Raw genomic sequence first — 56,795 nt, forward strand, 5'->3', positions numbered from 1 at the left:
CGCCCTCCAGTGCCGCGAGGGCGACACCGACGTCATCGACGCGGTCAGCGGGCTGGGCGATCCGGCCACCCATCGGGAGGCCACGGCGGAACGCATGTTCCTGCATGTGCTCCAGGGGCACTGCAACAGCCCGATCGCGGGCTTCGCGCGCGTGGACCGCAGCGGTGAACTGTCCCTGCGTGCCTGCGTGTTCACCCCGGACGGGAAGACCCGGCTGAACGCCCACGAGTGGGCGGGCCGGCTCGACCCGGCGACGCTCGGCACCTCGGTGGCGGTGTCGCTGCTGCGTCAGGGCGCGCGCGAGATCATCGACGGCATCCCGCACTGACGTCGGGCGCGCAGCCGTCTCGGGCGCGCACCGGCGTCAGGCGCTGCCCTCTTCGGCCTGGTCCCGCAGGAAGTTGCTGACCTGGTGGGCCAGGCTGTCGCGGCCCGCACCGGCCGGGGTCCCGCAGGAACCCTCGCCCAGGCCGATGCCGCCCGTCCACAGCCGGCGGTCGGCCCAGTCGTCGTCGACCCGCAGCTGGATCTGGACGTCCACCTGGGCGAGCGAGGCCTCGGGGCCCGCCGCGTAGAGCACGGCGGTGGCGCGGCGCAGCGGGTAGACGTCGAAGCCCTCGATGAACTGCGAGTTGCGCCAGTCGATGAACGCGCTCTCGCCGTCGGGCCCGAGACGTACGTCGATCTGCCCGTCCTCGAGGTGGATCGTGGAGTTGCTGTCGCCCCGGTTCTCGACGGTCACCCGCAGGCAGAAGTACGTGAGCCCCTCTGCGGCGTCGTCGCGTCCTCTGGGCGGCTCACTCTGCTCCAGGCGGTGGACGCGGACCCGCAGACCGGCATGCGCGTCGTACTCCTGCCAGTCCCCGACCACGTTCGGCTCGTACACAGTCCACCTCTCGACTTCTACCGGCTGCTTCCTATCCGTGCGCCGATCGCACTGTCAAATGAGCAGAATGCGCTGTGGCCAGGGAATTCATCCCTTTTGATCGCTGATCAAGCCGTGCCCAGGCAGAATCCGCCGACGGGCCCCGCGGGGGTTCACCCCGGGCGTGCCGTACATCACGTTCCCGCGCAAGATCACCGGGCCGGCCTTCGGCTTCGCGGGGCGACGCCCGCCGGGCCGGCTCAGCGGGCCAGTCGGCCCAGGAGCGAGGAGGCCGCGGCGATGCCGAGCGCGGCGGCCACGATCAGCACCCCGAAGTCGAGGGCGAGATGCGCGGGCGTGCCGAGGAGCAGCCCCCGCAGCGCGTCCACCTCGTAGCTGAGCGGGTTGACCTTGCTGACTGCCTGGAGCCAGCCCGGCATGATGTCGACCGGGTAGAGCGCGTTGGAGCCGAAGAACAGCGGCATGGTGATGGCCTGGCCGAAGCCCATGAGGCGGTCGCGGCTGAGGACGATGCCCGCGATGGTCATCGACAGACAGGAGAAGAAGGCCGAGCCGAGCACGACGATCGCGGCGACGCCGAGCAGTTTCAGCGGGTTCCAGGTCAGGGCGACGCCGAGCAGGGCGGCGATGACGACCACGACGACCGCCTGGATCACCGACTTCACCCCGGCCGCGAACGCCTTGCCGGTGATCAGCGCGGAGCGCGGGGTCGGCGTGACGAGCAGTTTGTTGAGCACGCCGGCGTCCCGCTCCCAGATGATCTGGATGCCGTAGAAGATGGCGATGAACATCGCGGACTGGGCGATGATGCCGGGCGCGAGGTAGTCGATGTAGGGGATGCCGCCGGTCGGGATCGCCTTGATGCGGGTGAAGGTCTGGCCGAAGATCAGCAGCCACAGGGCGGGCTGGACCGCCCGGGTGTAGAGCTCGGTGCGGTCGTGGCGCAGCTTCTGGAGTTCGACGGCGCACAGGGCGGCGACCCGGGCGGGCAGCAGCCGCCAGCCGACGCGGGCCCGGGGCGCCCGCAGCAGCAGGTCTATGTCCTGCGGACGGGCGCGGTCAGCCGACGCGCTGAGCGGTGCGGCGGGTGCTTCGGACATCGCGGAAATCTCCTGCCTGCTCGTCGAGGCCGCTGCCGGCGACCTCCCGGAAGACGTCCTCCAGGGTCGGCAGCGGGGCCGTGGCCGGCGCGCCCTCGGCGCGTCGGCGTTCCCCGAGTCCCTGCCGGAGCTCGGCGGGGGTGCCGAGGGCGCGGATCCGGCCGCGGTGCATGAGGCCGACCCGGTCGCAGTACTGGTCGGCCTCGTCCATGTAGTGCGTGGTCACCAGGACGGTCATGCCGGTGGCCTCGCGCACGGCGGTGATGTGCTCCCAGACACCCGTCCGGGCGATCGGGTCGAGGCCGATCGTCGGCTCGTCGAGGATCAGCAGCCGGGGCGCGCTGACCAGGGCCTGGGCGAGTTCGAGACGCCGGACCATGCCGCCGGAGTAGGTGCCGGCGAGCCGGTCGGCGGCGTCCGTGAGACCGACGGCGCCCAGCGCCTGGCCGACGCGTGCGGCGCGCTCGCGCCGGGGCACGTCGAAGACGCGGGCGAACAGCGAGACGTTCTCCCGGCCCGTGAGCCCCGAGTCGGCGGACAGCTGCTGCGGTACGTAGCCGAGCAGCCGCCGTACGGCCATCCGGTCGCCGGCGGCGTCGTGCCCGAAGACGCGCACCATGCCGGACGGGACGGGCAGCAGGGTCGTGACGCAGCGGATGGCGGTGGTCTTGCCCGCGCCGTTGGGCCCGAGCAGGCCGAAGACCTCGCCCTCCCGGACGGTCAGATCGAGCCCGTCGACCGCCTTCGTGTCCCCGAAGGCGTAGGCGAGCCCGGTGCAGGCGACGGCGTCCGCGGTGCTGTCGGTCGTCATGACTCCTCGGCCTCCTCGTGCCGGGTGACGGCGAGCGCGCGCAGGGCGGGGAGCGCCGCGCGCAGCGCCTCCCGGTCGGCGGCGTCGAGGCGGGCGAGCTGCCGGCCGACGAGCGCGGCACGCCGCTCCCGCCATGCCCGCAGCCGGGTCTCGGCCGCCTCGGTGAGCAGCAGCCGGGCGGCGCGGCGGTCGGCGGGATCGGTCTCGCGGACCAGGTAGCCGTCCTTGACCAGCTGGTTGACGAGGGTGGAGACGGAGTTGCCCGCCAGGTACAGCTCCTTGGCCGCGTCCGAGACGCCGATGCCGGGCCGCGCCTCGACCAGGCGCAGCAGCTCGACCTCGGCGCCGCGCAGTCGCGGGACGGTCAGACCGGCCCGCAGCCGCCGCCTGAGCAGCCGCTGGACGCCGACGAGCGCGTCGGCGAGCTCTTCCGGGAACGCCTCGGGGTCCCCTCGTTCCTTCTCCGGATCCACGCGGCGAGATTACCTCTGTGTCAGAGGTAATCCACCCAAGAACCGGTCAAGAGACCCCCACATGCGCCCCGGAGGCACCCGGAGACAGACGCTAGAGGCATCAAAACGGGAGATAAGCGGAGAAATTGTTTCAAGAGGTCTGATAACGGGAATCCGAACAACAGTGCTTCGGACAGGAGGCACGTCCGTGGGACCCCGCCGCGCGGCCGGTCCCGGGTGTCCTCCCGTCGTGTCCGGTGCGCGGCTCCCACGGTGTACGGCCACCGAGCACCCTTCCGAGGAAGGCGCGCGTGATGCGTAGCACCGTCAGAACCAAGCAGCACCCCCACGACGACGCGCCGGACACCGGCGAGGCCTTCGTGCGGCTCGCCGGTCTGTCCGACGGGCAAGAGCGGCAGGCGCTCAAGGACGAGCTGGTCCGCCTGTGGCTGCCCATGGCCGAACGGATAGCCGTCCGCTTCCGGGGACGCGGCGAGAACCTCGAGGACCTGTACCAGGTCGCCGCCCTCGGACTCGTCAAGGCCGTCGATCACTACGACCCGGACCGGGGCCGTGCCTTCGAGGCGTATGCGGTACCGACGATCACCGGTGAGATCAAGCGGCACTTCCGCGACCACATGTGGACGCTGCACGTACCGCGTCGGGTCCAGGACCTGCGCAACCGGGTGCGGAACGCCACGAAGGAGCTCTCGCAGACGACTCCGGGACGACCGCCCACCATCGCCGAGATCGCCGTGTACGCGCAGCTGACCGAGGACGAGGTGCGCACCGGCGCGGAGGCGCTGGAGTGCTTCTCCGCGCTGTCGCTGGAGGCCGAGCTGCCCGGCACCGACGGCTACGCGCTGGAGGACGCGCTGGGCGACCCCGATCCCGGTTATGACGCCGTCGTCGACCGGGTGGCCGTGGCGCCCTGTCTGCGGGCCCTGCCGGAGCGCGAGCGGACCATCCTCTACATGCGGTTCTTCGCGGGCATGACGCAGAGCCGGATCGCGGAACAGCTGGGCATCTCGCAGATGCATGTCTCGCGCCTGCTCAGCGGCTGCTTCGCGCGACTGCGCGAGGAGATCGCCGACGAGGCGGACTGACCGCACCGGGCTCGCGGACCGGACGCACGATCCGCAGGCGCGGACCGGCTCTCACTCCAACGGCGGTGCGCCGGGGATCTGGGTGGGGCCGTGCCGGTCCAGAAGGTCCTCGAGTTCCGCGCGGATCTCCTCGGGCATGTCCCCCAGCCGGCCCCAGACGAGGATCAGTTCGGCGACGTTGCGCAGCTTGATGTTGGTGTGCTGGGAGAGCTCCCTCAGCACGACCCAGCCCTCGTCCGGCGTCATCCGCCCCAGCGCGACCACCACGCCGATCGCCTGGTCCACCACGGCGTGGGAGGCGATGGCCTCCTTCAGCTGGTCGATCTCCTCCTGGAGCGCGAAGATCCGGGCCGTTTCGTCGGGTGTTCCGCGCGGTACTCGTGCCACCGCTCCATCGTGCCACCGGGTGGCTCGGCAGGCGCCCGGGGCCGTTCCGGCCGGACACTGGTGGCAGCCCCGCCCACCGGACGAGAGACCAGGAACCCGAGTGCCATGAACCGTCGCCCGCCATCCGCCCCCGGTGCACGGGGAACCGTTTCCCCGCACTCCGCATTCGGCGCGCCCTGCTGGGTGAGTCTCACCAGCCGTGATCTGGACGCCACGCAGGAGTTCTACGGGGCCGTCCTCGGCTGGGAGTGGCGCCGGGGCGTGCTCGGTGACCACTTCCGCACGGCACTGGTCGGCAATGTGCCGGTCGCCGGGGTGGCCGCCGTCGCCGCGATGTGGCAGATGGCGGTCGCCTGGACGCCGTACTTCGCCGTTCCGGCCGCGGACGACGCGGCGTCCCGGACCCGGGAGCGCGGCGGGACCGTGGCCGTGGGACCGATCTCGCTGCCGCCGGGCCGGGCGGCCCTGCTGGCCGACCGGGACGGCGCGACCTTCGGCGTCTGGGAGGGCGAGCTGATCGGCAACTGGAAGGCCTGGCGGCAGGACGCGCCCGCCTTCGTCCGGCTGCACACCCGGGACGCCTTCGACTCCGCCATCTTCTACGGGGAGATCCTCGACTGGGCCACGGACCGTCCCGGCTGCGTCGAGGTCCACTACGAGGGCGGCGAGGTCGTGCTGCGCAGCCAGGGCGATGTCGTCGCCCGGATCGAGTCGGGCGCGCTGGAGGCGGCGCCCGACCCGACGATCCGCCCGCACTGGCAGGTGCACTTCGCCGTCGCGGACGTGACGGCCTGTGCCCGGGCGGCCGAGAAGCACGGCGGCAGCGTGCTGATCGAGACCGGTCACGAGGCCGTGCTGCGCGACCCGGACGGCGCCCAGTTCACGGTGACCTCACGCCGGGAGCGCTGAGCTTCACGGTTACCGCACGTACCGCTCGCGGTGAGCGCTGACCGGCCGGTGGTCCCGACTCCGGGCTCCCGCCCCGGGCCGACACCACCGGCCCGGGGCGGGAGCCCGGACATCCCGGCCGGAGCGTTGCGGCCCCGCCCCGGGCCAGGACACCGCGGTCAGGACGACGTGGTCCGCTCGCCCGCGTCCGTGCGGCGCGGGGGCCGGGACAGCACGATCAGGCTGCGGGCCGCGAGCGTCACCTCCGCGCCCGCCTTGTACTCCGTCTCGTCCGGACCGCCGTCGGGCTCCGCCGTCTCGACGCGGACCGTCCAGCGCTCGCCGTACTCGACGCCGGGCAGCCGGAAGACGACAGGTTCCCAGTAGCTGTTGAACAGCAGCAGGAACGAGTCGTCCACGACGGGCCGGCCGCGGGGGTCGGGTTCGGCGATCGCGTCGCCGTTGAGGAAGACACCGACGCTGTGCGCGTCGTCGCGGTGCCAGTCGCGGTCCGTCATCTCGCGCGCGTCCGGCAGCAGCCAGACGAGATCGGGCAGCGGCTGCCGGGCGTTCCTGACGGTCTCGCCCCGGAAGAAGCGCCGCCGGCGCAGCACGGGGTGGGCGCGGCGCAGCGCGACGAGGCGCCGGCAGAAGTCGGCGAGATCACGCTGCTCGTCGGTCAACCGCCAGTCGACCCAGGAAACTTCGCTGTCCTGGCAGTAGGCGTTGTTGTTGCCGCCCTGGGTGCGGCCGAGTTCGTCGCCGTGGCCGATCATCGGGATGCCCTGCGACAGCAGCAGCGTGGCGAACAGGTTGCGCTGCTGCCGGGCCCGCAGCGCGAGGACCTCCGGACGGTCGGTGGGCCCCTCTGCCCCGCAGTTCCAGGAGCGGTTGGTGCTCTCGCCGTCCCGGTTGCCCTCGCCGTTGGCCTCGTTGTGCTTGTCGTTGTACGAGACGAGGTCACGCAGGGTGAAACCGTCGTGCGCGGTGACGAAGTTGACGCTCGCGCGCGGACGGCGCCTGCTGTGGCCGTACAGGTCGGCGGAGCCGGTCAGCCGGGAGGCGAACTCGGCGAGCGAACCGGGTTCCGCGCGCCAGAAGTCGCGTACCGCGTCGCGGTAGGGGCCGTTCCACTCCGACCACAGCGGCGGGAAGTTGCCCACCTGGTAGCCGCCCTCGCCGACGTCCCAGGGCTCGGCGATGAGCTTGACGCGGCTGATCACCGGGTCCTGCTGGATGAGGTCGAAGAACGCCGACAGCCGGTCCACCTCGTGGAACTGGCGGGCGAGGGTGGCCGCGAGGTCGAAGCGGAAGCCGTCGACGTGCATCTCCGTCACCCAGTACCGCAGCGAGTCCATGATCAGCTGGAGGACGTACGGGTGCCGCATGAGCAGACTGTTGCCGGTACCGGTGGTGTCGTAGTAGTGGGCCCAGTCGCCGTCCACGAGCCGGTAGTAGGAGGCGTTGTCGATACCGCGGAAGGAGAGGGTGGGGCCCTTCTCGTTGCCCTCGGCGGTGTGGTTGTAGACGACGTCGAGGATCACTTCCAGGCCGGCCGCGTGCAGCGCCTTCACCATGGACTTGAACTCTGTGACCTGCTCGCCGCGGGTGCCCTGGGCTGCGTAGGCGTTGTGCGGGGCGAAGAAGCCGATGGTGTTGTAGCCCCAGTAGTTGGACAGGCCCCGGTCGGTCAGTACACCGTCCTGCACGTACTGATGCACGGGCATCAGCTCGATCGCCGTCACGCCCAGCGAGGTGAGGTGCTCGGTCACCGCGGGGTGCGCGAGACCGGCGTAGGTGCCCCGCAGCTCGGGCGGCACCTCGGGATGCGTGCGGGTCAGACCACGGACGTGGGCCTCGTAGATCACCGTGTCGGCGTAAGGGCGCCGCGGCGGCTCGTCGTCACCCCAGTCGAAGGCGGCGTCGGTGACCACGCCGAGCAGGGTGTGCCCGGCGCTGTCCGCCGGGTCGGGGCGGTCGCCGGCCCGCTCGAACAGGGAGGCGTGGTTGTCGATCTGGCCGTCGACGGCACGTGCGTAGGGGTCGAGAAGCAGTTTCGCCGGGTTGCACCGGTGTCCGGAGCCGGGGTTCCACGGCCCGTGCACCCGGAAGCCGTAGCGCTGCCCGGGACCGATCCCGGGCAGGTAGGCGTGCCAGACGAAGCCGTCGACCTCGGTCAGCGGGACACCGCGGGTGGTGCCGTCGTCGTCGACGAGAACGAGGTCGACGCGTTCGGCGACCTCGCTGAACAGCGCGAAGTTGGTGCCCTGCCCGTCGAAGTCGGCGCCCAACGGGAAGGGGTGCCCGCTCCAGGCGGGCACCCCGGCACTCCGGTCCATCCGGTCCGTCCGGTTCCTGCGGTCCTTGCGGTCCTTCCGGTGCGGCCGTGAGGTCACAGGGCGGCCTCCAGGGCGCCGCGCGCCTCGTCCGCCGGGGCGGCCAGGGCCGCCGCGGGCAGCTCGCGGGGTACTTGGCGCATCTCGCGCAGGCTCGGCGTCGGCCCGGTCGGGACCAGCGGGACGCGTTCGCCGGAGCGGGCCCGCTGGGAGAACCAGATGACGTTGCTCCCGGTGCCGGTGGCGCAGCAGCCCCAGCCGTCGCTCATGACGGCGATGCGCTCCAGGCAGGCCCGCAGGTCCAGGTCGGGGCGCAGTCGGCGGTCGCCGCCCCCGATCGCGGTGATCAGGTGCTGGCCGTTCCACCACATCTCGATCGAGGTGTGCTTGTCCGTGGCGTGTTCGTCGATGGCGGTCAGCAGCATCTCGGCGCCGCGGCAGACGGTCTCGACATGCGAGTCGAGGTCCCAGTAGGACAGGTGAGCGGCCAGGATGCGCCTGACCTGTCCGACCCGTTCCGGACAGACGTCCACGTCGAGGTGGTAGTAGCAGGGAACTGCTGTCTTCATCGTCGTTCGCTCCTCACCGGCGAGGCTCTCACTTCTCCTCGGCCCGACGGGCCGGGTTTCCCACACGAAGCGTGAGCGGTTGTCGCTCCAGAGTCACAACCACAGTGGGGCTGCTACGCCATTCGTGCAACACGAGCACACCACATACAAGATCCAACAGGACGTTGGGTGATGCGCCGTGCACCATAAGTGAAGGCCACGGGAGGCTGGTCGTTTTCGCGCCTCCGCGCCTCGGGTCCATCGGCCGCCTCGAGCGACCTCCCTCGTGCTTGAACTCCCGGAAGGTGCACAGCGCGATGCTTCAACCAGCGAAGACAGAAGTCGCCAGGACCTTGCGCAGTTACCGGGCCTGGGAGCGCGACATGCTGACGCATCCCGACGACCGCACCGCGCGGGCCGCGTTCGAGGACTGCGGCTACACCCTCTGCGTGCTGATGGGCAAGCGCTGCGCGCGGGAGGCCGCGGACGCCGCCGAGCAGTATCTGCGGGCCGGCGGGGACGCCCTCCACCGGGAGCGCTGGAGCCTGAACCGGAGAAACGGCGGCACGCGGCTCTCCGCGACCCGGCCGCTCCCCTGCCTGCCCGCGGAGACGTAGCGCTCCGCGCGGGTGCCGTCGGTTTCGCCCAACACCGGGCGGACCAAGCCATTTTCGAGTCAGCGGAGGTGCAAGGGTGAAGTCCACCAGGGCGATCGGCCGTATCCCGGTACGGGACGTCGAACCGCGCGTGGAGTGCGGCAGGCGGCCGGCGAAAGCCGTGACCGGGGAGACGGTGCGGATCTCCGCGACGGTGTTCCGCGAGGGCCATGACGCCATCGGCGCCAACGTGGTCCTCAAGAACCCGGACGGCGGCCGCGGGCCCTGGACCCCCATGCGCGAGCTCACTCCCGGCAGCGACCGCTGGGGAGCCGATGTGACCCTGGAGGCCATGGGCCGCTGGACCTACACCGTGGAGGCCTGGAGCGATCCGATCGCCACCTGGCGCCACCACGCGGAGATCAAGATCCCGGCCGGGATCGACCCGGGTCTGGTCCTGGAGGAGGGCGGTCAGCTCTACGAGCGGGCGGCCGCCCGGGCCCCGCGCGGCCCGGAGCGCACCCTGCTGCGCGAGGCGGCGAAGAAACTGCTCGACGACTCGGCTCCGGTGGCCGAGCGCTACGCGGCGGCGCTGGCTCCGGAGGTCGACGCCGTGCTCGGCCGGTATCCGCTGCGCGAGCTGGTCACCGCGTCCGAGCCACTGCCCCTGCTCGTCGAACGCGAACGTGCCCTGTACGGCGCCTGGTACGAGTTCTTCCCCCGCTCCGAGGGGACCCCCGAGCGCCCGCACGGCACCTTCCGCACCGCCGCGCGCAGGCTGCCCGCCATCGCCGCGATGGGCTTCGACGTCGTCTACCTCCCGCCCATCCACCCCATCGGCACCACCTTCCGCAAAGGCCGCAACAACACGTTGAACGCCGGCCCGGACGACGTCGGTGTGCCCTGGGCCATCGGCTCGCCGGAGGGCGGCCACGACGCCGTCCACCCGGAGCTGGGCACGCTGGAGGACTTCGCCTGGTTCGTGGAGCGGGCGGGTGAGCTCGGCCTGGAGATCGCCCTCGACTTCGCCCTCCAGTGCTCCCCCGACCACCCCTGGGTGCACAAGCACAGCGAGTGGTTCCACCACCGGCCGGACGGGACCATCGCCTACGCCGAGAACCCGCCGAAGAAGTACCAGGACATCTACCCCCTGGCCTTCGACGCCGACATGAAGGGCCTGGTCGCCGAGACGGTACGGGTGCTGCGGCACTGGATGTCGTACGGGGTGCGGATCTTCCGGGTCGACAACCCGCACACCAAACCGGTCGTGTTCTGGGAGCGGGTCATCGCGGACGTCAACCGCACCGACCCCGACGTGATCTTCCTCGCCGAGGCCTTCACCCGCCCCGCGATGATGCACGCCCTCGCGCAGATCGGCTTCCAGCAGTCCTACACGTACTTCACCTGGCGCAACACCAAGGACGAGCTCACCGCATACCTGACCGAGCTCTCGGGGGACGCCGCCTCCTACATGCGGCCCAACCTGTTCGCCAACACCCCGGACATCCTGCACGCGTATCTCCAGCACGGCGGCCGCCCCGCCTTCGAGATCCGCGCCGTCCTGGCCGCCACGCTCTCACCGACCTGGGGCGTCTACAGCGGCTACGAACTCTGCGAGGGCACCCCGCTGCGCGAGGGCGGCGAGGAGTACCTCGACTCGGAGAAGTACCAGCTCAAACCCCGTGACTGGGAGGCGGCCGAACGCGAGGGCCGCAGCATCGCCCCGCTGATCACCCGGCTCAACGAGATCCGCCGGGCGAACCCGGCACTGCACTGGCTGCGGAACCTCCGTTTCCACGGTACGGACAACCCGTCCGTCATCGCGTACAGCAAGCGTGCGGGTTCGAACACGGTTCTGGTGGTCGTCAACCTCGACCCCCACCACACCCAGGAGACGACGGTGTCGTTGGACATGCCGCAACTCGGCCTGGACGACGGCGCGTCCCTGACCGTGCACGACGAACTGACCGGCGAGACGTACGCCTGGGGCAGGACGAACTACGTGCGCCTGGAGCCCGGCCGGACACCTGCCCACGTGTTCCACGTCCGGTGACCCGCACCGCCGATCGGAGGCCCCAGCCCGCCATGACCGTCAACTCCCCTGTCCCGGACACCTTCGAGGACACTCCCGCCAAGGACCGCGACCCCGAGTGGTTCAAACGCGCCGTGTTCTACGAGGTCCTCGTCCGCTCCTTCCAGGACAGCAACGGCGACGGCGTCGGCGACCTCAAAGGCATCACCGCCAAACTCGACTACCTCCAATGGCTGGGAGTCGACTGCCTCTGGCTGCCGCCGTTCTTCAAATCACCCCTGCGCGACGGCGGATACGACGTGTCCGACTACACCGCCGTCCTCCCCGAGTTCGGCGACCTCGCCGACTTCGTGGAATTCGTCGACGCCGCCCACCAACGCGGCATGCGCGTCATCATCGACTTCGTGATGAACCACACCAGCGACCAGCACCCGTGGTTCCAGGAATCGAGGAAAGACCCCGACGGACCCTACGGCGACTACTACATGTGGGCCGACGACGACAAACAGTACGCCGACGCCCGCATCATCTTCGTCGACACCGAAGTCTCCAACTGGACCTTCGACCCCGTCCGCAAGCAGTACTTCTTCCACCGCTTCTTCTCCCACCAGCCGGACCTCAACTACGAGAACCCCGCCGTCCAGGAGGAGATCCTGGCCGCCCTGCGCTTCTGGCTCGACCTCGGGATCGACGGCTTCCGGCTGGACGCGGTGCCCTATCTCTACGCGGCCGAAGGCACCAACTGCGAGAACCTGCCTGCGTCGCACGCGTTCCTCAAGCGGGTCCGCAAGGACATCGACACCCACTACCCGGACACCGTGCTGCTCGCCGAGGCCAACCAGTGGCCGGAGGACGTCGTCGACTACTTCGGCGACTACGCCTCCGGCGGCGACGAATGCCACATGGCGTTCCACTTCCCCGTCATGCCCCGCATCTTCATGGCCGTCCGCCGCGAATCCCGCTACCCGGTCTCCGAAATTCTCGCCAAGACCCCGGCGATCCCGTCCCGCTGCCAATGGGGCATCTTCCTGCGCAACCACGACGAGCTCACCCTCGAAATGGTCACCGACGAGGAACGCGACTACATGTACGCGGAATACGCGAAAGACCCGCGTATGCGCGCCAACATCGGCATCCGCCGCCGCCTCGCACCCCTCCTCGACAACGACCGCAACCAGATCGAGCTCTTCACCGCCCTGCTGCTCTCCCTGCCCGGCTCGCCGATCCTCTACTACGGCGACGAGATCGGCATGGGCGACAACATCTGGCTCGGCGACCGCGACGCCGTCCGCACCCCCATGCAGTGGACACCGGACCGCAACGCGGGCTTCTCCTCCTGCGACCCGGGCCGGCTGTCCCTTCCCGTGATCATGGATCCGGTCTACGGATACCAGGTCACCAACGTCGAGGCCTCGATGTCGTCGCCCTCCTCGCTGCTCCACTGGACCCGGCGCATGATCGAGATCCGCAAGCAGAACCCCGCCTTCGGCCTCGGCACCTACACCGAACTCCAGTCCTCCAACCCGGCCGTCCTCGCCTTCCTGCGCGAGGCACCCCTGACGGCCGACGGAGGCGACGACGTGGTGCTCTGCGTGCACAACTTCTCGCGGTCCGCGCAGCCCACCGAACTCGATCTGCGCCGGTTCGACGGCCGTCACCCCGTCGAGCTGTTCGGCGGGGTCCGCTTTCCGGCCATCGGCGAACTGCCCTACCTGCTCACCCTCGCGGGGCACGGCTTCTATTGGTTCCGGCTCACCAGAGCCGCGTCCCGGATCGGCCGCCGCCCGTGAGCGAGCGCCGGGGAAAGGATGGGTCACCGTGACGAAGACCGCACCCCTGCGACCCAGCAGCGCGAGCGGCGTCCGCTCCGTGGGGCCGCTCGCCGCGCTGCTGTGCGAATGGCTGCCGCGGCAGCGCTGGTTCGCCGGCAAGGACCGCCCCCTCACCGACCTGCGCATGCTGTCGATGACCGAGCTGTACCCGGGCTGTCTGCATCTGCTCGTGCACGCCGACCAGTCGGGCGTCCCCACTCCCGGGGGCACTCCCCCGGCCGGTGACTGCTACCAGCTGCTCCTCGGCCTCCAGGAACACCTGTCGCCGCGCCTGGGAAGGGCGCTCATCGGCAGGGTGGAGGACGGGCCGCTGGCCGGTCTGACCGTCCACGACGCGCTTCAGGACCCCCGTTCGGCGCATCTGCTCCTGGAGCGGATGCGGCACCCGGGGACGCTGGGCCCGCTGTGCTTCGAGTCCGACCCGTCCGTGTCGCTGCCCGCCGGGCTCGCCCCGCGGCTGCTGGAGGCCGAGCAGTCCAACACCTCGCTGGTGTACGGGGACGCCTTCATCCTGAAGATCTTCCGGCGCATCCAGCCCGGGGTGAATCCGGACCTGGAGGTACCGGTCGCGCTGGCCGGGCAGGGGTGCGGGCGGGTGCCCGCGCCCGTGGCCTGGTTCAGCACGACCCACCCGCAGGAGGCGACCCTCGGCGTGCTCCAGCCGTTCCTGCCCGACGCGTCGGACGGCTGGACCCTGGCGCTGCGGGCCCTCGCCCGCGGGGAGGACTTCACCGCGGAGGCCGAGGAACTGGGCCGTGCCACCGCGGACGTCCACCTCGCGCTGGCCGCCGCGCTGCCGGCCGGTCCGGACGCCGAGGACGGGCGGACGGCGGCGGCGATGACCGAGCGGCTGGAGGCGGCCGCGCACCATGTGCCGGCGCTGCGTCCGTTCGTGCCGGGTCTCACCACCGCCTTCGGCGCGCTCTCCGTGTGCGACGCGGGCCCGCCCGCCCAGCGCATCCACGGGGACCTGCACCTCGGGCAGGTCCTGCGCGCCGGGCGCGACTGGTTCGTCATCGACTTCGAGGGCGAGCCGTCCCGTCCGCTGGCCGAGCGGCGCAGCGCCCACTCCCCGGTCCGGGACATCGCCGGGATGCTGCGTTCGTTCGACTACGCCGCCCGCCAGCGCCGCCCGTGGCGGCCGGAGTGGGCGCGCCGCTGCCGGGAGGCCTACTGCGCCGGCTACGCGGCGCGCGCGGGCTGGGACCCCCGTAAGAAGCATGCCCTGCTGCGTGCCTACGAGACGGACCGAGCCGTGTACGAAGTGCTGTACGAGGCCCGTAACCGTCCCGACTGGCTGCCCGTACCCATGGCGGCGATCGAACGACTCGCCGTCCGAGGAGGCTGACCCCTGTGGCCCTGCGTGACACCTCTCCGCCCGAGTCGGCCGGCCCCCGCCCGCGCACGGCGCCCGCGCTCGACGCGGCCGACCGCGGGCGTCTGCTCTCGGGCTCCCACCACGATCCGCACGCCCTGCTGGGCGCGCACCCGGTGCCGGGCGGGATCGCCTTCCGGGCGTTGCGGCCCTTCGCGGACGCGGTGAGCGTCGTGATCGACGGCGACGCCACCGCGCTGGTCTCGGAGGGCGACGGCCTCTTCTCCGTCCTGCTGCCGCTCGACTCGGTGCCCGCGTACACGCTGCTCGTGTCGTACGAGGGCACCGAGCACAAGGTGGACGACCCCTACCGTTTTCTGCCGGCCCTCGGCGATCTGGACCTGCATCTCATCCGTGAGGGGCGGCACGAGGAGCTCTGGAAGGCGCTCGGTGCGGAGCCGATGGCCCACCAGGGCGTGACCGGCACCCGGTTCACGGTGTGGGCGCCGAACGCCCAGGGGGTGCGCGTCGCCGGGGACTTCTGTTTCTGGGACGGCACCGCCTTCCCGATGCGGTCCCTCGGCGCGTCCGGGGTGTGGGAGCTGTTCCTGCCCGGGATCGGCGAGGGCGCCCGGTACAAGTTCGAGATCACCTCGCGCCACGGCCACCGCTTCCTCAAGGCCGACCCGATGGCCCGGCGCGCGGAGGTGCCGCCGGACACCGCGTCGATCGTGCACGCCTCGCACTACGAGTGGGCGGACGAGGAGTGGATGGCGCACCGGGGCGACGTCCCCGTGCATGTGGCGCCGTTCTCCGTGTACGAGGTCCATCTGCCGTCCTGGCGGCCGGGGCTGACGTACCGCCGACTGGCCGAGGAGCTTCCCCGGTACGTCAGCGAACTCGGCTTCACCCATGTGGAGTTCATGCCAGTCGCCCAGCACCCGTTCTCGGGTTCCTGGGGCTACCAGGTCACCGGGTTCTACGCCCCGGCCTCGCGGCTGGGCAGCCCCGACGACCTCAAGTTCCTGGTGGACGCCCTGCATCGGGCCGGGATCGGCGTCATCGTCGACTGGGTGCCCGCGCACTTCCCCAAGGACGACTGGGCGCTGGGCCGGTTCGACGGGGAACCGCTGTACGAGCCCGGGGACTCGCGGCGGGCCGAGCATCCGGACTGGGGCACGTACGAGTTCGACTTCGGGCGCGTCGAGGTGCGCAACTTCCTCGTGGCGAACGCCACGTACTGGTGCGAGGAGTTCCACATCGACGGGCTGCGGGTGGACGCCGTCGCCTCGATGCTGTACCTCGACTACTCGCGGGACTCCGGCCAGTGGTCGCCCAACGTGTTCGGCGGCCGGGAGGACCTGGACGCGATGGCGTTCCTCCAGGAGATGAACGCCACGGTCTACCGCCGAAACCCGGGGGTCGTGACGATCGCGGAGGAGTCCACCGCCTGGGAAGGGGTGACCCGGCCCACCGACAGCGGCGGTCTGGGGTTCGGGCTGAAGTGGAACATGGGCTGGATGCACGACTCGCTGGAGTACATCGCCAAGGAGCCGGTGCACCGCAAGTACCACCACAACGAGATGACCTTCTCGATGGTGTACGCCTGGAGCGAGAACTACGTCCTGCCGATCTCCCACGACGAGGTCGTGCACGGCAAGCAGGCGCTGGTCTCCAAGATGCCCGGCGACTGGTGGCAGCGGCGCGCCAACCACCGCGCGTACCTGGGGTTCATGTGGGCCCACCCCGGCAAGCAGCTCCTGTTCATGGGGCAGGAGTTCGCCCAGGGCGCCGAGTGGTCCGAGGCGCACGGCCCCGAGTGGTGGCTGCTGGACCCGGGGTACGCGTCCGCCGGTGATCACCGGGGGATGCGGGACCTGGTGCGTGATCTCAACACGGTCTACCGGGCGACCCCGGCCCTGTGGGAGCGCGACACCGACCCCGCCGGTTTCCGGTGGGTGGTGGGTGACGCCGCGGAGGACAACGTCTTCGCCTTCCTGCGCCACGACGCGCACGGCGCTCCGCTGCTCGCCGTCAGCAACTTCTCCCCCGTCGTCCGGCACGACTACCGGCTCGGCGTGCCCGACGGGCCGCCGGTCTGGCGCGAGGTGCTCAACACCGACGCCGAGTGCTACGGCGGCAGCGGCGTCGTCCACCCCGCTCCCGTGGCGGCGCGGGACGGGGAGATCGCCCTCACCCTGCCGCCCCTGGCCACGGTGTGGCTGGTGCCGTCGTCCGTGTGAGCGGCCGCGCACGGGGCAGTCGGTGCGTACCACCCACCAGAGAGGGGCCGCATCCCGTGCGCACCGTCGGAGTGGAGGAAGAACTCCTCCTGGTCGACCCGGAGACCGGGGAGCCCCAGGCCCTGTCCGCAGCCGTCCTCGCCCGCGCCTCCCGGCGCGGGGCCGAGGAGGACGTCTTCGAGAAGGAACTGCACAACCAGATGCTCGAGTTCAACACCCATCCCCAGTCGGGGATGGACGAACTCGGCGCGGAGATCGTCCGGATCCGCGGGGAGGCGGCCCGGCACGCGCGGGAGGCCGGGTGCGCGGTCGCCGCACTCGCCACCTCCCCGTTGCCGGTGCTCCCGTCCGTCAGCATGAACCGGCGCTACCAGTGGATGGCGGAGCAGTACGGCATCGCGACGCGTGAGCAGATGGTGTGCGGCTGCCACGTCCATGTGTCGGTGGAGTCGGACGAGGAGGGCGTCGCGGTCCTCGACCGGATCCGGCCCTGGCTCTCGGTGCTGACGGCACTGAGTGCCAACTCGCCGTTCTGGCAGGGCCGGGAGACGGACTACAGCAGTTATCGCAGCCGGGTGTGGGACCGCTGGCCGTCGGCCGGTCCGACCGAGCTGTTCGGTTCGGCGGAGCGGTACCACCAGCGGGTGGCGGACATGGTGGCCACCCGCACGATCCTCGACGAGGGCATGGTCTACTTCGACGCCCGGCTGTCGGCGCGCTATCCGACGGTGGAGGTGCGGGTCGCGGACGTCTGTCTGCACGCGGACACCGCCGTGCTGATCGCGACGCTGGTGCGGGGGCTGGTGGAGACGGCCGCCCGGGACTGGGAGGCCGGGCGGGACCCGGTGGACCACAGCGTGAGCCTGCTCGGGCTGGCCGGCTGGCGGGCCGCCCGGTCGGGGCTCACCGAGGACCTGCTGCACCCGATGAGCATGCGGCACACTCCCGCCGCGACGGTCGTCCGGGCGCTGCTGGAGCATGTCGAGGACGCGCTGGCCGACAGCGGCGACCTGGAGCGGGTCCGCACGAGCTGCGCCGATCTGCTGCGGCGCGGCAACGGGTCCCGGATCCAGCGCGAGGTGTGGGAGCGCACGGGCAGCCTGCGCGAGGTGGTCACCGCCTGCGTGGAGCACACCCAGGCCTGAGATCGCCCTCCCGCGGCGCGGCGGCTCCCGGTCACGGCATCAGGACGATCGCGCAGGCCAGGAAGAAGGCCGCGAAGAGCACGACCAGGATGATGATCACGGTGCGCGGGCCTTGGCCCGGCCCTTGGTCGGGCTTGTGCGTCTGCCGAGCGCCGGCAGAGGACATGCCTCTCTCCGCGGGCGGGGCCCGCCCGCGGGACGCCGCCGCCCGGTTCCGGTCCGGTGGTGCGCTCGGGATCGGGATCGGGGCCGGGATCGGGGCCGGGATCGGGGCCGGGATCGGGGCCGGGATCGGGGCCGGGATCGGGGCCGGGATCGGCGTTGTCGATGTGGTCCGGGTCCCCCTCGGAGCCGACCGCACCGGCGGCGGGCCGCAGGATGTGCCGGGAGCCGGCCGGGCGAGATCATCAACGCGGATTACTTATTCGTTCCAGGCCACAACCGGTCTCACCTGGGCTAGATTCGACCACCGTCGATAACAGTTTCCGTCGGCGGAGTCACAGCCCGTACACCTCAGGAGCAGCGCATGCGCGACTTCGCCCTCGCTCCCCCGGCCACCACGCCTCTGACCGGAGGGCTCGCCGACACCGTCTTCGAGACAGCCGCCCGCACTCCCACACTCCCCGTGCTCTCCCGCCGCCCGGACGGCGGCTCCGGCGACTGGGAGGAGGTGACGGCCGTCGAGCTGCGCGACGAGGTGGTCGACCTGGCCAAGGGGTTCGTCGCGTCCGGGATCTCGCCCGGACACCGCGTCGCGATCATGGCGCGGACCCGGTACGAGTGGACGGTCCTGTGCCACGCGCTGTGGGCGGTGGGCGCCGAGGTCGTCCCCGTGTATCCGACGTCCTCGCGCGAGCAGGTCGAGTGGATCCTGCGGGACGCGAACTGTGTGGGCGTCGTCGTCGAGGACGAACAGAGCGTCATGACCGTCGGATCGGTGTGCGCGGGACTGCCCTCGCTGCGCAGCGTCTGGCAGTTGGACGCCGGGGCCTTCGAACAGCTCACGCAGCGCGGCGAGTTGGTGCCGCTCACCACCGTGGACTCACTGCGCCGGATCGTGCTGCCCGACTCCACCGCCGTGATCGCCTACACCTCGGGGACCTCGGGCAGGCCGCTGGGCTGCGCGCTGAGCCACCGCAGCCTGGCCAGCCCCTGCGACACGCTGCTGGCGGGCTGGGGGCACACGGCCGCGCCCGCCGGGCGGCAGCCCAGCGTCCTCGCCTTCCTGCCGTTCTCCCATGTGTACGGGCTGATGATCCAGGGCCTGTGCCTGCGCGGCGGCATCCTGATGGGCCACCAGCCCGACATCGGCGCGGAGGCGCTCGCGGAGGCGCTGCGCACCTTCCGTCCGACGTATCTGTACGCGGTCCCCTCGGTGTTCGAGAAGATCTACAAGAACTTCCTGCGGGCGGCCCAGGAGGCCGGTCGCGGCGCCCTTTTCGAGCGCGCGGCGGACACGGCCCGGGACTTCGCGGCCGCCGTCGAACGGCAGCGGCTGGGCCGCGGTTCGGGGCCCGGTTTCGATCTGCGACTCCAGCACGCCCTGTTCGAACGGACCGTGTACCGCAGACTCCGGGCCGCGCTGGGTGGCCGTGTCCACCGCGCCACCTCGGGCGGCTCCCCGCTCCACCGCGATCTGTCCCTCTTCTTCGAGGGCATCGGCATCTATGTGCACGACGGGTACGGCCTGACCGAGACCAGCGGTGGGATCACCATGCAGCCGCTCGGCCGGGAGAAGTCCGGCACCGTGGGACAGGCCCTGCCGGGCATGGACATCCGGGTGGCGGACGACGGCGAGATCCTGGTCCGCGGCCCGTCGGTGTTCCAGGGTTATGTCAACGACGACGCCGCGACCCGGGCCGCGCTGTGGGGCGGCTGGCTGGCCACCGGTGACCTCGGGTTCCTGGACTCCGACGGCTACCTCACGATCACCGGCCGCAAGAAGGACGTCATCATCACCAGCAGCGGCAAGAGTGTGGCACCCGCCTCGCTGGAGCAGCGGCTGCGGATGCATCCGCTCGTCCACCAGGCCGTGGTCGTCGGTGACAACCGGCCCTGCGTGGGCGCGCTGATCACCCTGGACCCCGACTTCCTGGCGCACTGGCGCGGGAACCTGATGCTGCACGGCGACACCCAGAGCCGGGAGGCCCGCGAGGAGAACGCGCTGCGGGAGGAGATCGGGCGGGCGGTGGCCGCCGCCAACAGCACGGTGTCGCGTTCGGAGTCGATACGCGCCTTCCGCATCCTGCCGCAGCCCTTCGACCAGACCAACGGCCTGCTGACACCCTCGATGAAGCTGCGCCGGGACTCGATCGTGGCGCACTACGCGGCGGAGATCGAGGCGATGTACCAGGCCCGGGCCAGGCTGCCCCGGCAGAGCGCCCCCGAGGAGGTACTGGGCTGGGACGACTCCGACGACGTGTTCCGGTGAGTCGGACCGACGGCCCGAGGCCGGCCGGGGCGAAGCCGGCCGGTGCGGGGCCGGCCGGTGCGGGGCCGGCCGGTGCGGGGCCGGCCGACGGACGGGCGGGCCGGCCGGCCGGCCGGCCGGAGATGCCGCGTTGTCGGGGTCCGTCGGGGCGTGTTCCGTCGCGAACATATGCCGACGGCGGAGGGACGCGTAGCCTGACAGCCCTCGGGAACCCAGTAAGGGCGACGCCAGAGAGCCGTAAGAGAAAGGACAACGGTCCCGCACACTCAGGGGGCCGCACTGACGACATGGCAACCGAGCCGCGTGGTAATGACGCACTGTCCTCCTGGGCTGTTCCCAGCCGTACGGCCCGCTTCGGCGGCGCGCCCCAGGACGTGACGGGTGCACGGCTGGCGACCGAGGAGTTCCTCCACGAGCTGGCCCGCACCGTGCCGCCCACGGCACCCGAGTGCTGGCACGACATCGTGCTGATCGTGACGGAGCTGTCGGCCAACGCCGTCCAGTACGCGCCGGGCCCCTTCGAGCTGCGCCTGCGCCCGACCTTCGATGGTGTGCATGTCACGCTGCACGACACCAACAGCACTCCGCCGTCCCCCCGGCCGTTCCATCCGGACAGCGGCGGCGGCGGTATCGGCTGGTACCTGGTGCACACGCTGTGCAGTCAGGTGAGCGTGGTGCCCAACGAGGCGGGCCAGGCCGAGGGCAAGGACGTGCACGTCTTCCTGCCCTGGTGACACGTCTTCCTGTCCTGGTTGACCCGCCGGCGGGCGCATGCCGGCACCCGGGCCGGATCCTGTCGGTCCCGCCGGGCCGACCGCTTCAGTCAGGGTCAGTCCGGTCGGCCGGTGGTCCGGATCGGCACGAAGACGCTGATCGTCTTCCCTCCGCCGGACCGTTTCTCCACGGTGATGTCCTGGGCCAGGCGGACCACCAGCGGCCAGCCGTAGCCGCCCACCCGGTGGCCCGCGGGACGGGAGCCCTGCCCGCCCACCGGGGCGGGCACCGCGTCGCTGTGATCGCGCACCGCGAGCCGGATCCCGTCGCGCACCGGCGTCATCTCGAACCCGGCCAGTCCGCCGCCGTGCCGCAGGGCGTTGGCCACCAGCTCGGAGACGACCAGCAGCAGGTCGACGACGTCCTCCTCACGGGCCGGCCGGGCGGCGCGGTTCCACCGGGCGTCCACCACCGCGCGGGCGTGGGCCCGGGCCGCCGCGGCGGACTTCACGGACGTCCCCGGCGCCGCCCTGGCGGGCGCCGGGCGCGCGGGCGCGAGTCCCTCCTCCCTCATACCGATGGCGTCCCCCGTGGGCTCAGCCGGCGGTAGTGGTCACCGACGGCGTTGAGATACGCCGGGTCCGTCGTCTCGCTGTCGGTGCGGAAGCGGGGCGCGTCCTTGACGTCGTCCCCGGTACAGCCCAGGATCACCTTGCGGTCCGCGTGGTCCACACCCGTCACGACGCCCACCGGGACGACGGCGCTTCTGCCGAACAGCCATACGCCCGTGTCGACGACCAGGTGCCGCATTCCGAGGGGGTCGGCCTCGCGTTCCACGTGGCCGAGGGTGCCGTCGGCCGTGATGACGGCGTAGTCGGTCAGATCCTGCCCTTCGGCATGTCCGCTCTCCGGCGTGTACGACCAGATTCCGTCGATGGTCACACTGCTCCCTTCTCGCGCTCCACAGCTGCCTTTACCCGCCCGTGGCTGACACATTCGGGACACGTCTGTCCGTTCCGGACCGATGAGCGGGGGTATCAGCATCTGTTGGAAAACTCTCTGGATTCACCTGGCATGAGATGCGGATCCCGGGGCAGACGCACTCCGTCATCGACCGGCCCGACGAACGGAGTGAGCGGCATGAATGCCGTGACGGCACACGCAACAACGGCCACGGCAGTGCGGGCGGGCACGGAGAGCCCGCGTGGAGGGGTTCCGCTCATCGAGATGCCCACCCAGGTGAGCCCGAAGGACGCGCGCGAGCTCTCGCGCCGCTTCTTCGACCGGCTCGCCGTCGTGGAGGAGGGCACCCACGAGTACCAGTACGTACGCAACACCCTGATCGAGATGAACCTCTCGCTGGTGCGGTACGCGGCCTCCCGCTTCCGCGGCCGGGGCGACTCGATGGAGGACATCGTCCAGGTCGGCACGATCGGTCTGATCAAGGCCATCGACCGGTTCGAGCTGACCCGCGAGGTCGAGTTCACGTCGTTCGCCATTCCGTACATCGTCGGCGAGATCAAGCGCTTCTTCCGGGACACGAGCTGGGCCGTGCATGTGCCGCGCCGGCTCCAGGAGGCGCGGGTCGAACTGGCCAAGGCCACGGAGGAGTTGCAGACGCGGCTGGGCCGGATGCCCACCACGCGGGAGCTGTCGCAGCTGATGTCGCTGTCGGAGGAGGAGGTCGTCGAGGCGCGCAAGGCCTCCAACGGCTACACCTCCGCCTCCCTCGACGCGGCCCTGACCTCCGACGGCGGCGCGGACGGCGAGTCCGTGCTGGCCGACTTCCTCGGTGCCGAGGAGCCGGCGCTGGAGCTGGTGGAGGACTTCCACTCGTTGGCGCCGCTGATCGCCGAGCTCGACGAGCGGGAGCGGCGGATCATCCACATGCGGTTCGTGGAGGAGCGGACGCAGGCGGAGATCGGCAAGGAGCTCGGCATCTCCCAGATGCATGTGTCACGGCTGATCAGCCGCATGGTGCAGCGGCTGCGCACCGGGCTGCTGGGGGCCGAGATCGCCTGACCCCGGCAGACCACGACCTTGCCCGGGACGGCTTGTGCCGTCCCGGGCAGAGGCATGCGCATACCCCGCTTCCCCGCGTGTATGCGTGGTGATGGTCCTCTGGAATTCTTGTGTGCGCGAAGTACGGGGAGGCTTTGTTGCACCGCGCTCCCGTGGGTTAGCCTTCTGCGTCTTTCTCCCATCGCGCACATTCGTGAACTGCGGGAATCCACGGAACGAGGGTAGGCATGACCAGCAACGCGACCGAGTCCCCGGACGTGGTTCCCGGCGATCACGAGCTCAGGCAGCTCCTGGCCGGTCTCACGGCTGTCCGGGACGGGGACTTCGGTACCCGGCTGCCCCCGGACGGGGAAGGTCTGCTGGGTGACATCGCCACCGTCTTCAACGGCATGGTCGACCAGTTGTCCGTCTTCACCTCCGAGGTGACCCGGGTGGCCCGCGAGGTGGGCACCGAGGGCACCCTGGGCGGCCAGGCCGAGGTGCCCGGCGTCTCCGGGACCTGGGCCGACCTGACGGACTCCGTGAACGCCATGGCGGGCAACCTGACGACCCAGGTGCGCGACATCGCCCAGGTGGCGACCGCGGTGGCCAAGGGCGACCTCTCGCAGAAGATCGACGTGCCGGCGCGGGGCGAGATCCTTCAGCTGAAGGAGACCGTCAACACGATGGTCGACCAGCTGTCCGCCTTCGCCGACGAGGTCACCCGCGTCGCCCGCGAGGTCGGCACCGAAGGACGCCTCGGCGGCCAGGCGCAGGTGCCCGGTGTCGCCGGGGTGTGGCGGGACCTCACCGATTCGGTCAACTTCATGGCCGGGAACCTCACCAACCAGGTCCGCAACGTCGCCCAGGTGACGACGGCGGTGGCCAAGGGCGACCTCTCCCAGAAGATCACCGTCGACGCCCGCGGCGAGATCCTCGAACTCAAGAACACCATCAACACGATGGTCGACCAGCTCTCCGCCTTCGCCGACGAGGTCACCCGCGTCGCCCGCGAGGTCGGCACCGAAGGACGCCTCGGCGGCCAGGCCGACGTCAAGGGGGTCAAGGGCACCTGGCGGGACCTCACCGACTCGGTGAACTTCATGGCCGGGAACCTCACCAACCAGGTCCGCAACGTCGCCCAGGTGGCGACCGCGGTGGCCAAGGGCGACCTCTCCCAGAAGATCACCGTCGACGCCCGCGGCGAGATCCTCGAACTCAAGAACACCATCAACACGATGGTCGACCAGCTCTCCGCCTTCGCCGACGAGGTCACCCGCGTCGCCCGCGAGGTCGGCACGGCGGGCAACCTGGGCGGCCAGGCCACGGTGCGCGGGGTCTCGGGCACCTGGAAGGACCTCACCGACAACGTCAACGTCATGGCGTCGAACCTGACGGGCCAGGTGCGCTCCATCGCCCAGGTCGCCACCGCCGTGGCCCGCGGCGACCTCTCGCAGAAGATCACCGTCGAGGCCAAGGGCGAGGTCGCCGCGCTGGCGGACGTCATCAACACGATGGTGGACACGCTGTCCGCCTTCGCCGACGAGGTGACCCGGGTGGCCCGCGAGGTGGGCACCGAAGGACGGCTCGGCGGCCAGGCGCAGGTGCCGAACGTGGCCGGCACCTGGAAGGACCTCACCGACAACGTCAACTCGATGGCCAACAACCTCACCGGCCAGGTCCGCAACATCGCGCTGGTGACCACGGCGGTGGCCCGCGGCGACCTGTCGAAGAAGATCGACGTGGACGCCCGCGGCGAGATCCTCGAACTCAAGACGACCATCAACACGATGGTCGACCAGCTCTCCGCCTTCGCCGACGAGGTCACCCGCGTCGCCCGCGAGGTCGGCACCGAAGGACGCCTCGGCGGCCAGGCCGAGGTGGAGGGCGTCTCGGGCACCTGGAAGCGCCTCACGGAGAACGTCAACGAGCTGGCCGGGAACCTGACCCGGCAGGTGCGCGCGATCGCGGGGGTCACCAGCGCCGTCGCGGAGGGCGATCTGACCCGGTCGATCACCGTGGTCGCCTCCGGCGAGGTCGCCGAGCTCAAGGACAACATCAACTCGATGGTGGAGTCCCTGCGCGAGACCACCCGGGCCAACCAGGAGCAGGACTGGCTCAAGACCAACCTGGCGCGGATCTCCGGCCTCATGCAGGGCCACCGCGACCTCCCCGTGGTCGCCGAGCTGATCATGGACGAGCTGGTGCCGCTGGTGTCGGCCCAGTTCGGCGCCTTCCACCTCGCCGAGGACGGCGAGAGCGGCCCGGAGCTGCGGCTCGTGGGCGCCTACGGCTACCCCGCCGACGACGACCGTCCCACCCGGATCCCGTTCGGCCGCTCGCTGGTCGGCCAGGCCGCGCGCAGCCGCCGCACCATCATCGTCGACGAGCTGCCGGCCGGTTACGTCACCGTCTCGTCGGGGCTCGGCCAGGTGGAGCCGAGCGCCCTGGTCCTGCTGCCCATCGTCTTCGAGGGGCAGGTGCTCGGCGTCATCGAACTGGCGTCGGTCGCCGCGTTCACCCAGATCCACCGGGACTTCCTGGAGCAGCTGCGGGTGACCATCGGCGTCAACGTCAACACCATCGTGGCGAACGCCCGCACGGACGAGCTGCTCGACGAGTCCCAGCGGCTGACCGCCGAACTCCAGGCCCGGTCCGCCGAACTCCAGTCCCAGCAGGAGGAACTCCAGCACTCCAACGCCGAACTGGAGGAGAAGGCCTCCCTGCTGGCGGCGCAGAACCGCGACATCGAGGCGAAGAACCTCCAGATCGAGCAGGCCCGGCAGGAACTGGAGGCGCGGGCGCAGCAGTTGTCCCTTGCGTCGAAGTACAAGTCCGAGTTCCTGGCGAACATGAGCCACGAGCTGCGCACCCCGCTCAACAGCCTGCTCATCCTGGCCCAGTTGCTGGCCCAGAACCCCTCGCGCAACCTCACGCCGAAGCAGGTGGAGTACGCGGGCATCATCCACTCGGCGGGCTCGGACCTGCTCCAGCTGATCAACGACATCCTGGACCTGTCGAAGGTCGAGGCCGGCAAGATGGACGTCTCGCCGGAGCAGGTGTCGTTGCGTCAGCTCATCGAGTACGTCGAGGCGACCTTCCGCCCCATGACGACGCAGAAGAGCCTCGAGTTCACGGTGCGCACGGCCACCGGGGCCCCCGCCGACCTGCTCACCGACGACTCCCGGCTGCGCCAGGTGCTGCGCAACCTGCTGTCCAACGCGGTGAAGTTCACCGAGCGGGGCAGTGTCGAACTGCACATCGAGCCGGCCTCCGACGCGGAGGTGCCGAGCGGCGTGGTCCGCGGCGGCACCGTGGTGGCGTTCCGGGTGAAGGACACCGGCATCGGCATTCCGGAGCAGCAGCTGGAGACCATCTTCGGCGCCTTCCAGCAGGCGGACGGCACGACCAGCCGCAAGTACGGCGGCACGGGTCTCGGGCTGTCCATCACCCGCGAGATCGCGCATCTGCTCGGCGGCGCGGTCACCGTGGACAGCACACCGGGCCGGGGCAGCACCTTCACGCTCTACCTGCCGGTCGCGCGACGGGACTTCCAGGAGGTCGTCGACGGCGGGCCGGCGGAGCGCGCCCTCGACGGCCCGGCCGCCGCGATCCCCCTGGACTCCCCCGGCACGCCCGTGGTCACCGCGGCCGCGGCCGCACGGCGTCCGCGTCGCCTGCTGGTGGTGGAGGAGCGGCCCCGCGGCCTGCTGACGCTGGTCGCCGAGAGCGTCGTGGCGGACATGGCGCGCGGCCGCGAGGACGGGGCGCCGGCCGCGCCGGTCGACATCGTCACCGCCGTCGGGGCGCACGAGGCGGCGGGCGCGCTGGCCGCCGAGCCCTGCCACTGCGTCGTCCTGGAGCTGGGCATGCCCGACGCGGAGGCGTCCCGCTTCCTGGAGGCCCTGCACGACGACTCGGTGCTGACGGGCGTTCCGGTGCTCGTGCACAGCGGGCACCGCGCGGATCTCGCCCAGGAGGAGAGTCTCCAGTCCCGGGCGGCCGGCAAGCCGATGGAGTTCCTGTCCAGCCTGGACGAGCTGCGCGAGCGCATCACGCTGCATCTGTCCGCCGAGCAGCCGGGCGACGTCCTCGCCCTGGTCCGCGCGGACGAGGCCCAGCACATGGCGCCGCACCTCCCGGACGACGCCGTCGTGGGCCGCACGGTCCTGGTCGTGGACGACGACGCGCGCAACCTGTTCGCGCTCAGCGGGATCCTGGAGCTGCACGGCATCCGTGTCCTGCACGCCGAGAACGGGCGCGAGGGCATCGAGACGCTGCGCAACAACCCGGACATCGCGCTGGTGCTGATGGACGTGATGATGCCCGAGATGGACGGGTACACCGCCACGGCCGAGATCCGCCGCATGCCCGAGTACGCCGACCTGCCCATCGTCGCGGTGACGGCGAAGGCCATGCCCGGGGACCGGGAGAAGAGCCTCGCCTCGGGGGCCAGCGACTATGTCACCAAGCCCGTCGACACCCATCACCTCATGTCCTGCGTCCGACGCTGGCTGACCGTCTGAGGACGTTCGCCCCGCCCACACCCCCAGGCGTCCAGCCGAGGAGTCCGCACACCGTGAGCATTCCCGCACAGCCCACCAAACCCGGCGAGGGCCGGGCACTGCCCGAACCGGCCGGAGAGCGGCCCGGACCCGATGCGGGCGGGAGTCCGCCGGAGCCGGCGGGCGCGCCCGCGTCCTCGCCCGTGGGGCGGCTCGCCGCCACCGTGGACCGGCTGCGCCGGAAGGTCATGGAGGCGCAGGCGGAGGCCGACGGGCGCGCCCTCGTCGAACTCGCCAAGGGCATCCTGGTGGAGCGCCTGGGCTGTGGTCCGAGCGAGGCGGCGCAGCAGTTGTCCGTGCTGGCGGGCCAGGCCGGTCTCAGTCCGCTGGAATTCGCGGTGGACGTCATCAACCAGGCGGCCAAGGACCGTGTGTCCGAGGTGACGGAGGCCTTCCTGGCGGCCGTCGGAAGGCCGGAGGAGCCCGGGGAGCAGTCGGCGGCCGTGCGGTTGCGGACCGCCGAGAGCGGGGCGCTGGCGGCGGCGCACGACACCCAGGCCGTCGCCGACTCGTTGCTCCAGCACGCGCTGGGTCCGCTGGGCGCGGTCGCCGTGGCGATCTGGGCGGCGGGCTCCGACGGTTCGCTGACCCTCGCCGGGAGCGCCGGGTTCTCCCCCGGCGAGGCCGAGCGCTGGCGCTATGTGCCGCCGGACGTGGCGACGGTGGCCCGCCGCGGTCTCACCGAGGGGGCGACCCAGTGGTTCGAGTCGCTGGCCCGGACCGGGCTGCCCACCATCGGCCGCCATCTGCACCCGGACGGCGGCCGGGCGGCCGTGCCCGCGGGCGCCGCCGGACGGGTGGACGGCATCCTGGAGATCGCCTGGCCGGCCCCGCTGGACCGGCAGCCTCCCCAGGTGGTGCGCCAGGTCGAGGCGCTGGCCGACCTGTGTGCCCACACGCTCCAGACGTACGCGCACGTCCGGGGCCCCGACCAGCAGCCGGTCGTCCTGCCGGACACGGCCGAGCTGATGGACCTGACGGACGGGCTGCACGACCCGGCCCTGGTCCTGGTGCCGCACGTCGACACGACGGGCAAGCTGGTGGACTTCCGTATCCAGCACGTCAACGACCGCTTTCTCGATCCGGCGGGCCGGCCCCGCGCGGTGGTCAACGGGGCCCTGCTGCTCGAGGCCTATCCGATGGCCGCCGGAGGCGGTGATTTGTTCCAGCGCATCGAGCGGGTGCACGCCACCGGCGAGCCGTTCCGGGCGCGCCGGATGAGTCTGACCGCGCTCGTCGGCGAGGTGCCGCTGGCCGCGGTCGCGGACGTCAGCATCAGCCGGCACGGCAGCTGTGTGCTGCTGATCTGGCGGATCGAGGACGAGACGGCCCGGCTGGCCAGCCTGTTGCAGAACGCGCAGCGTCTCGGCCGCATCGGCGGTTTCGAGGAGGACCTGCTCACCGGCGAGACCACCTGGAACGGGCAGCTGTTCACCCTGTACGGGCGGCCCGAGTCCAGCCCGCCGGTTCCGTTGGAGGACCTGGCGGCGTACACCCATCCCGATGACGCGGTCGTCGTCGGCCGGCTGCTGCGCACGCTGCTGCACCGGCGGCGTCCGGCGTCCGCCGTCTTCCGGCTCCAGCGGCCGGACGGGGTGACCCGGCACATGCGGATCGTCGCCGAGCCGGTGCTCGACACCGACGAGCGGCTGGTCGCCGTGCGCGGGGCCTACCAGGACATCTCCTCGCAGCACTGGACGGAGGTGGCGCTCGCCGCCACCCGCGACCAGCTCGCGCAGAGCGAGCAGCACGCCAGTGAGCGCAGCCGGCTGGCCCTTCAGCTCCAGCACGCCATCATGCCGCCCACCAGGGCGCCCCTGGAGGCCCCGGGGCTCCAGGTGGCGGTCCGCTACCGGCCGGCCGAGGAGGAGCACCTGGTGGGCGGTGACTGGTACGACGCGGTCGTGCTGCCCTCCGGGCTGGTGATGCTGTGCGTGGGCGACGTGGCCGGGCACGGCATCGAGGCGGCGACCAGCATGGTGGTGCTGCGCAACGCGCTGCGCGGACTGGCGGTGACCGGGGCGGGGCCCGGTCAGCTGCTGTCCTGGCTGAACATCGTCGCCCATCACCTGACGGGTTCGATCACGGCCACGGCCGTGTGCGGTCTGTACGACCCCTCGCGGCACACCCTGCGCTGGGCGAGGGCGGGGCATCTGCCGCCGGTGCTGGTGCGGGACGCCCAGGCGGCGCCGCTGCCCCTGCTGCGGGGAATGCTGCTGGGCGCGCTGCCGGAGACGGTGTACGAGGAGGAGGAGGTCCAGCTGGCGGCCGACGACACCCTGCTGATGTACACGGACGGTCTGATCGAGCGGCGCGACCGGTCCGTGGAGGAGTCGCTGACCCAGCTGCTGGTGCAGGCGCGCACGGTGCCGACGACGCTGGACCAGCAACTGGACCGGCTGCTCACGTACAGCAGGTCGGACACGGACGACGACACCTGCATCGTCGGCATCCGGCTGCGCTAGGGCCTGTCCGGCGGGTCGGGCCGGAGGAAGGCCGCGGCGCGGTGGTCCGCGCGCGTGAGCGGGTTCCTCCGGAACTGCGGTCGTGTGTGCATGGTGAGGAACTTCGGGGGTATTCGCCTGTGCGCGACACCAGGTCGGGGATCCGCAGGCGGAAGGGCAGGACACACGCACCATGAGGAACGTCCCGTGCGGGCTCCCGCCCGTCCTCGTCCGCCGTCGCGACGCATCGAAGTCGCCCGCCCGGGTAGACGCTCCCGACCGTCAGCTCTCGGAGGTACGTGTGTCCATTGCCCAGAATCCCCTGTCCGTCGAGGTCAGCCTGCCTCGCGAGGACGTCGCCCTGGTCACGGTCGAGGGGCATCTCGACCTCGACACGGCGACCGATCTCCAGGCTCATCTGGCCAACCAGCTGCATCACGGCCGACGGCACTTCCTCCTTGATCTCTCGGCGGTTCCGTTCATGGACTCGTCCGGTATGAACATCATCCTGCGGGTGTACCAGGAGGTCCGGGGGCTCCCGGGGAGTGTGCACGTGATCGCCCCCACGCCTGCCGTGCGCAGGGTGCTGGAGCTCACCGGCGTGAGCATCACGGTGCCGATATCCGAGACGGCCGAGGACGCTCTGGCACTGGTCGACCGGCAGCAGCTCCCGGAGGGCCCGCGGGACTGACCGGGACCGTCCGGCAGGCAGCGGAATCCGCACGGGAAGGGCCGACCGCCGTCCAATACTTGTCGTTTGACAACTATGTACCTGAGGCAACAGAGTGAGCGGGACAGTGATGCGGGAGGGAAGTCGGATGTGCCTGTGGGCGAACCCGGTCACCCGGGGACACCGTCAGGCGGTACGGGCGTCGCTGACGTCCGCGTCGTGGATCTGCTCGGCAGCGGCCGAACAGAACGCCTCCAGCCCTCTCAGCAGCGCGGCGCGCTGCACCGCGGGCATCTGCTCCAGCACCTTCTCCAGCGCGGCCTCACGGCGTGATCTGAGGTCGGCGAGGAAGACGCTCCCGCGACGGCTCAGGAAGAGCTCCACCTCCCGGCGGCTCTCGGCGGCGACCCTGCGCTCGACGAAGCCGACGGCCTGGAGGCGGTCGCACAGCCGGCTCGTGGACGGCGGTGTGGACCCGAGGAGTTCGGCGAGGGTACGCAGGTTGATGCCCTCCTGGTGCTCCAGGATGAACAGCACGCGCAACTGGGAGGCGGAGACCGGCGCCGTCGAGGCACGGCCCCAGAGGACTTCCAGGAGCTCCGCCGCCTCTGAGGTCACACGCGCCACTTGGAACGGCTGCGGACGCGAGGAGGGGGATATCACGGTGACACTCTCGCAGGCTTCTCGACGGCTGTCAGCCCACCCCCGCCGCAAAGGGCGCCACGGGCTCGATTCCACGGCATCTCGGAGAGCACGGTGAACGACCACGTGAACAGACTCGTCGCCGCCGGACGCGCCCTGCGCTCCGCTCCCCCGCACCAGCTGCCCGACGCCCTGAGCCAGGTGCTGCGCACCCGGTACGCGGCGGAGGACGTCGAACTGCGGCTCGCCGACTACGGGCTGACGGTCCTGCTGCCCGTGCCGCCCGCCCCCAGCGGCACGAAGCCCGCGCCCGTGCAGGGCAGCGCGCCCGGACGGGCCTTCGGCTCGCAGCAGCCGTACGTCGAGGAACCGGCCGACGGCCGGGTGCGGGCACATCTGCCGGTGACCGTGCGGGGCGACCGGCTGGGCGTGCTGTCCCTCACCCTGCCCGCCGGGACCCGGGAGTCGCTCGACGAACTCACCGAACTCGCGCAGCTCCTGGGCCACGAGGTGGTGGTCGCCGAACGCGACACCGACCTGTACGCCCGGGCCCGCCGCCGGGAACGGCTGACACTGGCCGCGGAGATGCAGTGGCAGCTCCTCCCGGCCCGCTCGTGCGCCCGGGAGGAATACGCACTGGGTGCCCAGCTCGAACCCGCCTACGCCATCTTCGGCGACAACTTCGACTGGGAGGCGTCCGCCGACCGTCTCATGGTCTACGTCACCAACGGGATGGGCGAGGGCATCGAGGCCTCCCTGCTCACCAGCCTCGGCGTCAACGCGCTGCGCAACGCGCGCCGCGCCGGGGTCCCGATCGAGGACCAGGCGGCCCTGGCCGACCAGGCGCTGTACGCCCACTACCGGGGCGAGGCGCATCTGTCGGTGCTGCTGGTGGACATCGAGCTGGCCACGGGACGGATGCGGGTCGTCGACGCGGGCTCACCCCGACTGCTGCTCCTGCGCGACCGGGAGCTGTCCCTCGTGGACCTCGACGCACAGCTGCCGCTGGGCATGTTCGAGGAGACCGAGTACGTCGCCCAGGAGTTCACCCTGCTGCCCGGCGACCGGCTGCTGTTCGTCAGCGACGGCGTCCACGGCGTCGCGGCGCCGAGCGGCGAGTCGTTCGGCGAGAACGGTCTGGCGAGGGCGGTCGGCAACGCCTCCCTGCTGCCGGCGGCGGACGTCCCGGCGGCGGTGCTGCGCGGGCTGACCGGCCACCGGGGAAGACCCGAGCCGGACGACGACGCCTTGGTCGTGTGCCTCGACTGGTTCGGGAGACGGCCCGTGTCATAGCGCGCCGCCCACCGACCGCCTCCGGCGGGCCCGCGGTGGCGCCAGTCAAGCCGATCAGGACAAGGAGACAACCACGTGCCGGAGCACGAAACGGCCGCAGAGCAGACCACACCGGCGAGCGACGTCGGAAGGTTCCTGCACCGCCGCCGTGAGCAGATCGCCCAGCGCTGGGCCGACGAACCCCTCTTCCGCACGGTGTTCACCGTCTCGCGGGACGAGGCGGTGGAGGCGGGCCGGGTCCTCGTCGACGCGCTCGCCCAGGTGGCCGAGACCGGCCGCGTGGCCGACACCGACGCGGCCGGGTTCACCGCCGTGCGGGAGCAGCTGACCGGGATGGTCGCCTCCCGCGCCCGCTTCGGGCTCACCTCCGGTCAGGTCTCCACCGAGGTGGACGGCCTGCGCCCGCCGGCCGTGACCCTGCTGGCCGCCGATCTGCCCGAGGCCACGCCGGAGCACCTCAGGGAGTGCACGACCCTGCTGACCGTGCTCATGGGCACCCTGCGGCTGGTGGTCCTGGAGACCTCGCTGAGCGAGGGCCAGGCCCTCATCGACCGCCAGCAGCTGGAGCTGATGGAGGCGACCACGCCCGTCATCCGGCTGTGGGACGGCATCGTCGCCGTACCGCTCATCGGGACGCTCGACAGCGCCCGCAGCCAGGTGGTGATGGAGACCCTGCTGGAGTCGGTCGTCGACCAGCAGGCCCGCTTCGCGATCCTGGACATCACGGGCGTGCCGATGGTCGACTCGCTGGTGGCACAGCACCTGATGAAGACCGTCGCCGCCGTCCGGCTGATGGGCGCGGAGTGTGTCGTCTCCGGCATCCGGCCCGCCATCGCGCAGACCATCGTGCACCTCGGGCTGGACCTGGGCACGGTGGTCACCCGGTCCAGCCTCGCCGACGCCCTGGCCTACGCCCTGAAGCGGCTGGGTGCCGACATCGTGATCGCGGCGCCCGGCGGTGCGGGTCCCCGGTGAACCACGACCTCTCCCTCTCGAGCGCGCACGTGCCGGTGCTCCGGCTCGGCGACGTCCTGCTGATCACCCTCCAGGGCGACCTGCACGACGGTACGGCGGAGCAGCTCCAGCGGGACATCGCCGAGCAGATCGTCCGCAGTCCGGTGACCGGCGTGGTCATCGACATCTCCGGGGTGGAGATCGTCGACTCCTTCCTGGGGCGGGTCCTCGCCGAGATCGCGGCGAGCTCACGGCTGCTGGCCGCGCAGACCGTGGTGGCCGGCATGCGCCCCGCGGTGGCGATCACCCTGGTGGAGCTGGGGCTCTCGCTGCCGGGACTGCGGACCGCGCTCAGCACCGAGGCGGCCCTCGGAATGCTCGCCACGGCGTCACCGGGCGGGCCGCGCCGGGAGCCTCGGTGAGCGGGACGGTCGCGGGCGTCGAGGCCCGCATGCCGATCCGCTCGGACCTGGACCTGGTGTGGGTGCGCCAGCACGTGCGCCGGGCCGCCGCGGCGCTCGGCTTCGGTCTGGTGGACCAGACCAAGCTGGTCACCGCGGCCAGCGAACTGGCCCGCAACACCCTGGTGTACGGCGGTGGCGGTGAGATGGCGGCGGAACACGTGCGCGACGGCCGGGCCCAGGGGCTGCGGCTGACGTTCTCGGACCGGGGGCCGGGCATCGCCGATCCGGAGCGGGCGCTCAGCGACGGCTACACCTCCGGCGGCGGACTGGGGCTCGGCCTGGGCGGCGCGCGTCGTCTCGTGCACGACTTCTCCCTCGACAGCACGCCCGGCGTCGGCACCACGGTCACGGTGACCTCCTGGGCGGTGCGCTCGCCGCGGCAGCGTGAGGAGCCGCGATGACACGGGTGTGGGACGTCCCCGTGCAGGACTCGACACGGGTGCGCGACGCGCGGGTGGCCGCGGAGGAGGCGGCGGCGCTGGCGGGACTCGACCGGTCGCGCAGCGCCGACGCCGCCCTGGTGGCGACCGAGCTGGCGACGAACCTGCTCAAGCACGCGCGCGGTGGACAGCTCCTGGTGGAGGCGGTCGCCCCGCCGAGCGGACGGGCGGGGGGCCCGCTGGTCCAGGTCGCCGCGATCGACCACGGGCCGGGCATGTCCGACGTCCCCGCCGCGCTGGGCGACGGGTTCTCCACGGCGGGCTCGCTGGGAGCCGGCCTGGGCACCTGCCGACGGCTCTCCGACGACTTCGACCTGCACAGCCTCCCCGGCCGCGGCACGGTCGCACTGGCCCGGATCGGCGGTGCGGCCCGCGTCCGCGGCCGCGGGCGCGCCCGCCGGGAGCCGGCCCCCGCGCAGCCCGGGACCGACGCGCCGGAGGACGTTTCCTCCGTCTCTTCGTCCTCCTCCGCCTCTTCGGCCCCCTCGGTGTCTTCGGCCCCCTCGGCCTCCTCCGCCTCCTCCGTGTCCGCCCCGTTCGCCGCGCGGGCCGGTGGCGTCAACATCCCCTTCCGCGGCTCCGCGTGCTCCGGGGACGCCTGGACCTGCGCCCGCGCGGGCGACCGGCTCACCCTGATGCTGGCCGACGGGCTGGGCCACGGACCCGAGGCCGCATGTGCCTCGACCGCGGCGGTCCACGAGGTGCGGCGCTCGCCCCACCTGCCGCCGGGCGAACTGCTGCGCCTGCTCGACGACGCGCTGCGCGACACGAGGGGCGCGGCGGTCGCGGTGGCCCAGCTCGACCTGCGGACCGGGCGGCTGCGGTTCGCCGGCGTCGGCAACGTGGGGGCGCGGCTGCGCGAGGGCGGCTCCTGGCGCCATCTGCTGTCCCGGCCCGGCATAGTCGGCACGCGCCGGCCCATGACCCTGCCCGAGACCGAGGCGGTCTGGGCCCCCGACCGTCTGCTCGTCCTGCACAGCGACGGCCTGCCCAGCCGCTGGGCGCCGCCGGCCGACCCCCGCCTGCTGTCCTGCGACCCCGCCGTCACCGCCGCCGTCACGGTCCGCGACGCCGGCAGCTCCGCCCGCCCGGTGCGTGACGACACCGCCGTGGCCGTCCTGTCCCCCACGCCGCCGGATGGCCCATGAACCAGACCTTGCCGATCAGCACCGTCAGCGACGCGGCCCGCGCGCGGATCACCACCGCGCGGGTGGCCGCCGCCTACGGGGTGCCGCCGCTGGAACGCACCCGGCTGGCCGTCGCCCTCAGCGCGCGGCTGCGCAGGTGTCTGACCAAGGGCGGCACCTGGCGGTTCGTCCTCACGGTGGCCGGGGACTCGCTGCGGGTCGAGGTCTCTCCCCACTCCGTCGACGGCGAGCGGCCGTGGTCCGTCACGGCGCCCTGCCCGGAGCCGACCGCGGGCCCCGGCTGCGACGCCGTGGCCGGTGACCCGGCCGCCCTGTCGGAGGCCCTGCTCGGCGCCGACGAGGACACCGCCGTGGTGCTGGAGCGGCTGGCCGAGCAGGAGGAGCTCGTCACCTTCCACCGGGAGGAACTGCACCAGACCAACCAGGGCGTGCTGGCCCTGCACGCCGAACTCGACGCCGCCGGACGGGCACAGCGCGAGGCCTTCGCGGCGGAGCGCGCCGCGCGCCGGGAGGCGGAGACAGCCCGGCGCAGGCTGACGTTCCTCGCCGACGCCAGCGCCACCCTGACGGCCTCCCTCAACCACGAGGAGATCGCCCGTCTGCTGCCCGAGCTGCTGGTGCCCGAGTACGCCCGCACGGCCGACGTCTGGCTCTTCGACGCCGAGGGCGAGCGGACGGCGTCCGTGCCGCGTCCGGCGGCCGCCGTGATCGCCGCCCGCACCGGCCGGCCGCAGTACGCGTCCGCGCAGCCCGGCGGTCTGCCCGGCGTGGACGACCAGCCGCCGTCGGCGCTGCATCCCGGCCGGTCGCTGCTCTGTGTGCCGCTGCCGACCCGCAGCGGGCCCCTGGGCGTCGTGACACTGACCGCGCCCGGCGAGCGCTGGAACCCGGACGACGCCGTCATGCTCGTGGAGCTCACCCGGCGGGCCGGCGGCGCGCTCGACAACGCCCGCCGCTTCGAGCACAACCGGGACATCGCCGAGACCCTCCAGCGGGCCCTGCTGACCGATCTGCCGACCACCGCGGGCCTGCGGCTGGCGGCCCGGTACCTGCCGGCGACGTACGGGCTGAACATCGGCGGCGACTGGTACGACGCGTTCCGGCAGCCCGACGGCAGCCTGATCACCGTCATCGGCGACGTGACGGGGCACGGGCTGCACGCGGCGGTGATGATGAGCCAGCTGCGCACCGCGCTGCGCGCCTACGCCGTGGACGGCGGCAGCCCGGGCGAGCTGCTGACCCGGCTGCACACGTTCCTGCACCATCTCCAGCCCGACCTGTACGCGACCGCCGTGATCGCCCGCTTCCAGCCCGGCGAGCCGGTGCTGACGTGGGCGGCGGCGGGCCATCCGCCGCCCGTGCTGCGCGGCCCGGACGGGCGGGTGCGCGCCCTGGACGCCAAGCCGGGGGCGATGCTCGGCATCCCGCTGCACCAGGAGATCGCCGACCACACCGTGCCGCTGGAGCCGGGGTCCACGCTGGCGCTGTACACCGACGGGCTGGTCGAGCGGCGGGCCCAGGGCATAGACCCGGGCATCGAGCGGCTGTCGGCGGCGCTCGGCGCGTTCGCCACCGAGGAGCTGGACACGGACCTGGACGGCTCTGCGGAGCGCATCCTGGAGCCGATGCTGAGCGACTCCGAGCGGGACGACGACGTCTGCCTGCTGCTGTGCCACATAGGCAGCGAGGCCGGCGTGACCGTCGGCGGCGGCTCCCGGGGCGGGGCCTGAGTCCCGTTCAGCCGTCCGCCGGCTCCCCGGAGCCCCGACCCGTCGTGTGCGCCCGGTGGAATCCCGCGAGCCCGTGTTCCAGCGCGGTGCGCTGGGCAGGGGTCATCGCCTCGAAGACCGAGGCGAGACGCCGCACACGGCGCTCGGCGACATCCGTGAGGAGGCGCTCTCCGTAGACGGTCACCACGAGCTGCACCTCGCGCCGGTCGCTGGGCTGCAATCTCCGTTCCAGCAGTCCGGCGGCCTCGAGCCGGTCGCACAGGCGGCTCGCGGTGGGCAGACCGACGCCCAGGTGCTCGGCCAGGGCCGTCAGATTGAGTTCGGGACGGTTCCGTACCGTGCGCAGGGCCAGCAACTGCCGGGCGGGCAGCCGGGGTCTGGCCTCCTCGGCTGCCAGGAGCCAGCAGGCCACCAGGCTCTCCACCGACTCGGCGAGTTGCCCGGCCTGTGTCCGACGACTCTCCCACCGGCCGTCGTCGGCGCTGTCCGCGCACCACACCGCCACTATCCTCCGGCCTCGGCGATTGTCATGTACGTCGGCCTACCCGAAGGCAACGGGCGTACACAGGCCCTTCGGGGGGTACGTCGGTGACCTCAGGAGAAACGTTCGTCTGCATGCCTCGCCCGGCTGGCGGAACCCGTCGGGGCGGGGTGGGATCGATCGAGGTGCGATACGCCCGCGGGCGGGGCACGCGCATGACGTCGGGGCAGACCGCCTGGAGCCGCAGAAAGGGATGGACATCGTGACACGACCCAGGATCCTGGTGGTGGGCGCGGGCTTCGCGGGAGTGGGGTGCGTTCGACGTCTGGAACGCGCGCTCTCCGACGCGGAGGCCGACGTCACTCTGGTGACGCCGTTCGCCTACCAGCTCTATCTGCCGCTGCTGCCACAGGTCGCCTCAGGGGTGCTGACGCCCCAGTCGATCGCCGTTTCGCTGCGACGCAGCAAGAAGTACCGCACCCGGATCATTCCGGGCGGTGCCATCGGCGTGGACCTCAAGTCGAAGGTCTGCGTCATCCGGACCATCACCGACGAGATCGTCAACGAGCCCTACGACTACATCGTGCTCGCCCCGGGCAGCGTGACCCGCACCTTCGACATCCCGGGGCTGACCGAGCACGCCTTCGGGATGAAGACCCTCGCCGAGGCCGCGTACATCCGCGACCACGTCATCAGCCAGCTCGACCTCGCCGACGCCAGCAACGACCCCGCCGAGCGGAGGTCGCGGCTTCAGTTCGTGGTCGTCGGCGGCGGCTACGCCGGCACCGAGACCGCGGCCTGCCTCCAGCTCCTGACCCACAACGCGGTCAAGCGCTATCCGAACCTGGACCCGAGCCTGATCAAGTGGCATCTGATCGACATCGCGCCGAAGCTGATGCCGGAACTCGGCGACAAGCTGGGCCGCAGTGCGCAGGACGTGCTGCGCAAGCGGGGCATCGACATCTCGCTGGGCGTGTCCATCGCCAAGGCGGGCCCGGAGGAGGTCACCTTCACCGACGGGCGGGTGATCCCGACCCGGACCCTGATCTGGACGGCGGGAGTGGTCGCGAGCCCGCTGATCGCGACCCTCGGCGCGGAGACGGTCCGCGGGCGGCTCGCCGTCACGGCGGAGATGAACCTGCCCGGCAACGACGGGGTGTTCGCGCTCGGGGACGCCGCCGCGGTGCCCGACGAGGCCAAGGGCGAGGAGGGGGCGGTCTGCCCGCCGACCGCGCAGCACGCGATGCGGCAGGGCAAGGTCGTCGCCGACAACGTGATCGCAGCGCTGCGGGGCCGGGAGATGCGGCCGTACGTGCACAAGGACCTCGGTCTGGTCGTCGACCTCGGCGGCACCGACGCCGTCTCCAAGCCGCTCGGCATCGAGCTGCGGGGGCTGCCCGCCCAGGCGGTGGCCCGCGGCTACCACTGGTCGGCGCTGCGCACGGGCGTCGCCAAGGCTCGGGTCCTGACGAACTGGACGCTCAACGCGCTGGCGGGCGACGATTTCGTGCGCACCGGCTTCCAGGCGCGCCGGGCGGCGAGGCTGAAGGACTTCGAGTACACGGACAGCTATCTGACGCCCGAGCAGGTGCGGGCGCAGATCGAGGGGACCGGGTCGGAGAGCGCCTGAGTCCCGGACGTGGAAGAGAGTACGGCGGCGTGAGGGCGGCGGCACGGTCGTTCGGTGCACGGTGGCGGGATCGGATCGCGGCGTCCGATCCCGGCCTGCTGCGGCTGGCGGCCGGGCTGCGCACGGTCGGTGCGATCAGTCTCACGCTGGCCGTGCTCTCGCTGCTGGGCGCGGACGTCTCGCACCTGGTGGCGGGGGCCATCGCCTCGATGGTCGCCACGTTCGCGATCCGGGAGAAGCAGCGCGACCGGCAGGCCGTCACGCTGGCGCTCGGCCTGCCGGTGGCGTTCGCCTCGATGTCGCTGGCGGCGCTGCTCAGCTCCCGCACGGTGGCCGGCGACGTCTTCTTCGTGGCGCTGATCTTCTGTGCCGTCTACGGCCGCCGGTTCGGCGACCGGGGCACGGCGCTCGGTCTCGTCGGCTTCCAGGTCTACTTCCTGTCCCTGTTCGTCGGGGTCACGAGATCGAGCCTGCCGGGGTTCTGCGGGGTGCTGGCCGTCGCCTTCGTGTGCAGTGCGGTGGCGCGCTTCGTGCTGGTGCCGCAGACGCCGACCGGCATCCTCGAGCGGCTGCGCAGCGCCTTCCGGGCGCGGCTCGCGCAGCTGCTGGCCGCCCAGCTCGAACTCCTCGACGCCGGTCCGGACGACGTGGAGAAGGCGCTGGCCCATGTCCGCGAGGGCACCGCCCGGCTGCACGAGACGGCGATGCTGATCCAGAGCCGGCTGGACGAGGGCACGCCGGACGAGGCGACGGCCCGGCTGGTGCAGCGCCGGATCGCCGACGCCGAGATCGCCGCCGAGCGGCTCGGGCTGCTCCTGCTGACCGCTCGCAGCGCCGAACGGGCCGACACGCTGACCCTGCACCTGCCGGGCGCGCCGCTGCCGGAGGGCGGCCATCTCCCGGTCCGGGACGAGGGCCTCGCCGCCCTGCGCCGTGATCTGGCGGCGCTGCGGCTGCTGGTCCGGATCCCGGTCGCGGAGGGCGCGGCCACCGCGCACGTCCGCAACCGGCTGCTCGGGTACCGGGACGAGGAGAACCTGCCGAAGGCGTCGCCCGCCGTCCAGGACGTCTTCCGCGGGATCGGTGAGGCGGCGCGGGCGGTGCTGGGGCTGCGGGTCGCCCTCGACGGGCCGCAGGACGAGTCCGAGGACAGCCCCGAGACGGCACGCTCCCGCGAGGAGCTGGACGCGGAGGACGCCGCGATCGGCGGCACCGAGGCGGACGACGACGACACGGGCGCGGCCGGGAAGGAGACGGGGTTGCGGCGGCCGACGACCAGGGCCGCGGTCCAGGTCGCCGTCGGCTCGTCGCTGGCCATCGTCGGCGGTGAGCTGCTCTCCTCGCACCGCTGGTACTGGGCGGTACTGACCTGCTGGATCGTCTTCATCAACACCGCCTCCACCGGGGAGATCCTGGTCAAGGGCTCCCGGCGGCTGCTCGGCACCGTGCTCGGCGTGGTCGCGGGCATCCTGCTGGCGGGGGTGGTCGGGCACCACACGGTGACGGCGTTCGCGGTGGTGCTGCTGTGCGTGTTCGCGATGTTCTACACGGCACCGCTGTCGTACACGCTGATGTCGTTCTTCGTGACGGCCGCGCTGGGTGTGCTGTACACCCTGCTGCACACCTACAGCATGTCCGTGCTGGTGCTGCGGGTGGAGGAGACCGCGCTGGGGGCGGCCTGCGGCATCGTCGCGGCGGCGCTGGTGCTGCCGGTGCACACGGACCGGCGGACGAACGAGCTGCTGACGACCGTGCTGGAGCGGCTGAGCGATGTCACCGAGGCGGCCGTGGAGCAGTTGAGCGGCGGTCCCCCGGCCGATCTGCTGGACCGGGCCCGCGATCTGGACCAGGCACTGGCCGACCTTCGGGCGGCCACGCAGCCCCTGACGCACCCGGTCACGCCGTTGCGCACGCGGCGGAACACGGCGCAATACGTCGTCGCGCTGCTCAAGACCTGCGCGTACCACGCGCGGACCCTGGCGGCGATGGCCGAGCTGCTGCCGACGCAGCGGTCGATCGTGGCGGACCCAGGGCTGCGCCGCGCCGGGCAGCGGATCCTGCACAACATCGGGGCGATCTCCGCGCGCGTGGCGGGCGAGCGGACCACGGCCGAGGTGCTGACCGGGCCGAGCATCGCCTCCCTGCTGGCGCCCGGCGGGCCGGGGACACCGCGCTACGGCCGGGTGACCGACCGTGTGCTGCGGCACCTCCAGCGCCTGGACGAGGCGGTGGTGGGCCTGGCCCGGCCGCTGGAGGTGCCGGTGGCGCCGCCACCGAAGTGACGACGGGAGCGCCCACGGTCAGAAGTCCGTGGACATGTCGCTGGCGGCGGCGATGCCCCGCAGCTCCTCGGTGTCCTGGTGGCGCTGGCGGATGCAGCCGGCGATCTCGGCGAGGCGGGAGGGGTCGGACGCGGTGCCCGCGTCGGTGACCACCCGGACCGGGCCGGTGCCGTCGACGTCTATCTCCACCAGCTGGTTGTCCAGCCGTCCGGTGACGGCGGTGGCGATGACGAGGGCGGCCTCGTCACGGATCTCCTGGGGCAGCTGTTGGGTGTCCTCCGGGTCGAGGGCGAAGTCGAGGCTCTCGGGACGCTGCTCCTCGAGTGCGCGCAGCGCGGGCGCGACGACCTTCAGCAGCAGCTGGTAGTCCTCGCTGTCCATGCGGACGCGCAGGAGGTCGAGGTACATGTCCACGGGCCGTCCGTCGCGCGGGAACTCTGATTCGTTCATCTCGTCCGTGTTCCCACGCAGCCGGACGTCAGACCTTGCGCCAGCGAGCCATGGCGAACGAGAACAGTCCGAAGAGCATGAGTCCGGCGGCGACGCAGGCCAGCAGGCCGGGCCCGGCGGGGGTGCCGGCGAAGGAGCGCAGTGTGTCGTCCAGCCCCTTGGCCTCGTCCGGCTGGTACTCGACGGCGGCCCGTACGGCGAAGCCTCCGGCGGCGGCGAACACCAGGCCGCGGGCGGCACCGCCGCCCACCCCGGTGACGTCCACCAGCCGCCGCACGCGCGGGGACATCTCGCCCAGACGCAGCTTCTTGTGGTAGGACCGCATGACGGCGCGGGCGCCGATCCACACGCCCGCGACGATGATCCCCGCGCCTCCCGCGCCGACGATCCACTGGCCGGCCGGGAGTTCGAGCGCCCGCGCGGTGACGTCCCGGGACTGCTCGTCGCCGGAACCTCCGCTGCCCGATCCGGTGGCGAAGGCCAGCACGGAGTAGGCGACGAAGGAGTAGAAGACGCACCGGGCGAGCGCGAGCAGCCGCTTCTTGGCGCTGCGCCCGTCTTCGCCGACGCTGCCGAAGACGACCTCGGACAGCCGCCACAGCGCCATGCCGACCAGGCCGATCCCCAGCGCCCACAACACCACGGCGCCGAAGGGCTTCTGGGATATCTCCTCCAGGGCGCCCTGGCGGTCCGCCTGCTGGCTTCCGTCGCCGAAGGCGATCTGGAGCGCCAGCAGTCCGACCAGCAGGTAGATCACACCCCGCGCGGTGAAGCCGGCCTTGGCGGCGCCCTTGGTCACCGATCCCCGCGCCGCCCGCTCCACGCCGGCCCTGCCGTTGCGTGCCAGAGCACTCGTGTTCATGTCACCCTCCCCGATGTGGCCCCGTTGTCAGCGGGATCCGCATGCCCCGACTCTCGAGGTACACACGTGCGGCGCCGCCCCGCGCCGCGCCGCTGTCCTGGGTCCCGCGCCCCGTCCCCGCTCCCCGCGCAGACGAGCGGCGGGGCGGACGGGATCGCGCCCGTCCGCCCCGCCGCCGCTCGCCGTCAGGCGCACACGTGGGGTTCGCTGCCGGCCGTCGGCCCTGGCACGGCGTCGGCCGCCGTCGCCGCTTCGAGCCACTGGTGGGCCGTCTCCAGGGCGTGCCTGACATCGCGGGTGCCGGTGGACACGCACAGCGTGTAGGCGAGATCACGCGCCTGGGCCTGGGCCTGCGCCTCGGTGGCTCCGGTGCGGGTCAGCGCCTCGTACTCGTCGACGAGTCTGCGCAGGACGGCGGGATGCGGCATGAGCATCGGTCTGTTCTCCTCCGTTCGCAAGGGGTGAAGGTCGCTCCGTCAGCGCAGGGCGTCCTGGCGCACCCGCTCACAGCTGCGGCTGATGAGCCGGGACACGTGCATCTGGGAGATGCCCAGCCGGTCGGCGATCCTGCTCTGTGTCATGTCCTCGAAAAACCGCATGTAGAGGATGGCGCGCTCGCGTTCGGGCAGCCGGCGCAGGCCCTCCTTCGCCGACTCGCGGTCGACCACGACGTCGAAGGAGGAGTCGGAGTCGCCCAGGCTGTCGGCGAGGCTGTAGCCGTCGTCACCGCTCGAGGTCTCGGCGTCCAGTGAGAGGGTGCTGAAGCTCTCCAGGGCCTCCAGGCCGGCGTTCACCTCGTCCTCGGTGAGTCCGGTGTGGGTGGCGATCTCGGCCACCGAGGGCTCGGCCGCTCCGGGATTCTGGGTGAGCTCGCGGCGGGCGACGCGCACCTTGTTGCGCAGTTCCTGCACCCGGCGGGGCACGCGCAGCGCCCACATCCGGTCGCGGAAGTGCCGCTTGATCTCCCCGGTGATGGTGGGCACGGCATAGCTCTCGAACGCCCCGCGCTCGGGGTCGAAACGGTCTACGGCCTTGACCAGGCCCAGCGCCGCGACCTGCCGCAGGTCCTCGATCGCCTCACCGCGGTCGCGGAAGCGGCCGGCGATGCGGTGGGCCATGGGAAGCCAGGCGGTGACCAGCTCGTCGCGCACGGCGTCCCGCTCAGGACCTTCCTCGAGGGTCACCAGCCGGGCGAACCGGGCCATGGTGTCGGGCGCGTCGGCGTGGGTTCGTCGCAACTGCGCGGTGGCGGGGGTGGATGCGGAAGGACGGCTTGTCGACATGTCGATAGGCATGCAGTATCGCTCTCCTGAACGGTGGAGTCAGGGACTGACGACGGAAGATTGCTGCCGTCCGGCACGCGCGAGGCGCCCCGGAGCGGACAACTCGCTCCCGTCGGCGCGCCTCCGGTCCGAAGCACGAGACTCCGCCTGCCCTGCCCCCGGAGGAACAAACTCCGTCTGTGCGAAAGGCGTTCACAGGTTCGTGCTCGCCGCCCCGGACCGGCCGACGCCGGGTCAGAAAACGGGCACGTCGGCGGTGATGCGCTTACCGCCTGAGGGCAGACAGGCCACCCTGACATTGCGGGCCAGCCGGCAGACGATCGGCCAGCCCCGGCCGCCGGAGCGTTGCCGGCCCTGTTCGTCGAGCGGGTCCGCGGTGACCGGCAGCCGGTCGCTGCGGTCACTGACGGAGACCCGTACGGCCGGCCCGTCCATGGCGACGTCGAATCCGGTGACACCGCCCCCGTGCAGGATGGCGTTGGACGTCAGCTCCGATGCCACGAGCAGCGCGTCCGAGAGTCCGTCCTCGTCGTAGGGACAGCCGACGGCCCCGCGGCGTCCGTTCACCGCCCGCCGTACGGCACTGCGCACGTCGGCGGGGCGGCACTCCTCGTACCCTCCGTCCCCGTGGACGCCGTCCCGCGTCGTCCCGCGGTCGGTCGAGTCGTTCGTACGCATCCCTTCGCTCCCCTGGCTGGTCCCGACTGGTCTGACGGCTGAGGCCTGTGTGCCGAGCGGTGCTGAAGCGTCGATCGGCCGGCCCCGGCTACGCGGTGGTTCGGCACCCGTTGCGCACCCGGCGCTCTGGTCCACCGGAGCGTGCGTCGTCTCCTCTTTCGGCTGGCCGTCCCGGCGGCGGTCAAACCTCCCGGACGGGGAGCATTCGTCCGGCCGGATCCGGGTACGCGAACGGAATGACCGATGTGGTGGACTCGGACGAACTGCTGCGGCGCATCCAGCGGGCGAGGGCCTGTGCACACGAGGAGTTGCTGTCCTGGCGGGCCCGGAGCGCGGACCTCGCCCGGGCGGACACCGAACGCACGGAGGAGGCGCGCGACGCCCGGAGCCGGGGGCTCGCCTACGAGGCCGTGCTCAGGGTGCTGGACGAGATCGTGACGCCCGGTCGGGGCACCGCGCCGCGCTGACCGGGGGGCGCGGCGCGAATGGCACCGGCCCTCGCGGGAACCCGCAACGCATGGCCGCCGATCACACGCGAGCACCCGTTCTGGAAGCCCTCGTCGACTACCGCCGCCAGGGCCGGCTGTCGTTCACCCCACCGGGCCACAAGCAGGCCCGGGGCGCCGATCCCGAAGTGCGGGCGGTGCTGGGCGACGCGGTCTTCCTCGGCGATGTGCTGGCGTCGGGCGGACTCGACGACCGGCTCACCCGGGGCCGGGTGCTGGAGCGGGCCGAGGAGTTGATGGCGGACGCCGTCCACGCCGAGCACACGTTCTTCTCGACCTGCGGGAGCTCCCTGTCCGTCAAGGCCGCCATGCTGTCCGTGGCGGGGCCGCACGAGAAGCTGCTGATCGGGCGGGACGCCCACAAGTCGGTGGTGTCGGGACTGATCCTGTCCGGCATCGAGCCGGTGTGGGTCGAACCGCGCTGGGACGCCGAGCGGCGGCTGGCGCATCCGCCGTCGGCCGAGGAGTTCGAGAAGGCCTTCGACCGCCATCCCGACGCGAAGGGCGCCCTGGTCACCAGCCCCACCCCGTACGGCGCCTGCGCCGACCTGCGGGCGATCGCCGACGTGTGCCATCGCCGGTCGGCGCCGCTCGTCGTGGACGAGGCCTGGGGAGCGCATCTGCCGTTCCATCCGGACCTGCCGTCCTGGGCGATGGACGCGGGCGCCGACATCTGCGTGACCAGCATCCACAAGATGGGCAGCGGCCTGGAGCAGGGTTCGGTGTTCCATCTCCAGGGCGGGCTCGTCGCCCCCGAGCTGCTGAACATGCGTGCCGACCTGCTGGGCACGACGAGTCCCTCGGTGCTGCTGTACGCCGGACTGGACGGCTGGCGCCGGCAGATGGCGCTGCACGGCGAGGAGCTGATGGGCGCGGCTCTCGGTCTGGCGAGCGAGGTGCGGTCCGCGATCGAGGAGATCGACGGGATGCACGTGGAGGGCCGGGAGGACTTCTGCGGCCCGGGGCTCGCCGACGACTTCGATCCGCTGCCCGTGGTGATCGACGTCCAGGGGCTCGGGATCTCCGGTTTCCAGGCCGCGGACTGGCTGCGTGAGCACCAGGCCGTGGACATGCACCTGTCCGATCACCGGCGCATAGGGGCGCAGTTGACCCACGGCGACGACCGCGGGACGACCGGCGAACTGCTCGCGGCCCTCAAGGACCTCGCGCACGCGGCGCCCGAGCTGGCCCCGGCACCGCCGGTCGAGGTGCCCGCCCCCGCCGAACTGCGCATGGCACAGGGGATGCTGCCCCGGGACGCGTTCTTCGGGCCCGCCGAGACCGTGGCACTGGACCGGGCCGCCGGACGGATCGCCGCCGAGATGATCACGCCGTACCCGCCGGGCATCCCGGCCGTCCTGCCCGGCGAACGGCTCACCGAGCCCGTGCTCCGCTATCTGGGCACCGGCCTGGCGGCGGGCATGAACCTCCCCGATCCGTCGGATCCGGAGCTGCGGACGATCAGGGTCGTCGCGCGGGAAACCACCTGAGGAGTGAAACAGGTCACTCGACCGGGTTTTCGGTGCACGAAATCTCCGTGAATGGTTTACGGTTCATTCATACCTGGTGAGCGGGGTCGAAGCCACTCCTCCTCCGCGCACCACCCTTTTCTGCCCTGGCTGGCCTCCCCCGTCCAGCCAGGGCTTTTCCATGCCCTCGCCACCCCCGCGCGGAAAGTGCGGCCCGCCGAGGTGCCCGGGGCGTCGGCAGCGGCTGAAATGGGAAGGGGAAGCACCCCTACCGATCGTCGGCGAGGAGCTCCGGGCCATGACCAAAGCGACGAAACTGCTGACCGCGCTTCCCCCGCCCCAGCGTCAGCGCCTGATGACGCTCGCCCGTGAGGTGTCCTTCCCGGAGGACGCCCGGATCTTCGACGCGGGCGGCACCGCCGACCGCTTCTGGGTCATCCGCTCCGGCGCGGTCTCGCTCGTCCAGCAGGTGACGTCGCTGCGGCGGGTCACCGTCGCGAGCCTCGGCTCCGGCGACCTGCTGGGCTGGTCGTGGCTGTTTCCGCCGTACCGGTGGGACTTCGGCGCGGACGCCTTCAGCCCCGTCCGTGCCTACGAGTTCGAGGCACGACCGGTGCTCGCCCTGTGCGACGAGGACCCGGCGCTCGGGCTGTCGCTGATACGGATCGTGGCCGAGATCCTCGCGCACCGGCTGGAGACGACCCGGGGCAAACTCATGGAGCAGTACGGGGCGCATGGGCGCGGGACGCTGTAGCCCCCGCGACCGCACCCGCACCCGCACCCGCTCCCGGCCACACCCCGCCCCACCCCTCCCCCGTCTCAGACGCGGTATCTGCGCAGGGCGGGCACGGCGACCGCCAGACCCAGCATCGTCGCGACGACCAGCAGACCCCCGCCCACGACCGCCGCCCGGGGGCCGAACGCGGCGCCCGCCGTGCCGTGCAGGGCGTCGGCCAGCCGGGGGCCGCCCGCGACGACGACCGTGAAGACGCCCTGCATACGGCCGCGCATCTCGTCGGTGGCGGCGGACAGCAGGATCGCCCCGCGGAAGACCATGGAGACCATGTCGGCGACGCCGGCGCAGACCAGGAACACCACCGCGAGCCACAGACTGCGGCTCAGTCCGAACCCGGCGATCGCGGCGCCCCAGGCGACGACCGCGCCGATGACCATCCAGCCGTGCCGGCGCGCCCGCGAGAACGTGCCCGAGAACAGCCCGCCCAGGACCGCCCCGATGGGGATCGCCGCGAACAGCAGGCCCAGGGCGAGCCCTTCGCCGTAGGAGGCGTACGTCTCGCCGGCGAGCTGCGGGAACAGCGCCCGGGGCATACCGAAGACCATCGCGATGACGTCGGCGAGGAAGGACAGCAGCAGGACCTTGTGCCCGGAGATGTAGCGGAAGCCCTCCACGATCTCGCGCACCCCTGCGCGCCGGGCGACGGCACTCGCCAGGGGCGGCAGCGCGGGCAGCCGGAACACCGCCCACAGCGTCACGCACAGGGCGACGGCGTCGAGGAGGTACAGCTCGGGGAGGCCGATGACGGGGATCAGGGAGCCCGCGAGCAGCGGCCCGGCGACCAGACCGGTCTGCATGACGGTCGAGCCGAGCGCGTTGGCGGCCGCGAGTTCCTCCGGCGGGACCAGACGGGCGATGGAGGCGTTGCGGGCGGGCGCGTTGAGGCCGAAGAACGCCTGCTGGGTGGCGAGCAGCACCATCAGCACGGCCACCGAGTCGAGTCCCGAGACCGCCTGGAGCCAGAACAGCACCGAGGTGACCGCGATACCGCTGTTGGTGACCAGCAGCAGCTTGCGCCGGTCGACGGTGTCCGCGACCGCCCCGCCCCACAGCGCGAACAGCACCATCGGCACCAGACCGGCGAGGCTCGCGTAGCCGACCCAGGCGGAGGAGCCGGTGATGTCGTAGATCTGCTTGGGCACCGCGACGGCGGTGAGCTGGCTGCCCACGGCCGTGACGATGGTCGAGGACCACAGGCGCCGGTAGGCGGGCCGGCGCAGCGGCCGGGTGTCCATGGCCCAGCGGCGCCAGCCGCGCCGGGGCCGGTCCTCGGGGCTCGGGTCGGCCTCCTCGGCCTCGGGTGCGGTGCTGCTCTCGCTCGTGTCCACGCGATTCCTGGTTGCTCGTTACATCTTTCTGGTCCGGAGGTCACTATCCCAGCAATGACCGCGTAGCTACCGCTCAGTGGACGCGTGATCTCACACTACGGACTCGACTCCGGGCAGGACTCGGGGGTCGGGCGGCCTCGGCGCCCGGCTGCGGACTGTGACTCCGGGCTCCGGGCTCCGGGCGCCGGGCTCCGGGCTCCGGACTGTGCGGGCTGCGGGCTGCGGACTGCGGACTGCGGACTGTGCGGGCTGCGGACTGCGGACTGTGCGGGCTCCGGACTGTGCGGGCTGCGGGCTGCGGGCTGCGGGCTGCGGATGACGGGCACCCCGGCGGGTCAGGCGCCGGCGACGAGTGTCACGCCGAGGACGATCATCGTGGCCGCGACCAGACCGTCCAGGACGCGCCAGGCGGCCGGCCGGGTCAGGAACCGGCCGAGCAGCCGGGCGCCGAAACCCAGCGCGGCGAACCAGCACAGACTGGCGAAGGCCGCGCCGAGACCGAAGGTCCAGCGCAGCGGGCCGCGGTCGGCGGCGACGGAACCGAGCAGGAAGACGGTGTCGAGGTAGACATGCGGGTTGAGCCAGGTCAGCGCCAGACAGGTCAGCACGGCCCGGCGCAGGGAGCCCGCGCTCTCCCCCTCGGCGGCCAGGGCGCCCGTGGGCCGCAGCGCCCGCCGGGCCGCGAGCGCCCCGTAGCAGAGCAGGAAGAGACCGCCGATCCAGCCGACCGCGGTCAGCGCCCCGGGCCAGGCCACCACCAGCGCGCCCACCCCGCCCACACCCAGGGCGATGAGCAGCGCGTCGGACAGGGCGCAGATCCCGACGACGGCGAGGACGGCGTCCCGGCGGATGCCCTGACGCAGGACGAACGCGTTCTGGGCGCCGATGGCGACGATCAGCGAGAGCCCGGTGCCGAATCCGGCGACCGCGGCGGTGAGGGTGTGGGACATGACGTCCACGCTAGGGAAGCGATCACTGCACGTACAGCTAAAGATTCTTACGTATCATTAGCTCTCGTGATGACCGGATGATGACGGACCTCCCGCTCGATCAGGTGCGGACCCTGCTCGCGGTGGTGGACGAGGGCACCTTCGACGCGGCAGCCACCGCCCTGCATGTGACGCCGTCCGCGGTCAGCCAGCGCGTCAAGGCGCTCGAGCAGCGCACCGGCCGGGTCCTGCTGCTGCGCACCAAGCCGGTGCGGCCCACGGAGTCGGGCGAGATCGTCGTCCGGTTCGCCCGCCAGTTGGCCCGGCTCGAGCGGGACACGCGGTCCGAACTGGGCATGAGCGGCGAGGGCGAGGCCGCCCGGGTGACCGTCGCGGTGAACGCGGACTCGCTCGCCACCTGGTTCCTGCCCGCCCTGACCCGGGTGCCGCGGGAGCCGCAGCTCTGCTTCGAACTGCACCGCGAGGACGAGACCCGCACCGCCGAACTCCTGCGGGAGGGGCTGGTGATGGCCGCGGTGACCTCGTCGCCCGAGGCCGTGGCCGGCTGCTCCGTGCGACCCCTGGGCACCATGCGCTACCTGGCCGCCGCGACCCCGGACTTCGTCTCCCGTCATCTGGGTGACGGCCCGCTGCACGAGACCCTCCGCCGGGCGCCGGTGATGACCTTCGACCGGAGCGACGACCTCCAGGACGCGTTCGTGCGCGGGTTGCGCCGGGGCGCCGGCGGGGCGGGCCCGATACGGCAGGCCGTGCCGACCTCGGAGGGTTTCCTGGCCGCGGTGGCCGCCGGCCTGGGCTGGGGCATGGTGCCCGAGGGACAGGCCGGCGCGCTGCTGCGCACCGGCCGCCTGGTCTGCCTCGCCCCGGAACGCCCGCTGGACGTGCCGCTGTACTGGCAGCAGTGGAAGCTGGACTCCCCGGCGCTCGCGGCGGTGGCGGACGCGGTGACGGCGACGGCCGCCGAGGCCCTCAGGAGCTGAGGCCGGCCAGCGTCGCCCGCGCGCTGTCCAGCAGCATCTCCAGCGCCGTCGGATAGGCGCTGGTCACCATACGGGCCGACAGCAGCGGGGCCGCCTCGGCGATGCGGGGGTGGGTCTCGGCCGGGAGCCGGGCGTACGTCGAACCCCAGACCGCTTCGTCGGCGTGCTGCGCGGCCCGGGGCAGGGCCAGCGACGCGGCGTCCAGGGCGGCGAAGGCCAGCGTCTGGTCGATGAAGGCGTGGTAGATCCGCACGGTGTCCGGCAGCGGGAACCCGGCCGTGCGCAGCACGTCCAGGACGGCCTCGTCGGCGGCGAGTTCGTTGGCGCGGCCGGTCACGCGGCTCGCGGTGAGCTGGGCGGCCTGCGGGTGGGCGACGTAGGCGGCGTGGATGCGCAGGCCGACGGTGCGCAGATCCGCACGCCACTCCCCCGTCGGCCGCCAGCCGCGCAGTGCCTCGCCGACGAGCGCGTCACCGATGGCCAGGGTCAGCTCGTCCATGCCCCGGAAGTACCGGTAGAGGGTGCTGGGGTCGCAGTCCAGGGCGATGCCGAGACGGCGGGCGGTGAGACCGGCGCTGCCGTGCTCGCGCAGCAGGCGCAGCGCCGCCTCGACGATCAGCCGCTCGGACAGCACGACGCCGCTCCGGGTGGGCCGGCGCCGGCGCCGCTTCTCTTCCGGTACGACGGCCTTCGCCACCTTGCCTCGCCTCTCTCGTCCCTCGTCCGCGGTTCCTCGCCCCGCTGTCCTCGTGCGCGGTCCTCGTGCGCTGTCTTGGTCCACCGCGCTTATGCCAACGCCATTGACCTTACGCGAGCGCACGGCGTTGTATCGCTCCCAGGGCCCCCCTTTCGCACACCTTTGATCGCAGTCCCGTCCAGAAGGTCTCCGCGACTCCTGTCCGATTCCTGTCCGAGTTCCGTCCGAGTTCCGTCCGTGTCACGTCCGAGGGAGTTCTCGCCATGCGTGTCCTGCTCGTGGGTGCCGGCGGTGTGGGTACCGCCATCACCCGGATCGCCGCCCGCCGTCCGTTCTTCGAGGCGCTGGTGGTCGCCGACTACGACCCCGCCCGAGCCGCCGCCGCCGTCGCCGCGCTCGACGGTGACGATCGCTTCCACGCCGAGCGCGTCGACGCCGGCGACGAGGCAGCGGTGGCCGCTCTGCTCGCCCGGCACCGCTGCGACGTCCTGCTCAACGCCACCGACCCGCGGTTCGTGATGCCGCTGTTCCACGCGGCGCGCGCCGCCGGGGCCACCTATGTCGACATGGCGATGTCGCTGTCACGGCCGCACCCGGACCGGCCCTACGAGGAGTGCGGGGTACGGCTCGGCGACGCGCAGTTCGCCGAGGCCGACGACTGGGCCGAGGCGGGCGCCCTGGCACTGGTCGGCATGGGGGTCGAGCCGGGGCTGTCGGACGTCTTCGCCCGGTACGCCGCCGACGAACTCTTCGACGAGATCGAGGAGATCGGCATCCGCGACGGCGCGAACCTGACCGTCGAGGGTCATGACTTCGCGCCCTCCTTCAACATCTGGACCACCATCGAGGAGTGCCTGAACCCGCCGGTGGTCTACGAGGCCGACCGGGGCTGGTTCACCACGGCGCCGTTCAGCGAGCCCGAGGTGTTCGACTTCCCCGAGGGCATCGGACCGGTGGAGTGCGTGAACGTCGAGCACGAGGAGGTGCTGCTCGTGCCGCGCTGGGTGAAGGCGCGCCGGGTCACCTTCAAGTACGGCCTGGGCAACGAGTTCATCGAGACCCTCAAGACGCTGCACCTGCTGGGGCTGGACCGCACCGCGCCGGTGACCGTGCCGAGCGCGTCCGGACCGGTGGCCGTCTCGCCCCGCGACGTGGTGGCCGCCTGTCTGCCGGACCCGGCGACCCTCGGCAAGCTGATGCACGGCAAGACCTGCGCGGGCACCTGGGTGCGCGGCGTGAAGGACGGCGCACCGCGCGAGGTGTACCTGTACCACGTGGTCGACAACCAGTGGTCCATGGCCGAGTACGGCAGCCAGGCCGTGGTGTGGCAGACCGCCGTCAACCCGGTCGTCGCCCTCGAACTCCTCGCCACGGGCGCGTGGTCCGGCGCCGGCGTCCTCGGCCCGGAGGCGTTCCCGCCCCGTCCGTTCCTCGACCTGCTCACGGCGTACGGCTCCCCGTGGGGGCAGCGGGAGCAGTGAACGTTTTCCGGTCCGTCCTGTTTCACCCTCGTCCCTCCGGTGACCCGAGCGGGAGCAACTCATCCGGAAAGCACATACGACGAGATCGCAGGTGACTTCGATGGACGACTGGCGAGAGCACGCCGAGTGCCGCCACGAGGACCCCGACCTCTTCTTCCCGATCGGTACCTCCGGTCCGGCACTGCTCCAGACGGAGCAGGCGAAGACGGTCTGCCGACGCTGTCCGGTGCAGGAGCAGTGTCTGGAGTGGGCGATGGAGACCGACCAGACCCTCGGGGTCTGGGGCGGCACGAGCGAGAACGAACGCCGTGCCCTCAAGCGGCGCATCAGGGCCCGCCGCAGTTCGTGAACGACGCCCGGCCGGCGGCGGCCGGCCGTCGCGCGGTGACTGGTCGTCGCGCGGTGGCTAGTCGTCGCCCGGGGGCGTCGCCGCGGGCAGTCGCAGGGTGAAGACACTGCCCTTGCCCGGGGTGCTCGCCGCCTGTGCCGTACCGCCGTGAGCGACCGTCAGATGGCGGACAATCGGCAGGCCCAGGCCGCTGCCGCCGGTGCGGCGGCTGCGGGACTTCTCCGCCCGCCAGAAGCGCTCGAAGACCAGCGGCAGATCCTCCGCGGCGATACCCGTGCCGGTGTCGGCGACCTCCAGGACGACGCGCTCGCCGTCGTCCCGGGCGCTGAGGGTGACCGTGCCGCCGGGCGGGGTGTGGCGTACCGCGTTGGTGACGAGGTTGCCGAGTGCCTGCCGCAGCCGCACCGGATCGGCGTCCAGCCAGGGAGCCCCCTCGGTCCCGGTACGCAGACGCACACCGGCCGTGTCGGCGGCGACCCGGTGGGCGGCGGCGACCTGCGCGAGGAGGTCGTCGGCGGGCACCGGTTCGCGATGCAGACCCAGCGTGCCGGCGTCGGCTGCCGCGAGGTCGCGCAGGTCGTCGATGACGCGCTGGAGGAGCAGGGCCTCCTCGTGCAGGGCGCCCAGCAGTTCGGTGTCGGGTTCCACGAGGCCGTCGCGGGTGACCTCCAGCCACCCCCGGATGTTGGTGAGCGGGCTGCGCAGTTCGTGCGCCACGTCGCTGACGAGGGCCTTGCGCTGGGCCTCCAGCCGTTCCCGGCGCTCGGCGAGGTCGTTGAAGGCCTCCGCGAGGATCCCGGTCTCGTCGCGCGTCGTGACGGGCACCCGGGCGTGCCGGTCCGGGGGTTGCTGCGCGGCCTCGGTCAGGGCGCGCAGCGGCCGTACCAGCCGGGTGGCGACGACGGCGGTGACGGCGACGGTGACGGCCAGCACCAGCCCGGCCGCGCCCGCCACCTTGGCCTTGTTGGCCGGGGACATCACCCAGCGGGGAGCAGGGCCCTCGTCCCCGACGCCCAGGAACAACTCGGCGACCGGGGCGACGTACGGGTCGAGCTGGGCGCGCCGGGCGGTCTCGAAACAGCTCTGGGCGGCGCGCAGGGCCGCTTTGCCGCCCGCGTCCCGGCCGTCCACGACCTTGGCGAACACGGGCGCCGGCGTCGGGGCCCGGCCGGACGTGCCGGGGAGCGCGATGCCGAAGAGCAGGGGGATGTCGGGATCCAGGCCCGCTCGGGTCAGGCAGTCACCGGCGCGGCCCTGGAGCGCGGTCAGTGCCTTCTCCTCCGTGGGCGCGGGTGTGTCGAGCCGCCCGTCCCCGCATTCGTCGAACGCGTACCCCGAGACGGCGGTGGCGTCCGCGGAGGTGACCACCGGGCGCCCGCTGGGCGTGTGCGTGACGGTCGTGTCGACGCCGAAGCGGGACAGGCAGCGTTGCCGCGCGCCGGCCACGGCGTCCAGTTTCGCGCGCTCGGACGGGGTGAGCCGGTAGGGGCCCACCACGCGCGGGTCGGTGCCGCTCAGCTGCGCGCCCGGCTCGCTCCAGGTGTCGGTGCGCAGCGGGTCGACGGTGGCGGAGGCACGCGGCGGCAGGGAGGTACCGTGCGGCGCGGAGTCGGCCAGGAGGGTGCGGTCGGCGGTGGTCAGGGCGATGCGCCGGCCGGTGCGCGCGGACAGGTCACGGACCGTCGCCCGGACGCCCTCCCAGCCGGGATGGGTGGCGGCGTAGCCGCTGAGCCGCGCGAGGATGTCCATGTCGTCGGCGAGGGCCTGGCCCTGCTCCTCCCGCAGCGCGCGGGTGGTGGTGGTGACGGCGAGCCAGGCGGTGGCGGCCACCGAGCACACGGCGATCAGGACGGACGCGATCAGCAGCCGGACCAGCAGGCGCTTGCGCAGCGGTATGCGGGTACGGGTGCGGGTGCGGGCCCGGTTCACGCGTGGCCGCCGCTGAGCTTGTAGCCGACGCCGAACACCGTCAGCAGGCGCACCGGTCTGCGCGGGTCGGCCTCGATCTTCCGGCGCAGGTTCATGATGTGCACGTCGACCGCCCGTTCCGTCGAGGCCCGGTCGAACCCTCGGGTGCACTGGAGCAACTGCCGCCGGGTGAAGACCCGTTCGGGCTCGGCGGCCATGGCCAGCAGGATCTGGAACTCGGCCGGCGTGCACTCCACCGGCTCTCCGGCGCAGCGCACCTCGTGCCGCTCGGGATCGACGGCGAGGCCCGCGGCCCGCACGACGGGACCGTCCCGCCGGTCGGCGCCGGCCCGGCCGCTGCGCCGCAGGACGGTACGGATGCGGGCCATCAGCTCGCGCGGACTGTAGGGCTTGGTCATGTAGTCGTCGGCGCCCAGTTCCAGGCCGAGCAGCACATCGTCCTCGCCGGCGCGGGCGGTGAGCATCAGTACCGGGATGTCGTCGTCGCGGCGCAGCACCCGGCAGACTCCGAAGCCGTCGACGACCGGCAGCATGAGGTCGAGGACGACGAGGTCGGGGCGGTGGCGCCGCACCGCGTCCAGTGCGGCCGCGCCGTCGTGCACGACGGTGGCGGTGTGGCCCTCGGCGAGCAGCGAACGGCGGATGAGTTCGGCCTGCATCGCGTCGTCCTCGGCGACCAGTACATGCGCGCACACGCGGCGACTCCGTTCGTCAGCGGGCCAGAGATGCATGGTCGCCCATGACGACCACGGGGTAGGGGTGGGGTCCAGGGCGAGGAGCGGCTCCTTCATGTGCTCCTCGGCGAGGCTCACGCAGCCGTGCGCGGGGGCGCCGTGGTCGACGTGCAGCCGGACGCCGCCGCCCCGGCCCGCTCCGAGCGGGCGGGTTGACGCCGTGGTCGTACGAGAGCCGGGTGCCGGGGTCGCGCTCGAGGCCGCCGACGTGGTGAGGTCGTGGACACCGATCGGTGAGCGCAGGTCGCCGCTCCGGTGCCGGCCGCTCCGGTGTCGGCCGCGCGGCGCGTTGTGCGCGGGCCGGCACTCCCCCGCCCGCCGGCCGGCCTCGGTGCGCCGGTGTGGCCGCGGCACCGCCGCCGCATCCGGTGAGCGGGAGGGACGCGGCGAGCGGCGCGGCCCTGCGGCGAAGGGTGATCATCGTTCGACCTTCGCCGACAGGTGTGTGGAACTCGTCAGGTTTCGGGGCCCGTTCGGGCGCCGGGACCCGGTCTAGGGCTTGCCGGGCTTGCCGCTGGTGTACAGCCAGGTCCGGAACAGCGTGCCGAGGTCCTGCCCCGACTCACGTTCCGCGAGCCGCTCGAACTGGGCGGTGGTGCCGTGGCCGTAGCGGTGCGCGGCCGCCCACGCGCGCAGGACGCGGAAGAAGGCGCGGTCCCCGACGGTGGTGCGCAGGGCGTGCAGGGTCATGGCGCCGCGGGCGTAGACGGGCGTGCCGAAGATGTTCGCGCCGCTGC

The 56,795-nt window shown here is 72.2% G+C and carries 52 protein-coding genes (2 of these 52 cut by a window edge); 29 read left to right on the forward strand and 23 right to left on the reverse strand.

The genetic code is table 11. The features are described 5' to 3' along the window. Positions 1–328, forward strand: the end of a protein-coding gene (hemC, locus tag AOQ37_RS19745; RefSeq protein ID WP_062645884.1) for a hydroxymethylbilane synthase. It extends 608 nt beyond the left edge of the window; the window shows 328 of its 936 coding nt (coding positions 609–936); its start codon lies beyond the left edge, outside the window; the stop codon is at positions 326–328. Between the two features lie 36 nt (positions 329–364). On the opposite strand, the gene AOQ37_RS19750 is transcribed toward hemC, so the two are convergent. The 4 genes from AOQ37_RS19750 to AOQ37_RS19765 form a co-directional block, all read right to left on the reverse strand. After that, the gene (locus AOQ37_RS19750; protein WP_062645885.1) at positions 365–886 is read right to left on the reverse strand and encodes a hypothetical protein; all 522 of its coding nucleotides are present in this window, start codon (positions 884–886) and stop codon (positions 365–367) included. A 239-nt stretch (positions 887–1,125) separates the two neighbouring features. Beyond that, positions 1,126–1,986: an ABC transporter permease gene (locus tag AOQ37_RS19755; protein ID WP_062645886.1), complete on the reverse strand. Its 861-nt coding sequence runs from the start codon at positions 1,984–1,986 to the stop codon at positions 1,126–1,128. Next, entirely contained in the window at positions 1,946–2,797 is an 852-nt protein-coding gene (locus tag AOQ37_RS19760; RefSeq protein ID WP_062645887.1) for an ABC transporter ATP-binding protein, read from the reverse strand. The genes AOQ37_RS19755 and AOQ37_RS19760 overlap by 41 nt, the downstream gene beginning before the upstream one ends. Further along, complete coding sequence (locus tag AOQ37_RS19765) at positions 2,794–3,270, reverse strand: MarR family winged helix-turn-helix transcriptional regulator (RefSeq protein WP_062645888.1); 477 nt, start codon at positions 3,268–3,270, stop codon at positions 2,794–2,796. The genes AOQ37_RS19760 and AOQ37_RS19765 overlap by 4 nt, the downstream gene beginning before the upstream one ends. Positions 3,271–3,563: 293 nt before the next feature. Between AOQ37_RS19765 and AOQ37_RS19770 the strand changes: the two genes are divergently transcribed. Then, positions 3,564–4,355 (forward strand): SigB/SigF/SigG family RNA polymerase sigma factor, encoded by a 792-nt coding sequence (locus AOQ37_RS19770; protein ID WP_062645889.1) that lies wholly within the window; start codon positions 3,564–3,566, stop codon positions 4,353–4,355. A gap of 51 nt (positions 4,356–4,406) precedes the next feature. Here the strand turns inward: AOQ37_RS19770 and AOQ37_RS19775 are convergent, their stop codons facing one another. Further along, a complete protein-coding gene (locus AOQ37_RS19775; RefSeq protein ID WP_062645890.1) occupies positions 4,407–4,742 on the reverse strand; it encodes an ANTAR domain-containing protein in 336 nt (111 codons plus the stop codon). Positions 4,743–4,847: 105 nt separating this feature from the next. Between AOQ37_RS19775 and AOQ37_RS19780 the strand changes: the two genes are divergently transcribed. Next, positions 4,848–5,651: a VOC family protein gene (locus AOQ37_RS19780; RefSeq protein WP_062645891.1), complete on the forward strand. Its 804-nt coding sequence runs from the start codon at positions 4,848–4,850 to the stop codon at positions 5,649–5,651. 158 nt (positions 5,652–5,809) lie between these two features. Here the strand turns inward: AOQ37_RS19780 and glgX are convergent, their stop codons facing one another. Next, on the reverse strand, positions 5,810–7,969 hold the full coding sequence (gene glgX / locus AOQ37_RS19785) for a glycogen debranching protein GlgX (RefSeq protein ID WP_199825059.1): 2,160 nt from the start codon (positions 7,967–7,969) through the stop codon (positions 5,810–5,812). Between the two features lie 53 nt (positions 7,970–8,022). After that, positions 8,023–8,535 (reverse strand): hypothetical protein, encoded by a 513-nt coding sequence (locus AOQ37_RS19790; RefSeq protein ID WP_062645892.1) that lies wholly within the window; start codon positions 8,533–8,535, stop codon positions 8,023–8,025. Positions 8,536–8,831: 296 nt separating this feature from the next. Between AOQ37_RS19790 and AOQ37_RS19795 the strand changes: the two genes are divergently transcribed. The 6 genes from AOQ37_RS19795 to AOQ37_RS19820 all read left to right on the forward strand — a co-directional run bounded on the left by AOQ37_RS19795 (position 8,832) and on the right by AOQ37_RS19820 (position 17,677). Further along, the gene (locus AOQ37_RS19795) at positions 8,832–9,131 is read left to right on the forward strand and encodes a DUF5133 domain-containing protein (protein ID WP_078890271.1); all 300 of its coding nucleotides are present in this window, start codon (positions 8,832–8,834) and stop codon (positions 9,129–9,131) included. A 76-nt stretch (positions 9,132–9,207) separates the two neighbouring features. Beyond that, a complete protein-coding gene (locus AOQ37_RS19800) occupies positions 9,208–11,163 on the forward strand; it encodes an alpha-1,4-glucan--maltose-1-phosphate maltosyltransferase (RefSeq protein ID WP_062645893.1) in 1,956 nt (651 codons plus the stop codon). A gap of 32 nt (positions 11,164–11,195) precedes the next feature. After that, positions 11,196–12,932, forward strand: coding sequence for a maltose alpha-D-glucosyltransferase (gene treS, locus AOQ37_RS19805; protein WP_062645894.1), 1,737 nt, complete (start codon positions 11,196–11,198; stop codon positions 12,930–12,932). A 28-nt stretch (positions 12,933–12,960) separates the two neighbouring features. Beyond that, positions 12,961–14,322, forward strand: a complete 1,362-nt coding sequence (locus tag AOQ37_RS19810) for a maltokinase N-terminal cap-like domain-containing protein (RefSeq protein WP_062645895.1) — start codon at positions 12,961–12,963, stop codon at positions 14,320–14,322. 5 nt (positions 14,323–14,327) lie between these two features. Continuing rightward, positions 14,328–16,532 (forward strand): 1,4-alpha-glucan branching enzyme, encoded by a 2,205-nt coding sequence (glgB, locus tag AOQ37_RS19815; protein ID WP_062645896.1) that lies wholly within the window; start codon positions 14,328–14,330, stop codon positions 16,530–16,532. Positions 16,533–16,588: 56 nt separating this feature from the next. After that, positions 16,589–17,677, forward strand: a complete 1,089-nt coding sequence (locus tag AOQ37_RS19820) for a glutamate--cysteine ligase 2 (RefSeq protein ID WP_062645897.1) — start codon at positions 16,589–16,591, stop codon at positions 17,675–17,677. A 31-nt stretch (positions 17,678–17,708) separates the two neighbouring features. Here AOQ37_RS19820 and AOQ37_RS41840 read toward each other — a convergent pair whose 3' ends face one another. After that, positions 17,709–17,843, reverse strand: coding sequence for a DUF6480 family protein (locus tag AOQ37_RS41840; RefSeq protein WP_267888017.1), 135 nt, complete (start codon positions 17,841–17,843; stop codon positions 17,709–17,711). A 360-nt stretch (positions 17,844–18,203) separates the two neighbouring features. On the opposite strand from AOQ37_RS41840, the gene AOQ37_RS19830 reads away from it, so the two are divergent. Continuing rightward, positions 18,204–20,108: an AMP-dependent synthetase/ligase gene (locus tag AOQ37_RS19830; RefSeq protein WP_062645898.1), complete on the forward strand. Its 1,905-nt coding sequence runs from the start codon at positions 18,204–18,206 to the stop codon at positions 20,106–20,108. Between the two features lie 287 nt (positions 20,109–20,395). After that, positions 20,396–20,842, forward strand: a complete 447-nt coding sequence (locus AOQ37_RS19835; RefSeq protein ID WP_062645899.1) for an ATP-binding protein — start codon at positions 20,396–20,398, stop codon at positions 20,840–20,842. Between the two features lie 95 nt (positions 20,843–20,937). On the opposite strand, the gene AOQ37_RS19840 is transcribed toward AOQ37_RS19835, so the two are convergent. Both AOQ37_RS19840 and AOQ37_RS19845 read right to left on the reverse strand, forming a co-directional pair. Then, the gene (locus AOQ37_RS19840) at positions 20,938–21,396 is read right to left on the reverse strand and encodes an ATP-binding protein (protein ID WP_062645900.1); all 459 of its coding nucleotides are present in this window, start codon (positions 21,394–21,396) and stop codon (positions 20,938–20,940) included. Next, on the reverse strand, positions 21,393–21,764 hold the full coding sequence (locus AOQ37_RS19845; RefSeq protein WP_062645901.1) for a hypothetical protein: 372 nt from the start codon (positions 21,762–21,764) through the stop codon (positions 21,393–21,395). The genes AOQ37_RS19840 and AOQ37_RS19845 overlap by 4 nt, the downstream gene beginning before the upstream one ends. A 198-nt stretch (positions 21,765–21,962) precedes the next feature. On the opposite strand from AOQ37_RS19845, the gene AOQ37_RS19850 reads away from it, so the two are divergent. The 4 genes from AOQ37_RS19850 to AOQ37_RS19865 all read left to right on the forward strand — a co-directional run bounded on the left by AOQ37_RS19850 (position 21,963) and on the right by AOQ37_RS19865 (position 30,523). Continuing rightward, positions 21,963–22,844, forward strand: a complete 882-nt coding sequence (locus tag AOQ37_RS19850; RefSeq protein ID WP_374701518.1) for an RNA polymerase sigma factor SigF — start codon at positions 21,963–21,965, stop codon at positions 22,842–22,844. A 227-nt stretch (positions 22,845–23,071) separates the two neighbouring features. Then, entirely contained in the window at positions 23,072–27,349 is a 4,278-nt protein-coding gene (locus AOQ37_RS19855; RefSeq protein WP_062645903.1) for a HAMP domain-containing hybrid sensor histidine kinase/response regulator, read from the forward strand. A gap of 53 nt (positions 27,350–27,402) precedes the next feature. After that, positions 27,403–29,853, forward strand: a complete 2,451-nt coding sequence (locus tag AOQ37_RS19860) for a SpoIIE family protein phosphatase (protein WP_107085244.1) — start codon at positions 27,403–27,405, stop codon at positions 29,851–29,853. A 280-nt stretch (positions 29,854–30,133) separates the two neighbouring features. After that, positions 30,134–30,523 carry an STAS domain-containing protein gene (locus AOQ37_RS19865; protein WP_062645904.1) on the forward strand — a complete coding sequence of 130 codons (390 nt, stop codon included), beginning with the start codon at positions 30,134–30,136 and terminating at the stop codon, positions 30,521–30,523. Positions 30,524–30,688: 165 nt separating this feature from the next. Here the strand turns inward: AOQ37_RS19865 and AOQ37_RS19870 are convergent, their stop codons facing one another. After that, entirely contained in the window at positions 30,689–31,120 is a 432-nt protein-coding gene (locus AOQ37_RS19870; protein WP_062646076.1) for a MarR family winged helix-turn-helix transcriptional regulator, read from the reverse strand. A gap of 138 nt (positions 31,121–31,258) precedes the next feature. On the opposite strand from AOQ37_RS19870, the gene AOQ37_RS19875 reads away from it, so the two are divergent. The 6 genes from AOQ37_RS19875 (at position 31,259) to AOQ37_RS19900 (ending at position 37,173) form a co-directional block, all read left to right on the forward strand. Beyond that, positions 31,259–32,437, forward strand: a complete 1,179-nt coding sequence (locus tag AOQ37_RS19875; RefSeq protein ID WP_078890272.1) for a PP2C family protein-serine/threonine phosphatase — start codon at positions 31,259–31,261, stop codon at positions 32,435–32,437. 75 nt (positions 32,438–32,512) lie between these two features. After that, positions 32,513–33,412, forward strand: coding sequence for an STAS domain-containing protein (locus tag AOQ37_RS19880; protein WP_062645905.1), 900 nt, complete (start codon positions 32,513–32,515; stop codon positions 33,410–33,412). Then, the gene (locus AOQ37_RS19885) at positions 33,409–33,813 is read left to right on the forward strand and encodes an STAS domain-containing protein (protein WP_062645906.1); all 405 of its coding nucleotides are present in this window, start codon (positions 33,409–33,411) and stop codon (positions 33,811–33,813) included. The genes AOQ37_RS19880 and AOQ37_RS19885 overlap by 4 nt, the downstream gene beginning before the upstream one ends. A gap of 29 nt (positions 33,814–33,842) precedes the next feature. Next, complete coding sequence (locus tag AOQ37_RS19890; RefSeq protein WP_062646078.1) at positions 33,843–34,256, forward strand: anti-sigma regulatory factor; 414 nt, start codon at positions 33,843–33,845, stop codon at positions 34,254–34,256. Then, positions 34,253–35,443 carry an ATP-binding SpoIIE family protein phosphatase gene (locus AOQ37_RS19895; RefSeq protein WP_062645907.1) on the forward strand — a complete coding sequence of 397 codons (1,191 nt, stop codon included), beginning with the start codon at positions 34,253–34,255 and terminating at the stop codon, positions 35,441–35,443. The genes AOQ37_RS19890 and AOQ37_RS19895 overlap by 4 nt, the downstream gene beginning before the upstream one ends. Next, positions 35,440–37,173: a PP2C family protein-serine/threonine phosphatase gene (locus AOQ37_RS19900; protein ID WP_062645908.1), complete on the forward strand. Its 1,734-nt coding sequence runs from the start codon at positions 35,440–35,442 to the stop codon at positions 37,171–37,173. Before AOQ37_RS19895 ends, AOQ37_RS19900 begins: the two co-directional genes overlap by 4 nt. 7 nt (positions 37,174–37,180) lie before the next feature. On the opposite strand, the gene AOQ37_RS19905 is transcribed toward AOQ37_RS19900, so the two are convergent. Further along, on the reverse strand, positions 37,181–37,672 hold the full coding sequence (locus tag AOQ37_RS19905; protein ID WP_062645909.1) for a MarR family winged helix-turn-helix transcriptional regulator: 492 nt from the start codon (positions 37,670–37,672) through the stop codon (positions 37,181–37,183). Between the two features lie 235 nt (positions 37,673–37,907). Here AOQ37_RS19905 and AOQ37_RS19910 point away from each other — a divergent pair, with 235 nt between their 5' ends. Together AOQ37_RS19910 and AOQ37_RS19915 are read left to right on the forward strand one after the other, a co-directional pair. Continuing rightward, positions 37,908–39,284, forward strand: coding sequence for an NAD(P)/FAD-dependent oxidoreductase (locus tag AOQ37_RS19910; protein WP_062645910.1), 1,377 nt, complete (start codon positions 37,908–37,910; stop codon positions 39,282–39,284). Between the two features lie 29 nt (positions 39,285–39,313). Next, complete coding sequence (locus AOQ37_RS19915) at positions 39,314–41,566, forward strand: FUSC family protein (RefSeq protein WP_062645911.1); 2,253 nt, start codon at positions 39,314–39,316, stop codon at positions 41,564–41,566. An 18-nt stretch (positions 41,567–41,584) separates the two neighbouring features. Here the strand turns inward: AOQ37_RS19915 and AOQ37_RS19920 are convergent, their stop codons facing one another. The 5 genes from AOQ37_RS19920 to AOQ37_RS19940 all read right to left on the reverse strand — a co-directional run bounded on the left by AOQ37_RS19920 (position 41,585) and on the right by AOQ37_RS19940 (position 44,839). After that, entirely contained in the window at positions 41,585–42,016 is a 432-nt protein-coding gene (locus tag AOQ37_RS19920) for a hypothetical protein (RefSeq protein ID WP_062645912.1), read from the reverse strand. A gap of 28 nt (positions 42,017–42,044) precedes the next feature. Continuing rightward, positions 42,045–42,878, reverse strand: coding sequence for a DUF1206 domain-containing protein (locus AOQ37_RS19925; RefSeq protein ID WP_062645913.1), 834 nt, complete (start codon positions 42,876–42,878; stop codon positions 42,045–42,047). Between the two features lie 185 nt (positions 42,879–43,063). Next, positions 43,064–43,312: a DUF5133 domain-containing protein gene (locus AOQ37_RS19930; protein WP_062645914.1), complete on the reverse strand. Its 249-nt coding sequence runs from the start codon at positions 43,310–43,312 to the stop codon at positions 43,064–43,066. 42 nt (positions 43,313–43,354) lie between these two features. Next, positions 43,355–44,173, reverse strand: a complete 819-nt coding sequence (locus tag AOQ37_RS19935) for a SigB/SigF/SigG family RNA polymerase sigma factor (protein WP_062645915.1) — start codon at positions 44,171–44,173, stop codon at positions 43,355–43,357. Between the two features lie 222 nt (positions 44,174–44,395). Continuing rightward, positions 44,396–44,839, reverse strand: coding sequence for an ATP-binding protein (locus AOQ37_RS19940; RefSeq protein WP_062645916.1), 444 nt, complete (start codon positions 44,837–44,839; stop codon positions 44,396–44,398). 236 nt (positions 44,840–45,075) lie between these two features. Between AOQ37_RS19940 and AOQ37_RS19945 the strand changes: the two genes are divergently transcribed. The 3 genes from AOQ37_RS19945 to AOQ37_RS19955 all read left to right on the forward strand — a co-directional run bounded on the left by AOQ37_RS19945 (position 45,076) and on the right by AOQ37_RS19955 (position 47,568). Next, a complete protein-coding gene (locus AOQ37_RS19945) occupies positions 45,076–45,306 on the forward strand; it encodes a hypothetical protein (protein ID WP_062645917.1) in 231 nt (76 codons plus the stop codon). A 50-nt stretch (positions 45,307–45,356) separates the two neighbouring features. Continuing rightward, the gene (locus AOQ37_RS19950; protein ID WP_062645918.1) at positions 45,357–46,835 is read left to right on the forward strand and encodes an aminotransferase class I/II-fold pyridoxal phosphate-dependent enzyme; all 1,479 of its coding nucleotides are present in this window, start codon (positions 45,357–45,359) and stop codon (positions 46,833–46,835) included. Positions 46,836–47,112: 277 nt separating this feature from the next. Beyond that, on the forward strand, positions 47,113–47,568 hold the full coding sequence (locus tag AOQ37_RS19955) for a cyclic nucleotide-binding domain-containing protein (RefSeq protein ID WP_062645919.1): 456 nt from the start codon (positions 47,113–47,115) through the stop codon (positions 47,566–47,568). 65 nt (positions 47,569–47,633) lie between these two features. Here AOQ37_RS19955 and AOQ37_RS19960 read toward each other — a convergent pair whose 3' ends face one another. Beyond that, on the reverse strand, positions 47,634–48,938 hold the full coding sequence (locus AOQ37_RS19960) for an MFS transporter (protein ID WP_062645920.1): 1,305 nt from the start codon (positions 48,936–48,938) through the stop codon (positions 47,634–47,636). 335 nt (positions 48,939–49,273) lie between these two features. Next, complete coding sequence (locus tag AOQ37_RS19965) at positions 49,274–49,888, reverse strand: LysE/ArgO family amino acid transporter (protein WP_062646079.1); 615 nt, start codon at positions 49,886–49,888, stop codon at positions 49,274–49,276. A gap of 77 nt (positions 49,889–49,965) precedes the next feature. Here AOQ37_RS19965 and AOQ37_RS19970 point away from each other — a divergent pair, with 77 nt between their 5' ends. Continuing rightward, positions 49,966–50,868 (forward strand): LysR family transcriptional regulator ArgP, encoded by a 903-nt coding sequence (locus tag AOQ37_RS19970; protein ID WP_062645921.1) that lies wholly within the window; start codon positions 49,966–49,968, stop codon positions 50,866–50,868. Here the strand turns inward: AOQ37_RS19970 and AOQ37_RS19975 are convergent. Then, complete coding sequence (locus tag AOQ37_RS19975) at positions 50,858–51,565, reverse strand: TetR/AcrR family transcriptional regulator (protein WP_062645922.1); 708 nt, start codon at positions 51,563–51,565, stop codon at positions 50,858–50,860. The two genes, AOQ37_RS19970 and AOQ37_RS19975, sit on opposite strands and share 11 nt — an antisense overlap. Positions 51,566–51,828: 263 nt before the next feature. Here AOQ37_RS19975 and AOQ37_RS19980 point away from each other — a divergent pair, with 263 nt between their 5' ends. Together AOQ37_RS19980 and AOQ37_RS19985 are read left to right on the forward strand one after the other, a co-directional pair. Next, complete coding sequence (locus tag AOQ37_RS19980; protein ID WP_062645923.1) at positions 51,829–53,046, forward strand: saccharopine dehydrogenase family protein; 1,218 nt, start codon at positions 51,829–51,831, stop codon at positions 53,044–53,046. Between the two features lie 100 nt (positions 53,047–53,146). Further along, a complete protein-coding gene (locus AOQ37_RS19985; protein ID WP_062645924.1) occupies positions 53,147–53,395 on the forward strand; it encodes a WhiB family transcriptional regulator in 249 nt (82 codons plus the stop codon). Between the two features lie 57 nt (positions 53,396–53,452). On the opposite strand, the gene AOQ37_RS19990 is transcribed toward AOQ37_RS19985, so the two are convergent. From AOQ37_RS19990 to AOQ37_RS20000, 3 genes are all read right to left on the reverse strand, one after another. Next, positions 53,453–55,324 (reverse strand): sensor histidine kinase, encoded by a 1,872-nt coding sequence (locus AOQ37_RS19990; protein ID WP_062645925.1) that lies wholly within the window; start codon positions 55,322–55,324, stop codon positions 53,453–53,455. Beyond that, positions 55,321–56,019, reverse strand: a complete 699-nt coding sequence (locus AOQ37_RS19995; RefSeq protein ID WP_062645926.1) for a response regulator — start codon at positions 56,017–56,019, stop codon at positions 55,321–55,323. The genes AOQ37_RS19990 and AOQ37_RS19995 overlap by 4 nt, the downstream gene beginning before the upstream one ends. Positions 56,020–56,550: 531 nt before the next feature. Continuing rightward, a protein-coding gene (locus tag AOQ37_RS20000; RefSeq protein ID WP_062645927.1) for a M1 family metallopeptidase crosses the window boundary here: on the reverse strand, positions 56,551–56,795 show its 3' end. 1,174 nt of this gene lie beyond the right edge of the window; only the last 245 of its 1,419 coding nucleotides appear in the window; its start codon lies off the right edge, out of view — the gene reads right to left on this strand; its stop codon occupies positions 56,551–56,553.

It is taken from the genome of Streptomyces maremycinicus, assembly GCF_001184025.1.
Taxonomy (GTDB): domain Bacteria; phylum Actinomycetota; class Actinomycetes; order Streptomycetales; family Streptomycetaceae; genus Streptomyces; species Streptomyces maremycinicus.

What these genes read in the sequence shown, in the direction of transcription:
- AOQ37_RS19755 (WP_062645886.1), bottom strand. Translation starts at nt 1,986, where the DNA reads ATGTCCGAAGCACCCGCCGCACCGCTCAGCGCGTCGGCTGACCGCGCC.
- AOQ37_RS19760 (WP_062645887.1), bottom strand. Translation starts at nt 2,797, where the DNA reads ATGACGACCGACAGCACCGCGGACGCCGTCGCCTGCACCGGGCTCGCC.
- AOQ37_RS19770 (WP_062645889.1), top strand. Translation starts at nt 3,564, where the DNA reads ATGCGTAGCACCGTCAGAACCAAGCAGCACCCCCACGACGACGCGCCG.
- AOQ37_RS19780 (WP_062645891.1), top strand. Translation starts at nt 4,848, where the DNA reads ATGAACCGTCGCCCGCCATCCGCCCCCGGTGCACGGGGAACCGTTTCC.
- glgX (WP_199825059.1), bottom strand. Translation starts at nt 7,969, where the DNA reads ATGGACCGGAGTGCCGGGGTGCCCGCCTGGAGCGGGCACCCCTTCCCG.
- AOQ37_RS19790 (WP_062645892.1), bottom strand. Translation starts at nt 8,535, where the DNA reads ATGAAGACAGCAGTTCCCTGCTACTACCACCTCGACGTGGACGTCTGT.
- AOQ37_RS19795 (WP_078890271.1), top strand. Translation starts at nt 8,832, where the DNA reads ATGCTTCAACCAGCGAAGACAGAAGTCGCCAGGACCTTGCGCAGTTAC.
- treS (WP_062645894.1), top strand. Translation starts at nt 11,196, where the DNA reads ATGACCGTCAACTCCCCTGTCCCGGACACCTTCGAGGACACTCCCGCC.
- AOQ37_RS41840 (WP_267888017.1), bottom strand. Translation starts at nt 17,843, where the DNA reads ATGTCCTCTGCCGGCGCTCGGCAGACGCACAAGCCCGACCAAGGGCCG.
- AOQ37_RS19830 (WP_062645898.1), top strand. Translation starts at nt 18,204, where the DNA reads ATGCGCGACTTCGCCCTCGCTCCCCCGGCCACCACGCCTCTGACCGGA.
- AOQ37_RS19835 (WP_062645899.1), top strand. Translation starts at nt 20,396, where the DNA reads ATGGCAACCGAGCCGCGTGGTAATGACGCACTGTCCTCCTGGGCTGTT.
- AOQ37_RS19840 (WP_062645900.1), bottom strand. Translation starts at nt 21,396, where the DNA reads ATGAGGGAGGAGGGACTCGCGCCCGCGCGCCCGGCGCCCGCCAGGGCG.
- AOQ37_RS19850 (WP_374701518.1), top strand. Translation starts at nt 21,963, where the DNA reads ATGAATGCCGTGACGGCACACGCAACAACGGCCACGGCAGTGCGGGCG.
- AOQ37_RS19855 (WP_062645903.1), top strand. Translation starts at nt 23,072, where the DNA reads ATGACCAGCAACGCGACCGAGTCCCCGGACGTGGTTCCCGGCGATCAC.
- AOQ37_RS19890 (WP_062646078.1), top strand. Translation starts at nt 33,843, where the DNA reads ATGCCGATCCGCTCGGACCTGGACCTGGTGTGGGTGCGCCAGCACGTG.
- AOQ37_RS19895 (WP_062645907.1), top strand. Translation starts at nt 34,253, where the DNA reads ATGACACGGGTGTGGGACGTCCCCGTGCAGGACTCGACACGGGTGCGC.
- AOQ37_RS19900 (WP_062645908.1), top strand. Translation starts at nt 35,440, where the DNA reads ATGAACCAGACCTTGCCGATCAGCACCGTCAGCGACGCGGCCCGCGCG.
- AOQ37_RS19910 (WP_062645910.1), top strand. Translation starts at nt 37,908, where the DNA reads ATGGACATCGTGACACGACCCAGGATCCTGGTGGTGGGCGCGGGCTTC.
- AOQ37_RS19920 (WP_062645912.1), bottom strand. Translation starts at nt 42,016, where the DNA reads ATGAACGAATCAGAGTTCCCGCGCGACGGACGGCCCGTGGACATGTAC.
- AOQ37_RS19925 (WP_062645913.1), bottom strand. Translation starts at nt 42,878, where the DNA reads ATGAACACGAGTGCTCTGGCACGCAACGGCAGGGCCGGCGTGGAGCGG.
- AOQ37_RS19930 (WP_062645914.1), bottom strand. Translation starts at nt 43,312, where the DNA reads ATGCTCATGCCGCATCCCGCCGTCCTGCGCAGACTCGTCGACGAGTAC.
- AOQ37_RS19935 (WP_062645915.1), bottom strand. Translation starts at nt 44,173, where the DNA reads ATGCCTATCGACATGTCGACAAGCCGTCCTTCCGCATCCACCCCCGCC.
- AOQ37_RS19940 (WP_062645916.1), bottom strand. Translation starts at nt 44,839, where the DNA reads ATGCGTACGAACGACTCGACCGACCGCGGGACGACGCGGGACGGCGTC.
- AOQ37_RS19945 (WP_062645917.1), top strand. Translation starts at nt 45,076, where the DNA reads ATGACCGATGTGGTGGACTCGGACGAACTGCTGCGGCGCATCCAGCGG.
- AOQ37_RS19950 (WP_062645918.1), top strand. Translation starts at nt 45,357, where the DNA reads ATGGCCGCCGATCACACGCGAGCACCCGTTCTGGAAGCCCTCGTCGAC.
- AOQ37_RS19955 (WP_062645919.1), top strand. Translation starts at nt 47,113, where the DNA reads ATGACCAAAGCGACGAAACTGCTGACCGCGCTTCCCCCGCCCCAGCGT.
- AOQ37_RS19965 (WP_062646079.1), bottom strand. Translation starts at nt 49,888, where the DNA reads ATGTCCCACACCCTCACCGCCGCGGTCGCCGGATTCGGCACCGGGCTC.
- AOQ37_RS19970 (WP_062645921.1), top strand. Translation starts at nt 49,966, where the DNA reads ATGATGACGGACCTCCCGCTCGATCAGGTGCGGACCCTGCTCGCGGTG.
- AOQ37_RS19980 (WP_062645923.1), top strand. Translation starts at nt 51,829, where the DNA reads ATGCGTGTCCTGCTCGTGGGTGCCGGCGGTGTGGGTACCGCCATCACC.
- AOQ37_RS19985 (WP_062645924.1), top strand. Translation starts at nt 53,147, where the DNA reads ATGGACGACTGGCGAGAGCACGCCGAGTGCCGCCACGAGGACCCCGAC.